Here is a 56467-nt window from a genome sequence, read left to right on the forward strand (position 1 = left end):
TCGGCTGACAAAGACTGATTGATCGTCGTATGCTTTTTCATGGGCTCGCCCTCGCTGTCGTTGGCTTCTATAAGAATGCCACCGTGGCGCATAGACGCCTCGGCTTGGGCGAGTCCATCTAATTACAGTGGGCAGCAGCGTTCAGGAATCGCGACGCAGGTCCGGCGGGATCGGCAAATCCTTGAGCGGATCAGGCCGCTTGCCCTTGCCGGCGCGGTATTGGCGGATCTGGTAAACGTAGGCCAGTACCTGTGCAACGGCCAGGTACAAGCCGGCCGGGATTTCCTGGTCCAGATCGGTGGAGTAGAAAATCGAGCGCGCCAATGCTGGCGACTCCAACAACAGAATGTCGTTGGCCACGGCGATTTCGCGGATTTTCAACGCGGTAAAGTCGCTGCCCTTGGCCAGCAGCATCGGCGCGCCGCCCTTTTCGGGATCGTACTTGAGGGCCACGGCGTAGTGCGTCGGGTTGGTGATGATCACGTCGGCGTCGGGCACCGAGGCCATCATCTTGCGCTGTGACATTTCCCGCTGCAGTTGGCGGATGCGTTGCTTGACCTCGGGGCGGCCTTCCTGGTCCTTGTGCTCGTCGCGCACTTCCTGCTTGGTCATCAGCAGTTTCTTGTGGCTTTCCCACAACTGAATCGGCGCATCCACGGCGGCGATCAGGATCAGCCCGAGGGCCATCCACAGTGCGCTCCAGCCCACCACCTGCACGCTGTGGATGATCGCCGACTCCAGCGGCTCATGGGCGATGCGCAGCAAGTCGTCGATGTCGGATGACAACACCGCCAACGCCACGAACAGAATCAGGAAAAACTTGGCCAGGGCCTTGAGCAATTCAATCAGGGCCTTGGCAGAGAACATGCGCTTGAGCCCCGCGCCCGGGTTCATGCGGCTGAACTTGGGCGCCATGCTGCCCGCGGCAAACAACCAGCCACCAAGGGCGACCGGGCCGATCAGCGCGGCCAGCAGCAAGGTGATCAAGATCGGTTGCACCGCCAACAGGGCGATTTTGCCCGAGTGCAGCAGGTACTGGGCCATGGCATCGGGGTTGAGCAGCACCTCGCGGGGCAAGCTGAAGTTGTGTTTCATCATCTCCAGCAAGTCCAGCGCCAGGCCCCCGCCGTAGATCAGCAAGGCGCCTGCGCCGGCGATCATGGTGGCGAAGGTGTTGAGCTCTTTGGAGCGGGCGATCTCGCCCTTCTCCCTGGAGTCCTTTTTACGTTTCTCCGTGGGGTCTTCTGTTTTGTCCTGACCACTCTCGCTCTCGGCCATGGCTCAGCGCGCCCGTGCCAGGTCACGTAAGAACTGCAAGGCATCGGTGGCCAGCGGTTGATACTGATTGAGAATGTCAGCCAGGCCGACCCAGAAAATCCCCATACCCAGCACCAGGGTGAGCGGGAAACCAATCGAGAAGATGTTCAGTTGCGGCGCCGCGCGAGTCATCACGCCGAACGCGATGTTGACCACCAGCAGCGCCGTGATCGCCGGCAGCACCAGCAACAGCGAAGCCCCCAGCACCCAGCCGAGGCGCCCCACCAGCTCCCAGAAATGGTTGACCACCAACCCCGAGCCCACCGGCAAGGTGGTGAAGCTCTCGGTCAACACTTCGAATGCCACCAGGTGACCGTTCATGGCCAGGAATAGCAAGGTCACCAGCATGGTCAGAAACTGCCCGATCACCGCCGCCGACACCCCGTTGGTGGGGTCGACCATGGACGCGAAGCCCATGCCCATCTGGATCGAGATGATTTGCCCGGCCACCACAAAGGCCTGGAAAAACAGGGTCAGGGAAAACCCCAGCATGGCACCGATCAGAATCTGTTCGGCAATCAGCAGCAAGGCGCTCAGGTCGAGGGCGTTCACCGGCGGCATCGGCGGTAGGCCAGGCACGATTACCACGGTGATCGCCACCGCGAAATACAGGCGCACACGACGCGGAACCAGGGTGGTGCCGAACACCGGCATGGCCATCAGCATGGCCGTGACGCGAAACAGCGGCAGGATGAACGAGGCCACCCAGGTACTGATCTGGGTGTCGGTCAAGGCCAGCAAGGATTGCATCGGCTCAGCCGATCAACTGCGGAATACTGCCGTACAACTGCAGGATGTATTCCATGAAGGTTTGCACCAGCCACGGGCCGGCGACAATCAGGGTCACCAGCATCACCAGCAGGCGCGGCAGGAAGCTCAAGGTCTGCTCGTTGATCTGGGTGGCAGCCTGGAACATCGCCACCAGCAGGCCCACCAACAGGCTCGGCACCACCAGCACGGCGACCATCAGGGTGGTCAGCCACAGCGCTTCGCGGAACAGGTCGACGGCGACTTCTGGCGTCATAGCGCTATACCCCTCCGAAACTGCCGGCCAGGGTGCCAATAATCAGCGCCCAACCGTCCACCAGCACAAACAGCATGATCTTGAACGGCAACGAGATGATCAGCGGCGACAGCATCATCATACCCATGGCCATCAACACGCTCGCCACCACCAGGTCGATGATCAGGAACGGGATGAAGATCATGAAGCCGATCTGGAACGCGGTCTTCAATTCGGAGGTGACGAACGCCGGTACCAGGATGGTCAGCGGTGCCTGGTCCGGGGTGGCGATGTCGGTGCGCTTGGACAGGCGCATGAACAGCTCAAGGTCGCTGGAGCGGGTTTGCGACAGCATGAAGTCCTTGATCGGGCCCTGGGCCTTGTCGATGGCATCCTGGGCCGTGAGCTTTTCCGCCAGATAAGGTTGCAGGGCTTGCTGGTTCACCTTGTCGAACACTGGCGCCATGATGAACAGCGTCAAAAACAGCGCCATGCCGGTGAGGATCTGGTTCGACGGCGTCTGCTGCAGGCCCAGGGCCTGGCGCAGGATCGAGAAGACGATGATGATCCGCGTAAAGCTGGTCATCAGCATGACGAACGCCGGGATAAAACTCAGCGCCGTCATGATCAGCAGGATCTGCAGGCTGACCGAATATTCCTGGGCGCCCGCCGCGTTGGTGCCCAGGGTGATCGCCGGGATCGACAACGGGTCGGCGCCCAGGGCCATCGGCGCGGCCAGCAACAGCATGAGCGTCAACAAAACGCGCATTACTTCTTATCCTTCTGATCCTTGCCCAGCAACTCCATCAGGCGCTGGGCGAATTCTGGCGTGGCGGCTTCGGTCTTGACCGCGTCCACCGGGGTCTTGAGTACATGCAGCGGGGTGATGCGGCCGGGAGTGATGCCGAGCAGGATCTGCTCTTCGCCTACTTGCACCAGCACCAGCCGATCACGCGGGCCGAGGGCGCGCGAGCCCACCAGCTCGATCACCTGGCCGTTGCCCGGGCCGATGCGCTGCACGCGGCGCATCAACCAGGCCAGCAGGAAGATCAGGCCGATCACCAACAACAGGCCCAGCACCAGTTGCGTCAACTGCCCGCCGACGCTGCCGACCGCTGGCGCCGCAGCCACCTGCGCCACCGGCTCAGCCGCCAGGGCGCTCAATGGCAGCGCCAGCAACAGTCCCGCCATCGAGTACTTCATCTCAGCGCAACTTCTTGATGCGTTCGCTCGGGCTGATCACGTCGGTCAGGCGGATGCCGAACTTCTCGTTGACCACCACCACCTCGCCATGGGCAATCAGGGTGCCGTTGACCAGCACGTCCAATGGCTCGCCGGCCAGGCGGTCCAGTTCGATCACCGAGCCCTGGTTGAGCTGCAACAGGTTGCGGATGTTGATTTCGGTGCTGCCCACTTCCATGGAAATCGACACCGGGATGTCGAGGATCACATCCAGGTTCGGGCCATCGAGGCTCACCGGGTCGTTGTTCTTCGGCACGCTGCCGAATTCTTCCATGGCCAGGCGGTTGCCGGCCGGCGCGGTGGCGGCGTCGGCGGCCAGCAGCGCGTCGATGTCGTCCTGGCCAACATCGCCGGTTTCTTCCAGGGCCGCAGCCCACTCGTCAGCCAGGGCCTGGTCTTCGGCGGAAGTGTTTTCGTGTTCGGTAGCCATTACATGTCCTCGGCGCAGCAAACAATCATGAATTGGGGTTGAATCAGCGGCGGTTGATCGGCTCAACCACTTGCAGCGCCAGGTTGCCCTTGTGGGAACCGAGCTTGACCTTGAATGACGGCACGCCGTTGGCGCGCATGATCAACTCTTCCGGCAAGTCGACGGGGATGATGTCCCCAGGCGCCATGTGCAAAATATCCCGCAGGCGCAACTGGCGGCGGGCCACGGTGGCGCTCAGCGGCACGTCGACGTCCAGCAGGTCTTCGCGCAGGGCCTTGACCCAGCGTTCGTCCTGGTCGTCGAGGTCGGACTGGAAGCCGGCGTCGAGCATTTCGCGCACCGGTTCGATCATCGAGTAAGGCATGGTCACGTGCAGGTCGCCGCCACCGCCATCGAGTTCGATGTGGAAGGTCGACACCACAATGGCCTCGCTGGGGCCGACGATGTTGGCCATGGCCGGGTTCACTTCCGAGTTGATGTACTCGAAATTGACTTCCATGATCGCCTGCCAGGCTTCCTTCAAGTCGATGAAGGCCTGCTCCAGCACCATGCGTACCACCCGCAGTTCGGTGGGGGTGAATTCACGCCCTTCGATCTTGGCGTGACGGCCGTCGCCACCGAAGAAGTTGTCCACCAGCTTGAACACCAGCTTGGCGTCGAGGATGAACAGCGCGGTACCGCGCAACGGCTTGATCTTGACCAGGTTGAGGCTGGTGGGCACGTACAGCGAGTGCACGTATTCACCGAACTTCATCACCTGCACGCCGCCCACGGCCACGTCCGCCGAGCGGCGCAGCATGTTGAACATGCTGATGCGGGTGTAGCGGGCAAAGCGTTCGTTGATCATCTCCAGGGTCGGCATGCGTCCCCGCACGATGCGATCCTGGCTGGTCAGGTCATAACTTTTGACGCTGCCGGGTTCGGCAGCCATTTCGGTCTGTACCAGACCATCGTCCACGCCATGCAACAGCGCGTCGATTTCATCCTGGGACAGCAGGTCTTGCACGGCCATGTCGTGATCCTACTGCAATACGAAGTTAGTGAAGAGCGCCTGCTCGACCACGACTTTGCCGAGTTCTTTCTGGGCCACTTCCTGCACGCTTGCAGTGACCTTCTGGCGCAGCATTTCCTGGCCGACTGGCGTGGCCAGGCTGTCGAAGCTCTGCCCGGAGAACAGCATCACCAGGTTGTTGCGGATCACCGGCATATGCACCTTGAGGGCATCCAGGTCCGCCTGGTTGCGCGCCAGCAAGGTGATGCTCACCTGCAGGTAGCGTTGACGACCATTCTGGTTGTAGTTGGCGACAAAGGCCGGAAGCATCTGCTCGAAGATTGCCGGTTGCTTGACGTTGGTGGCGGTTTCGGCGGTGGGCGCCGGTTTGCTCGCACTGCTGTGCATGATGTACCAGGTGCCGCCCACCGAGGCACCGATCGCCAGGAGCAGGCCCAGCACAATCAACAGGATCAGCTTGAGCTTGCGTTTGCCTGCGGGGGGAGTTGCTGCGTCGTCGCTCTTCGCCATGCCAATAATCCGTCACTATTCGGGGATTCGTAGATCTATGGCTAGGCAAGAGCAAGTGTTATGCCAGAGTTGTCTTAGGCGAAGACAACCTAAATCAAATGTGGGAGCTGGCTTGCCTGCGATGGCGGTGGGTCAGTGCACATGTGTGTCACTGATCCACCGCCATCGCAGGCAAGCCAGCTCCCACACTGACCGGGTTTGAGCAGGAAGTCAGGCGTAGTAGTCGACCGCGCTGGAGCCGATCACGCTCTGGCTCACGGGCGCTGCCACTTCGGCCACATCCACAGGGCCACCGGCGTCGCCGCTGTCAGCGCGCCTGCCGCTGCTACTGACGCCTCGCGCCTGGCTCTGCTGTTGCTGCTGGTCCTGGCCCCGCGACTGGTCGGAGACATTCACATCCACCTGCCCCATGCCCTGCTGGGCAAACATCTCGCGCAAACGGCCAGACTGGCTTTCCAGCGCTTCACGCACCACCGCATGGCCGCTCATGAAGTTGACCTGGGCCTGCTGGTCCGCCGTCATGTTGACCTTGATGTCCAGGCGCCCCAGCTCAGCGGGCTGCAACTGGATCTCAGCCGACTTGAGGTTGGCGCTGGACAGGTACATTACGCGGTTGACCACCTCCTCGGTCCAGCCGCTCTGGTGCATGGCCAGGGGCGCATTGGGGACGGGCGCCAAGGCATTCGCGGTTTTCGGCGTGGCCGCCTGGGTCAGCGCCGCCAGGCGGTTGGCGAAATCATCCACACGGGTGTCGCTGCTGGCGTTCTTGAGGTCCTTGAGGCCGTCATCGATCAGCGCGCCGAAGGCCTTGTCGCCTCCCTGGTCGGTGCTGTCCTTGGTGGCTTGCTGGTCGACCATGTTGGCTAGGCCGGCGGCAAAGCTCTGCGCGGCGGTCGGCTGGTCCTGAGTGGTGGGCGCGGCTTTCTGCGGCGCCTGGCTGCTGGCCGAGACATGACCGCCCTGCTCCATCGCCAGGCGCACGGCCGGCATCGAATCCAGCGGGTCGGCCTCAGGGTCGAAGGCCGGCTGCTTGGGCTCCTCGGTTACCGCGATGAGCGGCTGGGCGTTGTCATCTGCGGCCGTGACGGCAGGCGCTTGTACCGGCACAGGGACCGCCACAGGCGTCACGGTGGCAACCAGCGCCGGGTCGGCAACCGGTTGCAGTGCCAGGGACGGGTCGGCAGGTGGCTCGCCTTCACTGTCAGCGTGGTCGTCGCTCTTGGCCGGCTTGGCAGGCAAGGGATTGCCGCTATCGGCAACCGCTGGCGCGCTGGCGGCAGGTTTATCGTCGCCGGCGGCCGGTTTGGCGCTGACATCAGAAGCCTTGTCGCGCACCGGTTTGGCTGGCGCGTCGTCGCTCTTGGCCAGCGGCTTGGCAGCTTGCTTGGCAAACACTTGAGCGAAGCCAGCGCCCTTGTCCCGCGGAACCGCAGGCGCTACCGCAGGCGTGGCGGCCGGCGCTTGAGGCTTGGCCGCAGTGGCAGCCTGAAGAAGCGAATTGGGGACGACTGGCATAAGTTAGGGTCTCCACTGCATGGGGTCGGGGATGCAGTCTATGGAGGTAGAGCAAGAGTCGGGCCAAGTCAGGCCGATAAAATATCAAACCCCAGAAAACCGCTCCCGCTCATGCTCATACAGTGGGCGAACCAGCGCAAACTCACGATCAATCTGATCCACTAAAGGCCCCAAGTCCGAAGCTGGCTTGATGGACTCGGTCTCCAACCGCTCACACAACGTCGCCAACCGCACCGCTCCCAGGTTGCCACTGCTGCCCTTGAAGCTGTGCGCAATGCGCCCCAACGTCTTGGCGTCGTTGCGCGCCTTGCGCAACGCTTGCACGCGCTCTTCAGAATCATGCAGAAAGGTGTCCAGCAGCGTGGGGTATTCGCTTTCCATGACTTCCTGCAAACCCGACAACACCTCGGGGTCCATATGAATCTCAGCCACTTGCTCGCTCCTTGATCAAGAATCGGCGGATTATGCCAGAGCCTCCCAGCAAAACTCCACGCAGACACTGCGACCGCCATCGGACCAGCGTACCGCGTTGCTCAACTGACGCACCAGGCTCAGGCCCCGGCCAGACAGACGGTCTATGTCCACGGGGCGTGCCAGCTCCTGCTCCACATCAAAGCCCTGCCCGCTGTCTTCGAGGCGCACGCTCAGTTTGCCGCCCCTGTCGGTGGGCACCACCTGCATATGCAGGCGCACATAGCCGCTGTCCAACTGCGCCAGGCGCTCATGGCGCTGGCGATAATACTGCGCAAACCCCTGGGCATCGCGCTTGAGCCGTGAGTCCAGGCCCAGTACGCCATGCTCCAGCGCGTTGGAATACAACTCGGCCATCACACTGTAAAGCGCCCCGCTCTGCTCACGCAGGCCGTGGATCTCCAACAGCAGTTGCAGCAGGTACGGCAGCGGGTTGTAGGTCCTGAGCGTCTGGGCGCGGAATTCGAAACTCACCGACCAATCCAGCGGGCACGACTGGCCGCTGTCGGCATACATCGGCTCGGCCGCCCGCAAGGGTTGGCCCGCCTGCAACGTGATCTCGACCATGCTGACGTCATCGCGCGCCTGGCCGCGAAAGGCCGCCAGGGCCTGCTCGATATCCTCGAACAGGCGGTCGGGCTCGCGGTTGGCGGCGAACACCTGCTGCAAGCGCTCGGCACCGAACAGTTGATCGTTGGCGTCAGCGGTGTCCAGCACACCGTCGGAGAGCAGGAATACCCGGTCGCCCAACGCCATGGGCCAGACCTCGGTGCTGTCATCGAACGCCTCTGCCGACAACACCCCCAAGGGCAGGTGCCGCGACATCAACGGCGTGCGCCTGCCCGTGGCGATTTCGTGCACGTAGCCTTCAGGCATGCCGCCGCTCCACACCTCCACCGCACGCCGCTGGGCGCTCAGGCACAGCAAGGTGGCACAGCAGAACATGTCTACCGGCAGGATGCGCTTGAGCTTGGCGTTCATTTCACGCAGGGTCTGCGTGAGGCCGTAGCCCTTGGCGGTCATGCCGTAGAACACCTCGGCCAGGGGCATGGCACCGATGGCGGCCGGCAAGCCATGGCCAGTGAAATCCCCTAGTAGCACGTGCATATCGCCGGACGGTGTGTAGGCCGCCAGCAACAGGTCACCGTTGAACAACGCATAAGGCGATTGCAGGTAGCGGATATTCGGCGCGGCGTTGATGCAACCGGAATGGGCGACCTTGTCGAACACCGCCTTGGCCGCCCGCTGCTCATGCATCAGGTGTTCGTGATGCCTGGCGATCAGGTCACGCTGTTGCAAAACCGTGGCTTGCAGGCGGCGCAGGCGGTCCATGGCGTTGATCTTGGCCGCCAGGATCAAGGGGTTATAGGGTTTGGGCAGAAAGTCATCGCCGCCGGCGTCCAGGCACTGGGCCAGGGCTTCGCTTTCGCGCAGCGACGTAAGGAAGATGATCGGTACCAGCGCCTCCCCCGCCAGTTGCTTGATCTGCCGCGCGGCTTCAAAGCCATCCATGACCGGCATCAGTGCGTCCATCAACACCAGTTGCGGACGCTCGCGGGCAAACACCTCAATCGCTTCGGCGCCATTGCTGACAGTCAGCACCTGATGGCCCTGGCGGCGGATGATGCTCGCCAGCAACAGGCGGTCGGCGGCGCTGTCTTCGGCGATCAGGATGGTCAGCGCCTCCAGGACAGGGGCCAAGGCGCTCAATTGATATCGAACAGTTTGTCGAAGTTGGAGATGGCGAGGATCTTGCGCACGTCGGAGTTGCTGTTCGTCACGCGGACCTCGGCGTCATCGCCGCCGGCATGATCCCGTAGCAACAGCAGCATGCCGAGGGCTGAACTGTCCATGTAGGTGGCATCCTTGAGGTCGACGATGTAGGTCTCGGGGACCTTGTAGAAACGCTCGTAGGCTTCCCGAAACGCCTGGTGGCTGCCGAAATCGAACCGGCCCTTGATTGCGATCGTCAACTTTTTCCCGTCCAGGGATACTTCTGACTCGACTGACATGTGACTGCTTCCTTGTCATTGCACTAGACACAAGGTGTAGCAGTTGAACCGCATCTGAGCAACACAGCTCCCACATTGGATTTGTGGTGCCGGTTAGAACTGTTCTGGGCGGGGAAGGCGTTGGGACAACTCATCGAGCAGTTTTTGCTCGCGCTTGTCTTCGATGGCTCGCGCTTCGTCGATGTAGCGCTGCACCAGCTTGCGCAGCCCCTCGACCCGGGCAAACGCCTGTTGCCAGGCCTCGCGGGCTTTGTCGAGGTTGGCCTCGTGCCAGGCCAGGCTCTGGCGTTGCTGGCCGACGGCAGTTTCAAGCTGATTGAGAAAGCCCTGGTACCCCATCAGCCACTGGCCGGAAACACCCTGGCTGCCGCGCTCGATCCACTGTTGTTGGTACTCGCCACGAAAACGCTCCAGGTCGCCCAGCTTGCTTTGGGCCAACCGCACCTGGCCCTGGAAGTAACCCAGGCGCTGTACGGCGGCTTTCTCGGCCTTTTCGGCCATGTCTACCACCGGGGCCAGGCGTGCTGCGCGGCTGTTGGCCATGGCTTAGCCGCCCGGCGCCGGGGCGAAGATGGACTGCAAGTGCGACTGGCTCTCGCCCATGGTGATCTTGTCGTTGAGACCCTGGCGCAGGTAGGTCACCAGTTGCGGCTGCAAGGCGATGGCCAGGTCGGTGTCGCGGTCGCCACCGGCCACATAGGCGCCGACGCTGATCAGGTCACGGCTTTGCTGGTAACGCGACCACAGCTGCTTGAACTGCTGGGCACGGGCCATATGCTCCGGCGTGACCACCGCCGGCATCACCCGGCTGATGGACGCTTCGATATCGATGGCTGGGTAATGCCCCTCTTCCGCCAGGCGCCGCGACAGCACGATGTGGCCGTCGAGCACGCCCCGGGCCGAGTCGGCAATCGGGTCCTGTTGGTCGTCGCCTTCAGACAACACGGTGTAGAACGCGGTGATCGAGCCACCGCCGGCTTCGGCATTACCGGCACGCTCTACCAGCTTGGGCAGCTTGGCAAATACCGACGGGGGGTAACCCTTGGTCGCGGGCGGCTCACCGATGGCCAGGGCGATCTCGCGCTGGGCCTGGGCGAAACGCGTGAGCGAGTCCATCAGCAACAGGACGTTTTTGCCCTTGTCGCGGAAATATTCGGCGATGCGCGTGCAGTACATCGCCGCACGCAAGCGCATCAGCGGTGCATCGTCTGCCGGAGAAGCGACGACAACGGAACGCTTGAGCCCTTCTTCACCGAGGCTGTGCTCGATGAACTCCTTCACTTCGCGGCCCCGCTCACCGATCAGCCCCACCACGATGATGTCGGCCTCGGTAAAGCGCGTCATCATGCCCAGCAACACCGACTTACCCACGCCGGTACCGGCGAACAGGCCCAGGCGCTGGCCGCGACCGACCGTCAATAAACCGTTGATGCTGCGAATGCCCACGTCCAGCGGCACGCTGATGGGGTTGCGCTTGAGCGGGTTGATGGTGGGGCCGTCCATCGGCACCCAGTCTTCGGCCTTCATGCCGCCCTTGCCGTCCAGCGCACGGCCGGCACCGTCGAGTACGCGGCCCAGCATGCTCATGCCCATGGGCAGGCGGCCAGTGTCGGCCAGCGGCACCACGCGGGCGCCGGGAGCGATACCCGCCAGGCTGCCCACCGGCATCAGAAAAATCTTGCTGCCGGAAAAACCCATCACCTCGGCTTCGACCTGCACCGGGTGGTAGCTGTCGTCGTTGATCACCAGGCAGCGGCTGCCCATGGCGGCGCGCAGGCCCTCGGCTTCAAGGGTCAGGCCGACCATGCGCAACAAGCGTCCTTCAAGGATCGGCTGGCCGGGCAACTCGGTGGCCTCGGCGTAGCTGCCCAGGCGCTTGGCGAAGCTGGTGCGATCAAGGCGCATCGGTGGCGTCCAGGTCAACGCTCAGGTCAGGCTCGGCGGGATGCAGGGCCTGTTCATGCAGTTGATCAAACAACTTGGCCATGATCTGGCTGATACGGGTTTCCACTGTCGCGTCAATGCGGCTGTGTTCGGTCTCGACGCGGCAGCCACCCGGCTGCAACGAAGCGTCTTCGACGATGCGCCAGGTTTCTTCATGACGCTCGCGCAGGGCTTTGACCTGTTCGAAATCCTGCGGGTTGATGTACAGCCGCACATTGCCGACGCCCAGGGGCAGCAGCTTGAGGGCTTCGCGCATCACGCCTTCGATCTGGCTGGAATCGAGCACCAGTTCGCGCTGGATCACCTGGCGAGCAATGTGCTGCACCAGGCCAACCATGGATTTTTCCAGCTGCGAGTCCTGTTCGGCGATAGGGTCGAACAAGTTGCCCATCAGGCGCTCCAGGCTACCCAACTTGGTGGCCAGCGCCACCTCGGCCTCCTGGCGAACCTTGAGGGTGGTGCTGCGAAAGCCGTCTTTTTCCCCCGCCGCAAAGCCTTCGTTGTAGGCCTCCTGGCGAATGGTTTCCAACTCTTCGAGGGTCAGTGGCTGGACTTCATCCAGTGGCACTTCTTCCATCTCTGCCGGAGGTTCTTCAACCGGTTCAGGCTCGGGCTCCGGCACATGGGGGTCGAAGCTGGGCAGCGACCAGATGTCGAAGCCGCCGACATCCCGCGCGCGAATCAGATCGCTGGGCGCCTCATCTTTATTCGACATGCAAGGCGCCTTAGATCATTTCTTCGCCGCCCTTCCCGCCGAGAACGATTTCTCCGGCTTCGGCCATACGGCGGGCAATGGTGAGGATTTCTTTCTGAGCGGTTTCCACGTCGCTGACGCGCACCGGGCCCTTGGCTTCCAGGTCGTCGCGCAACAGCTCCGAGGCGCGCTTGGACATGTTCTTGAAGATCTTTTCTTTGACGTTTTCGTCCGAGCCCTTGAGCGCCAGCACCAGCACGTCCGAGGACACTTCGCGCAGCAGCGCCTGGATGCCACGGTCGTCGACATCGGCCAGGTTGTTGAACACGAACATCAGGTCTTCGATCTGGCCGGACAGGGTGTCGTCGATCTCGCGGATCGAGTCCATCAACTGGCCTTCGACCGAGCTGTCGAGGAAGTTCATGATGTCGGCTGCGCGCTTGATGCCACCCAGGGTGGTGCGCGAGGCGTTGGAATTGCCGGAGAACTGCTTCTCCAGAATCGTGTTGAGCTCCTTGAGCGCCGCCGGTTGCACAGTGTTCAGCGACGACACACGCAGGATGATGTCCAGGCGCACTTTATGGTCGAAGTGGCCAAGCACTTCGCCGGCCTGGTCGGGGTCCAGGTAGGCCACCACGATCGCCTGAATCTGCGGGTGCTCGTAGCGGATCACGTCGGCCACCGCACGCGGCTCCATCCACTTGAGGCTATCCAGGCCGCTGGTGTTGCCACCCAGCAGGATGCGGTCGATCAGGCCGTTGGCCTTGTCTTCGCCCAGGGCCGAGGTGAGCATCTTGCGAATGTAGCTGTCGGAGCCGACGCCCAGGCTGGTCTGGTCGCCGACGATCTCGACGAACTCGCTCATCACCTGCTCGACTTGCTCACGGTGCACATTGCGCATCTGCGCCATGGCCACGCCCACTCGCTGGACCTCTTTAGGGCCCATGTGGCGCAGCACTTGGGCAGCGTCGGTTTCACCCAGGGACAGCAGCAGCACGGCGGCTTTGTCGACCCGGGACAGCTTGGCCACAGCGGCTCGATCATTCATCTGCGTTAATCCACTCTTTCACGACCTGAGCCACACGGCCCGGGTCTTCTGCCACCAGACTCTTGATTGCGTTCAACTGAGCGTCATAGCCTTCGCTCGGGCTTGGCAACAGGATGCTTTGCGGGCCGCCGAGGCTGACGCGGTCGTTGGCCAGTTCGCCGTCCAGGCCGCCCATGCCACCCAACTCGACGTCGCCACCGGCCAGTGCCAGTTGCTTCTTGCCGCCGCCGGTGATGTTGTTGAGCACCGGGCGCAATACGCCGAACACCAACACCAGGATGAACAGCACCCCCAGCACTTGCTTGACGATGTCCCAGAACCACGGCTGGGTGTAGAACGCCGGGTCGGCGATCACTTCACCGCGCTCGGCGGAGAACGGCATGTTGATCACGCTGACGCTGTCGCCACGGCTGGCGTCGAAGCCAACAGCGTCCTGCACCAGACGAGTGAAGCGCGCCAGTTCGTCAGCCGTCCACGGCGCACGGGTCACCGCGCCGTCCGCAGGGTTGACCTTGACCTGGTCATCGACCACCACCGACACCGACAGGCGATTGATCTTGCCCTGTTGCTGCTTGGTGTGGCTGATGGAACGGTCGAGTTCGAAGTTCTTGGTGGACTGGTTACGCTTGTCCGCAGGGTATGGCGCAAGCATCGGCTGGCCGGTGGCCGGGTCCATGATCTGCTGGCCGTTGGCGTCCAACAGCGGCTGGCCAGGCTGGATCGCGCCAGCCGTGGCGGCGGCGCCACCAGTGGTTTGCGGTGCCGAGGCCGGCGCGGGTGGCTGGTTGCTCAGGGCGCCTGGTACACCTTGGGGGCCATTGCTGGCGGTGCGTTGTTCGCTGGTGGACTGCTCGCTGCGCAGGGCCGGCTGGTCCGGGTTGAACTGTTCGGAGGTGGACTCGACGGCGCTGAAGTCCACGTCGGCCGACACTTCAGCCTTGTAGCGGTCGTTGCCCAGTACCGGTTGCAGAATGTTATGCACGCGCTGGGTGAGCATGCTTTCCATGCGGCGGCTGTAGTCGAACTGCTTGCCGGCCTGGGTCAGCGCGGAGTTTTCGGCCATGTCGGACAGCAGGTTGCCCTTCTGGTCCACCACGGTGATTTGCGACTTGCTCAATTCGGGAACACTGGTTGCCACCAGGTTGACGATCGCCAGTACCTGGCCAGGCTCCAGGGAGCGGCCAGCAAACAGCTCGACCAAGACCGAGGCGCTGGGCTTGCGTTCGTCACGCACGAACACCGAGCTTTTCGGAATCGCCAGGTGCACACGGGCGGCCTTGACGTTATTGAGGCTGGAAATGGTGCGCGCCAGTTCGCCTTCCAGGCCACGACGATAGCGGGTGGCTTCCATGAACTGGCTGGTGCCCAGGCCCTGGTCTTTGTCGAGGATTTCAAAACCGATATTACTGTCGGACGGCGCCACGCCAGCGGCGGCCAGTTTCATCCGGGCGCGGGCTACGTCATCCGCCTTGACCAGCAAGGCGCCGGAGTTGGGCTCCACGGTGTAGGCGATGTCGGCGGCGGCGAGGGTTTCCATGATCTGCTTGGAATCCATGCCCGACAGGCTGCCGTAAAGGGGGCGGTAATCGGGTTGCTGCGACCACAGCACCACGGCAAAACCAATCGCCACGCTGGCGGCCAGGCCCACCATCAGGCCCACCTGACGCAGCATGGTCATTTCCGAGAGGTTTTCCAGGAACGACAGGCCAAACAACGGCGGTTTGCCGTCGGCCTTGGCGGGGAGGTTGTCGGAGACTGCTTCAGCCATGACTTAAATCTCGTCCTTAAACCGGCATCTGCATGATGTCTTGATACGCCTGAACCAGCTTGTTACGCACTTGGGTCAAGGCCTGGAAGGACACACTGGCCTTTTGCGAGGCGACCATCACATCGGTGAGGTCCACGCCGCTTTTACCGATCTCGAAGGCCGTCGCCAACTGGCTGGACGCCTGCTGGGTATCGCTGACTTTATTGATTGCCTGACCGAGCATGTCGGCAAAATTGCTTTGGCCCAATTCCGGCGCTGGCGCGACGGATTTCGGTTGAGCCATGGCATCCATTTGCATGGCGCGCATATCCAACATCAACCGATTGAACTCAATACCCTGGCTCATGACCTTCTCTCTCCGACGACCCGCAATTTTTTGACACTACGCAGCGGTTACTAGGGGTGGTAGCAACAAGGGTGCCAGCTCTGGAGCAACTCGTAAGAAAAGGCGACAAAGCTTGTCGAACTTGTTACCGGTCATGTGGCGAAAAGATACGCTTCCACATCCATACCGGCGTCGCGCATCTGCGCCAGCTTGTAGCGCAAGGTACGCGGGCTGATGCCCAGGCGCTCGGCCGCTTCTTTGCGGCGGCCACGTTCGGCGCGCAGGGTGTCGATGATCATCTGGAATTCACGGCGGCGCAGGTCATCGCCCAGGGCACCGGCTGATTCCGTCTCGGCGACCACTGGAGCCGGGGCCAGGCTCGGCAACGGCGCAGCGCCATTGCCCATGGCCAGGCAGAAATCCTGGGGCTGGATCAAGCCGCCCTGCTGCAAAATCAGCGCACGCTGGATCGCGTTGTCCAGCTCGCGCACGTTGCCCGGCCATGGGTAACTGACCAGGCAGGCCTGGGCCTCGGGCGATAAACGCGCCTGGGCATGCTTCATTTTTTTGACGTGGTTGTTGAGCAGGCGCTCGGCCAGGGGAATGATATCCGCCGGGCGCTCACGCAATGGGCGCCAGGCCAGCGGGAACACCGACAACCGGTAGAACAGGTCTTCCCGGAAGCGCCCCGCCGCCACTTCGCCCGCGAGGTCGCGGTTGGTGGTGGCAACCACGCGGATATCCAACTGGATCGGCTTGCGTGCGCCCACCCGCTCCACTTCACGCTCCTGCAATACCCGCAGCAACTTGGCTTGCAGGCCCAGGGGCATTTCCGAGATTTCGTCGAGCAGAATGGTGCCGCCGTCGGCTTGTTCGAACTTGCCGGCCTGGGCCGCGATGGCGCCGGTGAACGAGCCCTTTTCATGGCCAAACAAGGTGGCTTCCAGCATGTTGTCGGGGATCGCCGCGCAGTTGATCGCAATGAACGGTTGTTTGGCACGGCCCGATTGCTGGTGGATATAACGCGCCAGCACTTCTTTACCGGTGCCGGACTCGCCGGAAATCAGCACAGTGGAATCACTGCGCGCCACCCGCGCCGCCAGTTCAAGCAACTGCGCGCTGGCCGGTTCAAAGGCAATCGGGCCATCGCCGTCGGCTGCGGGCATCACGCCCAGGGCATGCCGGGCGACCAGTTCGATCAACGCCTTGGGCTCGAACGGCTTGACCAGGTAATCCGCCGCGCCCTGACGCATGGCATCCACCGCCCGCTCCACCGCGCCATGGGCGGTCATCAGCAGCACCGGCAGCTGCGGCTGGCGCACCCGCAGCAGGCCGAGCAATTGGTGGCCGTCCATGCCGGGCATGTTGACGTCGCTGACCACCAGGCTGAAGGTTTCCTGCTCGACCGCCTCCAAGGCTTCCTCGGCAGAGCCGACCGCACGGTAGTCATGGCCCGCCAACAGCAGCGTGTCAGCCAATGCTTCACGCAGGGCGCGATCGTCTTCCACCAATAAAACCTTGATAGCCATCATCCTCTTACTCCGCGCTTGCCGCGCTGGAAAACAGCGGCAAGGTCATCAATGCACAGGTGCCACGCCCCAGGCGCGAACGCAGTTGCAATTGTCCCTGATGGGCACGGGCCACTGCCTTGACCACGGTCAGGCCCAGGCCAGTGCCGTTGGTCTTGGTGGTAAAAAACGGCTCGCCCAGGCGCTGCAGCACCTGCGGGGCGATACCGCTGCCGCTGTCGCTGACGCACAGGCGCAGGGTGTGCCCGCGGGTATACAGGTGCACTTTCAGGCGCGCCCCGGGGCCACTGGCCTGGGTGGCGTTTTCGATCAGGTTGAGCAGCGCACCCACCAGGGTGTCGCGGTTGCACAGCAATTCGCCCTGGTGGCTGTCGCACTGCCAGCGCAGGTTGGCCTCCTGTACATGGGTCGCCGCTGCCGCTTGCAGCGACTGCATCAAACCGGCAGGGGTAACGCGATCGGTCAGCGGCAGTTCGCCGCGGGCAAATACCAGCATGTCACGTACTTGGTGTTCCAACTCATGCAGGCGCTCCTTGAGGCGCCCGGCAAAGCGTTGGTGGGTGGCCGCTGGTAATTGCTCGTCAGTCAAATGGCTGGCGTAGATCAATGCCGCCGACAACGGCGTACGAATCTGATGCGCCAAGGAAGCGACCATCCGCCCCAGCGACGACAGCCGCTCATGGCGAGCCAACTGATCTTGCAGGTGCCGGGTTTCTGTCAGGTCATTGAGCAGCACAAGCTGGCCCGGCTCGGCGTCCAGGGAACGGGTCGCAATGGACAGCCGGCGCCCGTCCTTGAGGGAGACTTCGTGGCCGTCGTCTTCACGGGGGGCAAAACAGCGGGTGATGACTTCACGCCACAGCTCGCCTTCCAACGGCAGGCCGAGCAGGTCGCAGGCTGCCGGGTTGGCTTCGCGTACGCGGCCCTGGTCGTCGATGACGATCACGCCACCGGGCAACAGGTCCAGCAGGTTTTGCAGGCGGTTGGCCAGGCGTTCTTTCTCGGCCAGCTCTTGCATGCGCTGGGCGCTGACCACCGCCAGTTCGCCTTTAAGCTCGGAAACCCGGGCTTCAAGCAGGCTGTAGGAGTCGGTCAGCTGGTTCGACATCTGGTTGAACTGCGAGAGCGCGTGCTCCAGGCCCTGGCGGGTCGGCGGTTCTACAGGCGACACCAGCCCCTGGATGGCAGGGGCCGAAGATAGTTGGGCGGCGTGGGGCATGATGCTCTCTCGCTTGGCTGACCGTCAGTTAAACGGAACGTTGCGAGGGCTGTAGCAATACCCGTGCCGAAAAAAAACTACCTATAAATCAGGTAGTTGAAAAACAGGCGTCAATCATCCGCCTGTTCATCACCTTCTTTACGGCTCATCCCGTACTTGCGCATCTTCTCCACCAGGGTGGTGCGACGGATACGCAGGCGCTCGGCGGCCCGGGCGACGATGCCGTTGGCATCATCCAGCGCCTGTTGGATCAGGCCTTGTTCCAGGTTGCCGAGGTAGTCCTTGAGATCCAGGCCTTCGGGCGGCAACATCGCGCTAGCGCCGAAGTCTGGAGTATGGCCGTTGATTGCCACGCGCTCTTCCATGTCACTGCGCAGGCTGTCCATCTGCTCGTCCTCGTCGTCGACGTAGCGGAATTTCTTCGGCAACTCGACCACGCCGATCACCCCGTACGGATGCATGATCGCCATGCGCTCCACCAGGTTGGCCAGCTCGCGGACGTTGCCCGGCCAGCCGTGGCGGCACAGGGACATGATTGCCGCGGAGTTGAAACGAATGGAGCCGCGCTTCTCGTGCTCCATGCGCGAGATCAGTTCATTCATCAGCAACGGGATGTCTTCCACGCGCTCGCGCAGCGGGGCCATCTCGATGGGGAATACGTTGAGGCGGTAGTACAGGTCTTCGCGGAAGCTGCCGACCTCGATCATGCTTTCGAGGTTCTTGTGGGTGGCGGCAATGATGCGCACGTCCACGCTCTGGGTCTTGTTGCTGCCCACGCGCTCGAAGGTGCGTTCCTGCAATACGCGCAGCAGCTTGACCTGCATCGGCAACGGCATGTCGCCGATTTCGTCGAGGAACAGGGTGCCGCCATTGGCCAGCTCAAAGCGCCCGGCACGGCTGGTGATCGCCCCGGTAAAGGCGCCCTTCTCGTGGCCGAACAATTCGCTTTCCAGCAGCTCGGCCGGGATCGCCCCGCAGTTGACCGGCACAAAGGGCCCGTCGCGACGCTTGGAGTGATAGTGCAGGTTGCGCGCGACCACTTCCTTGCCGGTGCCCGACTCGCCGAGGATCAGCACGCTGGCGTCGGTGTCGGCCACTTGCTGCATCATCTGGCGCACGTGCTGGATGGCGCGGCTGGTGCCGACGAGGCTGCGGAACAGGTTGGGTTCACGGTGACGGCCGCGCTCGCGGGCCTGGTCGTACATCTCGCGATAGACCTGGGCACGGTGCAGGGAGTCGAGCAATTTGCTGTAGCTGGGCGGCATTTCCAGGTTGGATAGCACGCGGCGGCGCTGGTCTTCCGGCAGGTCCACGGAAGAAATATCGCCCATTAGCAACACTGGAAGGAACTCATCCCAGGTAGACAGTGTCTTTAACAGGCCCAGAACTGCGCCAGGAGCGTTTACCGTCCCGATCAATACACAAATGACTTCACGGCTCGACGACAACGAGCTGACCGCCTGCTGCCAATCGTGGCTGCCGCAGGGCAAATTTTCTTCACCAAGAAAATTTAAAATCACCGCTAAATCGCGGCGGCGGACGCTATCGTCATCGATCAGCAGAATTTTGGTTTCACGCCACATGCAATAGCAACTTCCCTAGTAAAACTTCCTGCCCCGGAATGAGGGCAATCTAGACGTCTGTAAGATTTGTTACCTACTAGACGTCTGAAATCTGAAAACAGCACTAGTTAAGTCAAAAATGCTGGCACAGTCAAATATATGACGCACCGTTCGGATTAACTGCGCCCTTTCAACCGAACAGATGGTAAACCTTTGACGCATTTTTCGCTTGGTTGATCTGCGACATCTCTTCGAAAATCGCCTGGCGCTCGCCGGTCGTCACCTCAAGCAACTGCTGGTACACCACCAACAGGCTTTCCAGTTTCTCGCGCAAGGCGCCCTCGTCCACCGGCGCTTCGCTGAGCACCTCATCAATCACCGCGCGGCAACCCAGGTCCAACTCGCCCACAGCTTCCCAATTGCGCTCGGCCAGCGCGCCGAGAAGGGCTTCGCGGGTTTCGTCGATGCGTTGCAGTGCATGGCTCATGATGTGTCCCTCAAGGCGATCGGCCTTATTGTGGAGCGATGGCATCCCAGCCGGTCTTGACGGTGATCAGCAGGCGGGCGACTTCGTCGATCATCTCGGCGTCGTTGACGCGATTGGCCTCGACCAAGCGATTGCCCATGTAGTTGTACAGGGCATCCAGACGCTGGATGGCGGCCGGATCTTCGGCTTTCTCCGGCTCCAGGCCATCGCGCAGGCCCGAAATGATTTCGATCGCCTTGCCCAGCATCAGGCCCTTTTGCGCGATGTCCCCACGACTCAACGCACCCTTGGCCTGCGCCATGCGGTCAAGGCCACCTTCCATCAGCATTTGCACCAGGCGATGCGGGCTGGCTTCGGAGACTTGAGCGTGGGCGTTGACCTTCTGGTACTGACGAAGGGCTCTCATTGGGTTCATGTTGCTACCTCGTAACTGGGCGACAATCGAATAGGTTTGCTTAACCAGTTTTTCGACCGTGACAACCAAAACTTTAATCCAGCACCCTGCGCCAGGGCCCTCTAAATGGGGCCCGGCACACGCCGTTTGTCAGTTCGACTTCGGATTGTTCAGCGAGTTGAGGGTGGTCAGGATGCTGGAGCTGCTGGCGTTGATCTGCGCGATCATGGTGTCCATCGCCGTGTACTTGGCGGTCAGGGACTTCTGCAAGGCATCCATGCGCCGCGTCAGGTCGTCGGTCTCTTTGGTCAAGTCGGTCAACTTGTTGTTGAGATCGGTCGCCCGGGTCGCCAGCGTGCCCGTGGTGCCCACGTAACTCTTGGTCGCCTTGTTCATACGCGTGATCAAGCCAGTGTCGCCAGTGAACAGCTTGGCAATATCGCCAGCACCCTTGACCACGGCCTTGTCCCAGGTTTTGTCATCCAGGCTCAGCAGACCGGTTTTCTGGTCGGTGGTGATGCCCATCTGCGCCAGGCTAGTCATGGTGCCCGCACCGGAGCCGTTGACCAGCTCTGAGCGCAGGCTGTTGACCAACTGACGCATTGACGCGTCGCCGGTCAAGGCACCTGCGGTGGTGGTGGAAGCATCGCCGGTGGCGGTGACTTTGGTCTGGGTATTGATCGCCGTCATCAGCGTGTTGTAGGCACTGACGAAGGACTGCACCGAGGTTTTCAAGGTGTCGGTGTTGCTGGCCACGGTGATGGTGGTCGGCTTGGTGATGTCTACCGTGTCCAACAGGTCCAGGGTCACGCCGCTGATCGCCGAGGTGATCTTGTTGCTGTTCGATGACATTTCAATGCCATCAATGGAGTACTTGGCGTTGGTCGGCGGCTTGCCTTTGTCGTACCCGGTAGCCAGTTGCGAATCACCGCTGAGGGTGATGTCGGTGCCTTCGCCCATATTGGTCGAGGTCAGTACCAGTCGCGCCCCATTGGAGTCGCTCAACACGTTGGCACTGATACCCTGGGACGAGAGCTGAGTATTGATGGACTCGCGCACCTGTTGCAGGGTTGCGCCGCCGGGGATGATCACGTCGTAGCTTTTGCCGGACTGGTTGATGGTCAGCGTCTGGTCTTCGTCCGTGCTGTTGGCCTTGCCCGAAGCACCATCCACATTCACTGCGGTGGTGACTTTGGAAGCGGTCGCCAGGTGATCGACTTTCAACACGTACTTGCCGCTGGAGGCGCCGTCACCCAGGGTGACCTTGGCGTTTTTCTCTTCCGAAGAAGACGCCGCCAGCCCGTTGAAGGCCGAAGCATTGTTCAACTTGGTGATCGCCGCCTGGTAGGCTTCCAACGCCGTCTTGACCGAGCCCACGGCAGACAACTGCACGGTGGCTTTCTTCTGCTCGTTGGTGATCTGAGCCTGCTTGGGCGCCTGCTCGGCACCTACCAGCGCCTTGACGATTGCTTGGGTGTCGTAGCCCGAACCTGGGCCGGAAATCGTTGAACTAGCCATTTGCCATTCTCCTTGTTCTGCAGCGGCCGTTTTTTGGCGCTTATACGCCTAGACCGCAATCAGAAACATGTTTCGTGCCAACTCAAGCCTTGCTATCAAACAACAGGCTGCCGGCATCGCTCAGGTTCTGCGCCAATTTCAGCGCGGTCTCCGATGGAATCTGTCGAATCACTTCACCACTGTCAGTGGCGATCACCTTGACCACTACCTTGCCGGTAGAGTCATCGATGGAAAAATCCAGGTTGCGCTGTGAAGCCTGCACAAACTCACGCATATCGGTAACGGCCTTTTCCAGCGCGACGCGCTGCGGCTCTTCACTTTTGATCGGCTCATTGCTGGCCACAGGCTTGGCCTGGGACACCACTGCGCCAAGGTTGGCCGGGGCCGTAGCTGCGGGGTAAGACGAGGTCAGCTTGATGCTCATGTCCATGTCACCACCTCCAAACTGAAAAAACGGAAGGGCACGTCGTTAAACGCACCCTCCCGTTATTTAACCGCTAGCGCTATTACTGAAGCAGCTTCAGAACAGACGATGGCAGTTGGTTGGCCTGGGACAGGATCGCAGTGGAAGCCTGTTGCAGGGTTTGTTGCTTGGTCAGCTCAGCGGCTTCAGAAGCGAAGTCAGCGTCTTCTACGCGGCCTTTGGCAGCGGAGGAGTTCTGCGAAATGCTCTGCAGGTTGGCCACGGTGCTGGCGAAGCGGTTTTGTACGGCACCCAGCTGCGAACGCTGGCTGTCGATCTGCTGCATGGCGTCGTCCAGAGCCTGGATGGCCTGCTGCGAAGAAGCGGCAGTCAGGATGTTCAGGTCGGAAACGCTGGTTTCCATGGTGACGGCGGTTTTGGTGCCGGCAGCAGCAACAGTGGTCAGCCCCAATGCAGCAAGGCCAGTACCGGCGCTGCCGTCCTTGATGGTGATGTCTTTGTCAGCGAACAGGTTCAGGGTACCGTCAGCGTTTTTGCTGGCTTGAACACCGGTGCTGGCACTGTTGATCGAAGCTACGATCGCGTCAGAGGTGTCGCCCTTCTTGAACTTGACTTCAACGCCGTTCACGTCGATCGAGGTGTCAGCGGTCAGTTTGGCTTGGGTAGTACCGGCGGACAAGCCCAGTTGGGACAGGGAACCAGCGGAGGTGTTGGCCAGCTTGATGTCAGCGCCGTTACCCGAAGTGACTTTGAAACGACCGTCCGCACCGAAGGTAGCGGAAGCACCAGTAGCGGTACCACCAGCTGCGGTTTCAAGCTTGGTCAGCAGGGAAGCCTTGGTATCGCCAACAGCCCAAGCTACAGCGTTACCATTTACAGAGATCGAACCGGCAGCAGTCATGTCACTCGAAACTGCCTCGGTACCGGCAGTCAGGCCAAGAGCGCCCAGACCGCTAGTACCGGCAGTCGGTGCTGCCAGAACGATAGCCTTGTCGGAAACCAGGCTTACTTTACCGGTGGCATCGGCACTAGCGGTTACGCCAGTAGTTGCAGTTTGTGCGTTGATGGCAGCTACAGCAGAGGTAGCAGCAGCGGTACCAGCAGCACCAGTACCGAGAGTGATATCGGTGCCGTTGATGTTGATGGCTTCGCCAGCCAGAACGGTGGCAGCAGCAGAACCAGTTGCGACAGCTTTATCAGCCACAACCGAACCAGTAGCAGTAGCAGCCAGACCAGTCATCGCGGTGCCATTTACAGCCGCTTCTTTGTAGTTACCCTTCAGCGCAGTCGAGCTGATGTCGGTCATACCGAACGAGATAGTCTCGTTGGCGTTGGCGCCGATCTGGAACGCTACGTTGCTGAACGAGCCGTCCAGCAGGTTACGACCACCGAAGGTGGTGGTGCTGGCGATACGGTTCAGCTCGCCCACTTTAGCGGTGAATTCTTGCTGCAGGGAAACACGGTCAGCGTCGCTTTTATCACCGTTGGCCGCTTGCAGGGCGAGTTCACGCAGACGCTGCAGGGTGTTGGTGGATTCTTGCATCGCGCCTTCAGCGGTCTGGGCAATCGACACGCCGTTGTTGGCGTTGGCGATGGCAACGTTCAGGCCTTTGACCTGGTTGTTCAGACGGTTAGCGATCTGCATGCCGGCAGCGTCGTCTTTGGCGCTGTTGATTTTCAGGCCGGAGGACAGACGGTTCATCGACTGGCTCAGAGCGTCGGAAGCTTTGTTCAGGTTCTTCTGGACACCCAGGGAGGTGATGTTGGTGTTTACTGATAATGCCATGACGAAATCCTCGTGGTTTGGATACTGCGGCTTCCGGCCCTGGCGACCGCCGGGTGTGGCCTAGAGAACCTACGTAATAGTTATCGTCGTGGTAGCCGGTTGCTTGAGGATTTTTTTGATTTTTTTTAGTAGCCCTGTGCCAGCCCTTGTATTTCAAGGCCTTATAGAGGCGTGAAACGCCAGCAATCACGGGTTACTGGCGCCAAAACTTCGCCTGTAGGAGCGAGCTTGCTCGCGAAGAACGTTAACGATGATGCGGGCATTCAGGATGCACGCGGCGCTCTCAGGTTCTTCGCGAGCGAGCTCGCTCCTACAGGGGGCGCAAAAAAAACGCCGATGATCGTGGGATCATCGGCGTTTTTTTGTGCAGAGGCTAAAGCATCACGGGCGATAGAGAATCGCCGAGCCCCACGACAGGCCCACGCCAAAGCCGCTGATGGCCACGCGCTTCCAGGTGGCGTCCATCACGTGCTTTTCCAGCAGCAGCGGGATGCTCGACGACACGGTGTTGCCGGTCTCGACCATGTCCTTGATGAACTTGTCCACCGGCGCCTCTTCAAAACGACGTGCCACGGCATCGACGATGGCTGCGCTGCCCTGGTGGATGCAGAACGCATCGATGTCATCGGCCTTGAGGTCCGACTCGGCGAGCAGCTCGTGCAAGTGCGCGGGCACCTTGAGCAAGGCGAAGTTGAACACCTGGCGGCCGTTCATGAAGAACACGCCGTCGCTGACCTTCAGGTGGGGCGCACCGGAACCGTCGGTGCCGAACTTGGACTTGCCGAGCAACCAAGGCGCGTCTTCGCCCATCCAGGTGGCGGTGGCGGCATCACCGAACAGCATGGTGGTGTTGCGGTCTTCCGGGTCGACAATCTTGGAGTACGGGTCGGCGGTGATCAACAGGCCGTTTTTCAGGCCCGCTGCCTCCATGAAGCCCTTCATCGCGTAGATGCCGTAGACGTAGCCGGAGCAGCCCAGCGAGATGTCGAACGCGGCAACGTGGGTTGGCAGGCCCAGCTTGTCCTGCACGATGGCGGCAGTGTGAGGCAGGCCCTCTTCATCGCCGTTCTGGGTGACGACGATCAGCGCGTCGATGGACTCGCGCTTCAATTGCGGGTTGTTGGCAAACAAGGCGTTGACCGCCTCGACACACAGATCCGAGGTTTCCTGTGCCGCTTCCTTGCGCGGCAGGAACGCCGAACCGATCTTGCCGATGATGAATTCTTCATCCTTGGCGAACTTGGCACCCTGGGCGTAGTTATCGATCCCGTCCGCCGGCACGTAACTGGCGATGCTTTTTATGCCAATCATTGTGGCTTCCCAATACTAAATAGCTGGAGAACACCCCTCGGGCTATGCCGGAAGTGCTGACAATAAAGGGGATAACCCCATAAAAATCCCGCTGAAAGCCGCCGATGAAGGCCCTGTGACGACTTATCCTTTTCACACGATACAGTGAAGATGCGCTTTATGACTCACAGGTCACTCAATTGTGCGTGGTTTATGCAAAACCTTTCAACAATTTGGCCCCGCAAACGACGACGGCCCAGCCTGTTTCCAGGCTGGGCCGTCGTGCACAGCGCCGATTACATCTTGTTGAACAGGCTCAGCTGCGAGATCTTCACAAAAGCCAACTGCGAGGCTTGCAGCATGGTTTGCTGCAAGCTCAGGTTGATGGCGGCTTCGGCGAAGTCGACATTGCCCAGGTCATTCATGGTGGTGGTATTGGCCAGGTCCAGGCTGATGTTTTCCTTGGACTGAATATCCAGGCCATTGAGGCGTGCGCCCAGAGAGCCGCGTGCCTGGTCGATCTGGCTGTAGGCATTGGTCAGGTTGCCAATGGACTTGGCCACCACATCCTTGAGTTCCTTCTGCGCCGCCGGGTTGCCGTCTGACGGCGTCTCCAGGATTTTGCGCAAGTGGCTCAGGGTGTCGAGGACGTTCTCGTTCTTGTTGCTGGTGGCACTGATCGAAAACTGGTCACCGGCTGCCGGCGCCGGTGCGGTGGTGACATCGAAGGTCACCCCTGCCGCCGTGATGGTGGTTGCGCCGGCCGCCAGGGTGCCACTGGCGATGGATTTGCTGTCTGCGGTATACGGTTGCGCATACAGGTCATAGGCACCGGCCGCGCCAAACTTGACGACGACACCCGAGTTGGGAAAGGTGCTGGCGTAGGCCGCCGGATCGCTCACCGTGCCGCCGCTCAATTGGGCAGTGGACGTATTGCTCGGGGTGCGCGAAACGCTGAAAGTGTCCGGCTTGACCGACAGGCTGAACTCGCGATCCTTGACGATAGCGTCCGACGGCGCGCCGGGCAGTATATCTTTGCCCAGGGCGTCTTTGCCCAGGTTCAAACCGATGTCGAACTTGACCCCGCGCAGATTGATACTCGAACCGCCTTCCTTGGTGGCATCGAAGGTGCCGTTGCCAGGAATCTCCGAGGTGATGTCCTTGCCGGCATTGTCCGTTACGACATATTGGGTGCTGCTGGTGAAGGTCAGCTTATACGGCTGACCGTCGGAAAAGCTGCTGTTATAGCTGGTGTTGGCCGCGATCAGCCCGGCAGACACGGTGACCTTGCCATCATCGACCGCTGGCGGCACGAGGATCGGTGCCGTTTGCGTACGACCCGTATTCGCCGAGCTTTCCAGCATACTCTTGGCGGTGTTGCCCATGGCAACCGACAGGTTTTCGGCAATCTTCAGGCTCAAGGGCGTGTCATCGCCCTGGTAGCTGTAGGTGCCGTCATTGTTGCGGGTGTAGGGAGGTGTGTCGGTCTTGCTCCCGGAGAACAGGTAATTACCGCTGGCGTCCTTGGTATTGAGCAGGCCCAGGACCTGGTCTTCAATGGCGCCAATTTCGGCGGCGGTCGACTTGCGGTCAGCGTCGCTGATGCCGACGTTACCCGCCTTGAGCGCCAACTCACTGGCCCTTTGAATGGCGATATTGATATTTTCCAGCACGCCGTCCTGGGTGGTCAGCGAGTTCTTCAGCGTGCTGATGTTGCCATTGAACTGAGCCAGCATGTCTTTCTGCTGTTGCAGCATCAGCAGCCGCGCCGCCGCCACCGGATCATCTGCAGCGGTTTGCACACGGATACCGGTGCTGGCCTGGTCCTGGGCCTTGACCACGCTGGAATAGTTACTCTGGTACTTGGCAGAGCTGGTCTCGAAATACTGCTGTGTAGAAATACGCATCGTCCCAGCCTCCCTTAAAGAGCATTCATCAGTGTGGTGAAGGTTTCTTGCGCAGCCTTGATGATCTGCGACGACGCGGTGTAGTACTGCTGGAACTTGATCATGTCACCCGCTTCGTCATCCAGGTTGACCCCGGACACCGAGTTGCGCGCATCTTTATTGGCGCTCAGCAACGCACCGGTGGCAGCGCTGTCGACCCCGGCCTGGCTGGCCTTGGCGCCGACCGTGGAGACCAGCTTGCTATTGGCCCCCACCAGGCTGGTACCGCCGTTGCCCTCGCCCATGCCGACGGTGGCCTTGGTTTGCAGGTTCAGCAGCTCTTGGGCGTTACGGCCATCGGACTTGCCGCCACTGTTGAAGGCGAAGGTGGTGCTGTCGCCGTCTGCCGGGGAGCCGTTGACGGTGGTGTCGAACTTGAAGCTCTTGCCAGGGATGGCTGCGCCGCTGGCGTCGCGCATCGGTACGTCGACGGTGATTTTGTTGCCCTGCCCCGGAATAATCGAACCGGTACTGATCGGGTTGCCCTTGGCGTCGCTGATCGTATAGGACTGCGTGCCGTCGGCGGCGGGCTTGCCGAATACCATCTTCACCGGCATCGAGTTTTCAATACCGGCGCGCAGTTGCGCGGTGTCGGTGCCGCCATGGATATCCAGCGGTACGGTCAACGACGGCTGGGTAAAGGTGCCCGTGCCGCTGTTGGTCGTGCTGCTGGTACCCTTCAACGGGCCGGCAAACGCCAGCTTGTTCGCATCGGTGAGCGCCACGCCAATACCGCTTGCGCCGGTGGCGGTCGGGCTGACTTTGAAACTGTCGCCAAACGCCATGGTGCCCTTGCCGTCCAGCGCCAGGGTAAAGCCATCCATGGTCGGCGGCGGTGTGGAGCCCATGTCAAAGGTGCCCATGGCCTTGCCGTCCGAGCGCAGTACCGTGACCTTGTTGGGGTCGGTCTTGTCGCTGAAAGTCACGGTGTAGTCAAACGTGGACAACTGGCTGCTGTCCTTGATCGTCACATTCAGGTTGCCTGCCCCGGCACTGTTGCCTGAGGCGCCCTGGCTGCGCGAAGCAATGGCGGCGGCGCTGTTGATGTCTTTGAACAGCGAAACGCCAAAGTCACCATTAAGGTCCAGGCCTTGGCCCAACTGGTTATTGATGGTGTCGGCGGTCGCGATGGCGATACGGCCCAGGTCGTTGATAGCCGGCATCAAGGCATCACTGCGATAACGCAACAGGCCACCGATGCTGCCGCCACTGATGACGCCGCCCAGGTCCATGGTGGTGCCGTTCATGTCCAGTTGAATGGTGTACTGGCTGTTATCGGTTTTGCTCGGCACCGCCGAAATCGTATTGGAAATCCCGCCTTCTACCAGCGACTGGCCGCTGCCGGTGGTCACGCTGAACTGGCCGTTTTTCTCGGTGGCCGTGACGCCGATCAGTTCATTGAGCGAGCGTACCGCCTCGTTACGCGAGTCCAGCAGGTTGGCCGGCGCATTACCCGACGCGCCCTGCACTTGGGAGATCTGCTTGTTGAGCGAGGCAATCGAGGCGGTCAATTGATTGACCTGCTCACTCATGCTGCTCAGTTGGTTGTTGATAGTCTCTTTCTGCTGGGTCAACTGCGTCGAGATTGCGTTGAAACGGCTGCTCAGGGTCTGGGCGTTGGTCACCAGCAGTTGGCGAGCCGACAGGTCGCTGGGGTTGGACGCTGCGGTCTGCAAAGTGGCGAAGAACGAACTGAGCACCGAAGACAGACCGGTGGTCTTGTCCGACAGCACTTTGTCGACGGCGCCGACCTGATCCAGATACGCCTTGGCATCGTTGTTCAGGGCCGTGCTGTTCTGGTAAGCGGTGTCCAGGTATTCGTTGTACACCCGGCGTACGTCGGCCAGGGTGGTACCGGTGCCGATGAACACGCCGCCGAACGGGTTCGACGCATTGGTATTTTGCGTGGTCTGCTGACGCGAGTACCCCGGGGTATTCACGTTGGCGATGTTATTACTCAAGACCGACAACGATCCTTGAGCGGCATTGAGCCCTGACATCCCGATACTGAGCAAACTCATGGTTCAGACCTTATAAATGTGTGGTTGCGCCAGCGGCAGCGTAGTTCTGGTAACTGTTCATGGTTTTTGCGATCTGCGAAATCTTGCTGGCGTAATCCGGGTCGGTTGCATAACCGGCTTTTTGCAACTCGCGTACAAACTGTTCCGGGTTGTCGGCTGATTTCACAACTTCTTTATAGCGATCATGGCTTTGCAGCAGGGTCACGAGGTCGTGGAAGCTGTCCTGGTAGGAGCTGTAGGAACGGAATTGCGCCGTTTCCTTGACCATCGCCCCATCGCGAAACTCGCTGGTGATCGCCCGGGCCTGACCGCCCTGCCAGCTCTGCCCGGCCTTGATGCCGAACAGGTTGTGGCTGCTGCTGCCGTCTTCGGCACGCATGACTGATTTGCCCCAACCGGTTTCCAGTGCCGCCTGGGCCACCAGGTACTTGGGGTCGATACCAATCCGTGCGGCAGCGGCCTTGGCCATCGGCAGCATGGTGGCGACAAATTCATCCTGGGAGCTGAAGGCTTTCTTGGCCGGCGCCAGCGGTGGCTGGGCAATGGCGCGGCCATGCACCTGCATGCGCCCGCTCGGCACGGCAAAGCTACGCGCGCTGCTGTTGATGACCGTGTCGTCGGCAGCGCTGTTACGCAGGGGCGCGGCTTTGGCTTCGACCGGAGCGTTCGGCACGATGCCCGCCAGCAGGCGGTCGGCCAGCTTGCTGGGCAAGGCGATACGGCGCTGGTTCATCAGTTCCATGTCGTTGGCATGGGTGCTGGCGCCCTCAGGCACGGCCACGCGATACGCCCACAAAGGCCGCTGGCCATTGGAGCGGCCCAACGGGCCTTCGGCCTGGGTACCGGCGGCAATCTCGGTCGGCACATCGACTTTCTTCACCGGCGCGTCCGCCGCCGGGCCTTGCAAGGTGGCGGCCTGGGCCTCCACCGGCTTGTTCTTCTGCATCTGGCGCATCAGCACATCGGCCAGGCCGATACCGCCACCTTCGCGGGACATCGACACCGCCAGTTGCTGGTCGTACATTTCCTGGTATTGCTTGGCGGCCGGGGTGTTCAGCGGGTTGTCCTTGCCCAGGGCCTCGGTGGCCGAACGCATGGACTTGAGCATCTCGTTCAAAAACAGCGACTCGAATTCCTGCGCCACTTTGCGCAGGTTGCCTTCGCTGTTTTTGTCGTCACCGACCTTGAGCTGGTTAAGCCGGTTCAGGTCGGAGTAAGACCCCGAGTCTGCCGTGCTGCTGATGCCGCTCTTGCGCATATCCATGGCCATGGCCTCAGATCACGATCAGGTCGGCTTGCAACGCGCCGGCCTGCTTCAAAGCTTCGAGGATCGCCATCAAGTCGCCGGGCGCAGCGCCCACCTGGTTCACCGCACGGACAATCTCGTCCAGGGTGGTGCCGGGGCCGAACTTGAACATCGGCTTGGCTTCTTGCTGGGCATTGACCCGCGAGCGCGGCACCACGGCAGTCTGGCCACCGGACAACGGCCCAGGCTGGCTGACGATCGGGTCTTCGGTGATCGTCACCGTCAGGCTGCCGTGGGTTACCGCCGCTGGCGAGACCTTGACGTTCTGGCCGATCACGATGGTGCCGGTGCGCGAGTTGATGATGACTTTCGCCACGGCCTGGCCTGGGTCCACTTCAAGGTTTTCCAGAATCGACAGGTAGTCCACGCGCTGGCTCGGGTCCAAAGGCGCAGTGACGCGAACCGAGCCGCCGTCGATGGCCTGGGCCACGCCAGGGCCGAGCATGTCGTTGATCTTGTCGACCACGCGCTTGGCGGTGGTGAAGTCGGAGCGGTTGAGGTTCAGGGTCAGGCTGTTGCCTTGGTTGAAACCACTCGGCACGGTGCGCTCAACCGTGGCGCCACCGGGGATACGCCCAGCCGACGGCACGTTGACGGTGATCTTCGAACCATCGCGGCCTTCGGCGTCAAAACCGCCGACCACCAGGTTGCCCTGGGCGATGGCGTAGACGTTGCCGTCGATACCTTTGAGCGGCGTCATCAGCAAGGTACCGCCACGCAGGCTCTTGGAGTTACCCATGGACGACACGGTGATATCCACCACCTGCCCCGGCTTGGCGAACGCGGGCAGATCGGCGCTGATCGACACCGCCGCGACGTTCTTCAACTGCACGTTGCCCGAGCCTGGCGGTACCTTGATGCCGAACTGGGAGAGCATGTTGTTGAAAGTTTGCAGGGTGAACGGCGTCTGGGTGGTCTGGTCACCCGTGCCGTTGAGCCCCACGACCAGGCCATAGCCGATCAACTGGTTGGAGCGCACGCCGGAAATACTGGCGATGTCCTTCAGGCGCTCGGCCTGGGCCACAGCACTCAAGGCCAGCAAAAGCGCCATCGCCATCAGCTGTTTGAACTTCAAAATGGCCACCTAGAAAGGGAACAGCGGGCTGAGGAAGAAGCGGTCGAACCAGCCCGGCTGGCTCGCATCGGCGAACGAACCGGTGCCCGAGTAGGTAATGCGTGCATCGGCAATGCGCGTCGACGGCACGGTGTTGTCGGTGGAGATGTCATCGGCGCGGACCATGCCGGCGATGCGCACCAGCTCGTCGCCGGTGTTGAGGGTCATCCACTTTTCACCGCGCACGGCAATGATGCCGTTGGGCAATACATCGGCGACGGTCACGGTGATCGAACCGGTCAGGCTGTTGCCCTGCCCGGCCGCGCTCTTGCCGTTGGTGGCGCGGTCGCCGCTGTAGCCGGCGTCCAGGCTCAGGTCACCACCGCCCAGTGGGTTGTTGGTGTTCAGGCCGCCGCCGAACAGCGAGGTCAAGCCGATGCTGGTCTTGCTGTTCTTGCCGATCTGCGAGTTGGCGTTCTTGCTGGCCTGGGTCTTCTCGTTCAGGGTGATGGTGATGATGTCACCGACCCGGAACGCCTTGCGGTCGCTGTACAGGTTCTGCTCAAAACCGGCCTGGTAGATCGAGCCATTGTTGGCCGCCGCCGGCAGCGGCGTGCGTGGCAACACCGGCGCGTAGTACGGGTCATTGGGCTTTGGCGTGGGGGCGACACAGCCCGCAAGCACGGCGATCCCACTCAATGCCAACACACAAACATAGCGATTCATGACCCTAACCTCACGGTGTTGCAGGCACCCTCAAGGGCGCCCCATAGACTTGATTACAGATTCTGCGTAACGAACGAAAGCATCTGGTCGGCGGTGGAAATCACCTTGGAGTTCATCTCGTAGGCGCGCTGGGTGGTGATCATGTTGACCATCTCCTCAACGGTGCTGACGTTGGAGGTTTCCAGAGTGCTTTGCAGCGTGGTGCCGAAGCCGTTCAAGCCAGGGGTGCCGATTTGCGGCGCGCCACTGGAGGCGGTTTCCAGGAACAGGTTGTTGCCCATGGCCTGCAGGCCGGCCGGGTTGATGAAGTCGGCGGTTTGCAGGTTGCCGATCACCTGGGACGCTGGGTTGCCAGCGACGGTGATGGACACGGTGCCGTCGTTGCCGACGGTGAAGGTCTTGGCGTCGGGCGGCACCACGACAGCAGGCTCCAGGGCGAAACCGTTGGCGGTCACGATCTGGCCGTTGGAGTCCAGGTGGAAGGTGCCGTCACGGGTGTAAGAAGTGGTGCCATCCGGTTGCAGCACTTGAAAAAAGCCCCGGCCGTTGATCGCCATGTCCAGGGGCTGGCCGGTTTGCTGCAGGTTGCCGGCGCTGAAGTTTTTCTGGGTGCCGACGATCTGCACACCGGTACCCAGTTGCAGGCCCGACGGCAGTTCGCTGTCCTGGGTCGATTGGGCGCCCGGTTGCTTCTTGATCTGATAGAGCAAGTCCTGGAACTCGGCGCGGTCACGTTTGAAGCCCGTGGTCGACACGTTTGCCAGGTTGTTGGAAATGGTCGTCAGGTTGGTGTCCTGGGCGGACAGGCCTGTCTTGGCAACCCATAGAGCCGGAAGCATGCTGTTCTCCTTCGTGCGCCGGATGGTTGGCGCTGCGTTGCAAATTAGTTAATGGGCTTGGATCAGCTCATCTGCATGACGCGCGTCATGGCCTGGTCGTCTTCTTTAGCGCTGTTCATCATCTTGATATGCAGCTCGAACTGCTTGGCCAGCGCCAGCACCGCGGTCATTTCTTCCACGGCATTGACGTTGCTCGCCTGCAGGAAACCCGAGGTCAGCCGCACGTTCGCGTCGGCCTGGGCCGGTTGGCCATCCTTGGTGTGGATGGTGCCGTCCAGGCCCTTGGTCATGTTCTTGAGGTCAGGCTGGACCATCTTGATACGGTCCACTTCAGCCATCACCCGCGGGCCTTCGCCCATGGCGCGGATGCTGATAGTGCCGTCCGAACCCACTTCGATTTTCTGCTGGGGCGGCACGGCGATCGGGCCACCGTTGCCCATGATCGGCATACCGTTGCCGGCACGCAGCACGCCCAGGGCATCCACGTTCATGCTGGCGCTGCGCACGTAGGCTTCGCCGCCATCCGGGGTTTGCACCGCCATCCATCCGTCGCCGCTGACGGCTACGTCCAGGTCGCGGCCGGTCTCGATCATCGCGCCCGGTGAAAAGTCGGTAGCCGGACGTTCGGTCATGGCAAACGCCCGCGCCGGAAAGCTGTCACCGAACACCGGCATCGAACGCGCCTGTTCCAGGTCGCGCTGAAAGCCGTTGGTGGAAATGTTCGCCAGATTGTTGGCATGGGCCTTCTGCGCCAGTGCATTCTGGCTGGCGCCGGTCATTGCCACATAAAGGTACTTGTCCACGCTCTATCCTCTTTCTGACGGACGCTTGCCGCCCACCGCTGTACTGAGGAGGCTTAAGCAATTTGCGAACCAACTTTTCAAAAGAGGCGCAAACCCAGGCTCGGCGGGGGTTTCGTGGAGGTATGTGAAATTGGCAGGGGAGAAACAGTCGAAAAAACGGCGGACTACTGCCGCCTGCGGCAAACACCGGCCCTCAAACCGGTAGAGATCAAATGTGGGAGCTGGCTTGCCTGCGATAGCGGTTGGGCAGGCACTGATATGCCAACTGACAGTCCGCCATCGCAGGCAAGCCAGCTCCCACCGTTTTAACTGCGAGCGGCCTTGAGCACTTCGTAATCACGCAGTTTGTTGGCAATGGTGGTGTGCGACACCCCCAGGCGCTTGCCCAACTGGCGACTGCTCGGGTGTTCGGCGTACAGGCTTTCCAACACCGCCTTTTCAAAGCGCCCGACGATATCCTCCAGGCTACCCTCCAGGGAAAAATCGCCCAGCGGCTGACGCACGCCATAATCGGGCAAGCGAATATGCTCAACCTTGACCGTGCCGCCTTCGCACAACGACACCGCTTGGAACAGCACGTTTTCCAGCTGCCGCACATTGCCCGGCCAGTGGTAGTGGCTGAGCTTGTCCATGGCCGCAGGTGCAAGCTTGGGCAGTGGGCAACCGATCTGCCGACTGGCCTGGTCGAGAAAGTGCTCGACCAACGGCGCAAGGCCATCCAGGCATTCGCGCAACGGCGGGATATGCAACGACAGCACATTCAGCCGGTGATAAAGGTCCTGACGAAACTCACCCCGGGCGCAGAGTTCCGACAAATCTACCTGGGTCGCGCAGATCACCCGCACGTCCAGGTACACCTCTTCATCACTGCCCACCCGGCGAAAACAACCGTCCTGCAGAAAGCGCAGCAGCTTGACCTGCAAGCGCGCGCTCATTTCTCCCACGCCATCGAGAAACAAGGTACCGCCCGCCGTCAGCTCAAGCAGGCCCAACTTACCTTCCGCCCGCGCCCCTTCAAATGCGCCGGGGCCGTAGCCAAACAGTTCGGTCTCGGCCATCGACTCGGGCAACCCCGCGCAGTTGAGCGCCATCAACGGCGACTGCCCGCGCGGGCTGGCCAAGTGGCAGGCCCGGGCCAACAGCTCCTTGCCGGTGCCGGTTTCGCCTTCTATTAATAGTGGCGCATCCAGGGGCGCCATGCGTCGCGCTTCACGTACCACTGCGGCCATGACCTTGGAGCTCTGGAAGATGCTGTCGAAACCGCGCAGCTCTTGCTTGCGCACGTTATAGATACGCTCACCGACACGGTCGGCACGGTGCAGGGTGAGCACGGCGCCGGCCATGGCTTCACTGTCATCGTGCTCGGAGGATTGCAGGGGCGCGATGTCCGCCAGAAATACGTCGCCCTTGACCTTGACCCGCAGGCCATTGATTCGCGATTTGCTGGCGCGCACCAGTTCCGGCAGGTCGAAATCCTCGGCGTAACGCGACAGGGGAATCCCCGGCACTTCATCCACCCGTACGCCAAGCAACTGCGCCGCCGCACGGTTGGCGGCCACGATGGAGCCGCCCATATCAATGGACAGCACCGGGAACTCCAGGGCGCCGAGCAACGCATTGAGCTCCATATGCCGCCGCTCACTGGGCATCAGCCCTACCCGCTTGACCCCGAACACCCCGGCAATCGCCTCGAACTGCGGGCGCAACGCCTGGAATTGCATGTTCACCAGGTTGGGGCAGAACAGGTAGATGGCATTGCCGTGCTCGCCGCCGACTTCGCCCTTGGCGACGTTGACGCCGTACTCCACCAGCAGGTTGAGGATGTCCCGCAGGATGCCGATGCGGTTCTGGCAGTGCACTTTGATACGCATGGAAAGACTCGAAAAGGGAGTAGGCGCCGCGTCTTTTTGTCGCCGGGCGCAGATAGTCGTCAAGATTATGTGACAGCGCGGTGACTTTTCCCAGCCCATGGCTGCGACGAGCGGGCCTCTCGTAACGAATACTTTACGATAATCGGTAATTTTTCCTACGCTAGTCCGTTAAGGCTGATGGAAACCGGCGCCTATCCGGTTATCAATAGGAGCATCCCAGGACATAACAAGAACGAATGCCTAGCAGGAGAGCCGTATGAAGCAGACGCACTACGTGGCCCGCGAGCCCGATGCGCAAGGTTTTATCCACTACCCGCCAGAAGAACATGCGGTGTGGAACACCCTGATCACTCGCCAATTGAAAGTGATCGAGGGCCGCGCCTGCCAGGAATACCTGGACGGTATCGACAAGCTCGGCCTGCCTCTGGACCGCATTCCCCAGTTGGGCGAAATCAACAAGGTGCTGGCCGACACCACCGGCTGGCAAGTCGCCCGCGTGCCGGCGCTGATCCCCTTCCAGACCTTTTTTGAATTACTGGCCAGCAAGCAGTTTCCGGTGGCGACTTTTATTCGCACCCGTGAAGAATTGGACTACCTGCAAGAGCCGGATATTTTTCACGAGATCTTTGGCCACTGCCCGCTGCTGACCAACCCCTGGTTCGCTGAATTCACCCACACCTACGGCAAGCTCGGCCTGGCGGCCACCAAGGAGCAACGGGTGTACCTGGCGCGCCTGTACTGGATGACTATCGAGTTCGGCCTGGTGGACACGCCCCAGGGCCGGCGTATCTACGGTGGCGGCATTCTGTCGTCGCCTAAAGAAAGTGTGTATTGCCTGTCGGACGAGCCTGAGCACCAGGCCTTTGATCCGCTGGAAGCGATGCGCACCCCCTATCGCATCGACATCCTGCAACCGTTGTACTTCGTCTTGCCCGAACTCAAGCGCCTGTTCGACGTGGCGCAGGAGGACATCATGGGCATGGTCGAGCGCGGTATGCAGTTGGGTCTGCACGCACCGAAATTCCCACCCAAGCCCAAAGCCGCGTGAACCTTGCGTTTTAAGGCCAGGTGAGTCTGTTCCCTGGCCCCGCGTTGCTTTAGGGTAACGCCACTGACCTTCAATCATTCGAATTCAGGACACCTTCCATGACCACCTTGAACCAAGCCCACTGCGAAGCCTGCCGCGCCGATGCCCCGCAAGTCAGCGATGAAGAACTGCCGGTGCTGATCAAGCAGATCCCTGACTGGAACATCGAAGTGCGCGACGGCGTGATGCAGCTGGAAAAGGTTTTCCTGTTCAAGAACTTCAAATTCGCCCTGGCCTTCACCAACGCCATGGGTGAAATCTCCGAAGCCGAAGGCCATCACCCAGGCCTGCTCACCGAGTGGGGCAAAGTCACCGTGACCTGGTGGAGCCACTCTATCAAGGGTCTGCACCGCAACGACTTCATCATGGCCGCGCGCACCGACGAAGTGGCCAAGACTGCCGAGGGCCGCAAGTAATGCATTTCGATGCCATCGACCGCGTGCCCGGCGACCCGATCCTCGGGCTGATGGACCTGTATACCCAGGACGCCAACCCGAACAAGTTCGACCTGGGCGTAGGTGTCTATAAGGACGACCAAGGCCTCACGCCGATTCCTCACTCGGTGAAGCTGGCGGAACAGCGCCTGGTCGACACTCAAGTGACCAAAACCTATATCGGTGGCCATGGCGATGCGGCCTTTGGCAGCCTGATCAGCCAACTGGTGCTCGGCGCCGACTCGGCCTTGCTGCGTGACCGCCGCGCTGGCGCCACGCAAACCCCAGGCGGCACCGGCGCCCTGCGCTTGAGTGCCGACTTTATCGCCCACAGCCTGCCGGGCCGTGGCGTGTGGCTGAGCAACCCGACGTGGCCGATCCACGAAACCATTTTTGCCAAGGCCGGGCTCAAGGTCAGTCATTACCCTTACGTGGGCAGTGACAACCGCCTGGACGTGACGGCGATGCTGGCAACCCTGTCCACGGTACCCAAGGGTGACGTGGTGCTGCTGCACGCGTGCTGCCATAACCCGACCGGCTTTGACCTGTCTCAGGATGACTGGCGCCAGGTGTTGCAGATCGTGCGGGAACGCCAGTTGCTGCCACTGATCGACTTTGCCTACCAGGGCTTTGGCGATGGCCTGGAGCAGGACGCCTGGGCGGTGCGCCTGTTTGCCGCCGAGCTACCGGAAGTGCTGATCACCAGTTCGTGCTCGAAAAACTTCGGCCTGTATCGCGACCGCGTGGGTGCATTGATCGTGTGTGCGGCGGATGCTGAAAAGCTCACCGATGTGCGTAGCCAACTGGCGAATATCGCTCGCAACCTGTGGTCGACACCGCCGGATCACGGTGCCGCCGTGGTGGCGACCATCCTCGGTGATGCACGGTTGAAAAAGCAGTGGAGCGAGGAAGTCGAGGCCATGCGTTCGCGGATCGCCCATTTGCGCGCAGGATTGGTGGAAGCGCTTGCGCCCCATGGCCTGGCCGAGAAATTCGCACATATCGGCGCGCAGCGTGGGATGTTTTCCTATACCGGCTTGAGTGCCGAGCAGGTCAAGCAACTGCGCGAAAAGCACAGTGTGTATATGGTCAGTTCGGGGCGGGCTAACGTGGCTGGGGTTGATGCGACGCGCTTGACGTTGCTGGCTCAAGCCATCGCCGACGTTTCCAACTGAAGCAACAGGATTAACTGTGTGTGGCTTGCCTGCGATGGCGGTGGTTCAGTTGCAGATTAATTGCCTGACCCGCCGCCATCGCGGGCAAGCCCGCTCCCACATTTGAATCGCGGGGTGTCAGGTAGATCAGCGTCGGCTGTCAGGCCGTCACGGGAGCAAGCTCCCTCGCCACAGGTTCAGCCAGCGACCATTTCGGCCTTTAGCAGTGCCTCTTTGGCCTGCGCATCCGCCAACCGATACAACTCGATATGCCCATCCCAGTGCTCGATCAATGCCGTGCACGACTCCACCCAGTCCCCGCAGTTGAGGTAATCCACCTCGCCCACCTTGCGAATCTCGGCATGGTGAATATGCCCGCACACCACCCCGTGCAATTCCCGTTTGGTCACCTCGTGGGCGATCGCCTCTTCGAAATCGCTGATAAAACTCACCGCCGTCTTGACCTTGTGTTTCAGGTACGACGACAGCGACCAATAACCGTAGCCATACCGCGCACGCCAGTGGTTCAGCCAGCGGTTCAGCGTCAGGGTGAATTCGTAGGCCGAGTCGCCGAGGAAGGCGAGCCAGCGGTGATAGCGCGTGATCACATCAAACTGGTCGCCATGAATCACCAGCAAATGGCGGCCATCGGCGGTGACGTGCACAGCCTCATCGACCAATTGGATATTGCCCAGGATCAGCTTGGAATAGCGGCGCAGGAACTCGTCATGGTTGCCGGTGACATAGATCACCTCGGTGCCACGCTTGGCCATGGTCAGCAGGCGCCGGATTACGTTGGTATGGGCTTGAGGCCAATACATGCCGCCGCGCAGTTTCCAGCCGTCGATGATGTCACCGACCAGGTAGACCTTGTCGGCGTGGTAGCCCTTGAGAAAGTGCGACAGGTGTTCGGCCTGGCAATCCCGAGTGCCCAGGTGCACGTCGGAAATCCACAGGGTTCGCACCCGTTGCTTGCGGCTGGGCTTGGTGAACTCGGCACGGGTCATGGGCATCCCTCGACGCTGTTTTGGCGAGCTTGCGCCTTGGCGATTAATAGCCCATGACAAGCGTGCGTCAGTCTGATGACAGCGCCCGCGGCCCGCCAAGCGTTGTAGACTGACGGCTTGCCGCCCTGGAGACCGCGATGAGCCCGACCCTCACGCTACGCCACTACCTCGAAGCGCCCATTGCCCACTACCATGACCATGCGCAGTTGGTGTTCGGCCTTTCCGGGCACCTGGACCTGGAAGTCGATGGCCGTGGCAGCCAGGTGCGCGAAAGCAGCGTGATGGTGCTGCCCTTCTCCGCCCACCACGCCTGCTTCAGCCGCGATGGCAGCCGCTGCCTGGTGCTGGATGTGCCGACCGAGCACTGGGTGGTGCAATCCTTGGGCGAACATGCCGATGCCAGCCGCCGCTTGCTCGACCAACCCGCGCGCCTGGCGCTGGATGCCCGGCAACACCAGTTGGTGCAATGGCTGGCACAAAGCCCGGTGCACGACCCGCTGATCGTCCAGCAAGGTGCCGTGTTGTTACTGGCCAGCCTCAACCACCCTCAGGCCCAACCGCTGCCTGGCCGGCGCCTGCCTTATGCCGCGTTCAATACCCATATCGAGCGCCATGCGGCGCGTCCGCTCCAGGTGGCCGACCTGGCGCGAATTGCCGACTTGTCCGTGCCGCGCCTGCATGCACGGTTTATGGCTGAGTGCGGGCAAACGCCGATGGACTATCTACGCAGTCGCCGCTTGCACATGGCGCTCAGGCTTTTACGCGAAACCTCCCTGCCCATCGGCGAGATTGCCGAGCGCGTCGGCTACGCCTCGCAAAGTGCATTTTGCGCGGCCATGCTTCGGGCGTTTGGCGCCTCGCCCGGTGCGTTGCGTCGAGCGGGCTAGCAAGAGTCTTGCGCTAAAAATCACCCCACCCGCGACAGACGCCCACCCGCCAACCCTCTAGACTGCGAGGCTCTCACCCCCTGTTGGATCAAGGATCGCAATGACTCCCCGCTCAGCCCTTGGCGCCCTGCATATCGGCGCATTGATGTTTGGCCTCACTGGCGTGTTCGGCAAGCTGGCGGCGGCCTCCCCCGCCATCATCGTATTTGGCCGGGCGGCGTTTGCCGTGCTGGCACTGGCGGTCTTTGCGCGCTTTGCCAGCAACGCTCCCTGGAAAAAACTGGAGATGCGTGACTGGCGCCGGCTGCTGGTCAGCGGTGTGTTGTTGGCTGCCCATTGGGTGACGTTCTTTATCGCCGTCAAAGTCGCCGGCGTGGCCGTGGCGACCCTGGGGTTCACCGCGTTTCCGGCCTTTACGGTGATCCTTGAGGGGCTGATTTTCCGCGAGCGTATTCGGCCCAATGAAGTGCTGCTGGTCGCCCTTGTTACCGTTGGCCTGGTGCTGGTCACCCCCGATTTCGACCTCGCCAGCCAAGCCACCGGCGGGCTGCTCTGGGGGATCGCCTCGGGCCTGTTGTTCTCGTTGTTGTCGTTGAACAATCGCGCCAGTTCCGGGCGAATTCCAGCGGTACAGGCCGCGCTGTGCCAGAACGTCGTGGTCGCCGCGTGCCTGCTGCCCGTAGCCGCGCCGGGGTTGGCGGATGTACGTGGGATAGATTGGCTGTGGATCGGACTGCTGGGGGTGTTCTGTACCGGCCTGGCCCATAGCCTGTTTGTCGCCAGCCTCGCGGTGATCAAGGCGCGCACCGCGTCGGTGGTGTTTGCCATGGAACCCGTCTACGGCATCACCGTGGCCTGGCTGTTGTTTGCCGAAACCCCGACCCTGCGCATGCTGCTGGGCGGCGCCTTGATCATCGTCGCCATCGTGCTCTCCGGCCTGATGGGCAGCGCCAGCCAGGCCAAACAGCCGGCAGCCACAGCCTGATCTATACTTTAAACGTCCGCAACAGTCTGTAGTCGTTCAACGGATAAAGACTCCTCGACGACAGCCATGGTGTTTTCTGAAGTTGCTGCAAGCGAGTGGTCATCCCTCAATGCGATGCAGGAGCTTCATCATGGAAATGCTCATCAGCTTGCTGGTTCAGATTATCAGTGGTGCCGTCGGCGGCAACATCGCTGGCATGACCAAACAAGGTCTGGGGACCGGACTCAATACTTTCCTCGGCGGGGTCGGTGGCCTCGTGCTGGGCCAGGTTGTCGCCGCACTTACGGGCACCACCAGCGGCGAAGCGCTGGATATGGCCGCGGTTGGCAGCAATATTGTCGGCGGTGGTGTCGGTGGGTTGGTGCTGACGTGGGTGGTCGGGTTTATCAAGCAAAAACTCGCCGCCAAATAGCGAGAGGGGTCACCGTCCTCCAGTGGCGGTGACCTTCATTGCGTACGATCGTTATGGCCCAGGTCGCGCTCGGGATCAATCTGGTCGCGCACTCGTTGCTTGAGCACCTTGGCCTCGGGAAAACCGCCATCGGCCTTGCGCTCCCAAATCTGCACGCCATCGCAGGTAATGCGAAAGGCCCCGCCGGTGGCCGGTTCCAGTGCCACGCGCCCCAAGTCATCGGCAAAGGTGCTGAGTAGCTCCTGGGCCAGCCACGCGGCGCGCAGCAACCACTGGCACTGGGTGCAATAGGTGATAACGATCTCGGGTTTGCATGCAGACATCATTAAGCGGCTCCTGGCGTAACAGGCTCAGCGAATCGGGTGGCTATAATAGCGGCCTTTGTCGCCCAGCCACGAGATTGATGATGCGCCGCCTGCTGTCTTGCCTGTTCCTGTGCCTTGTCCCCCTACTTGCCGACGCGGTAGAAGCGCCCCGCCCGAAAATCGGCCTGGTGCTGTCCGGCGGGGCCGCCCGTGGCCTGGCGCATATCGGTGTGCTCAAGGCGCTTGAGGAGCAAGGTATTCATATCGATGCGATTGCCGGCACCAGCATGGGCGCGGTGATTGGCGGGTTGTACGCGTCAGGCTACAAGATCGACGAGCTGGAGAAGTTGGCGCTGGGTATCGACTGGCAGCAGGCCCTGTCCGACGCGCCACCACGTGAAGACGTACCGTTTCGGCGCAAACAGGATGACCGGGATTTCCTGGTCAAACAAAAACTCAGTTTCCGCGACGATGGCAGCCTAGGCCTGCCGCTGGGCGTGATCCAGGGCCAGAACCTGGCACTGCTGTTGGAAAGCATGTTCGCCCACAGCAGCAACACACGTAATTTCGACAAGCTGCCGATCCCATTCCGCGCCGTGGCCACCGACATCACCACCGGCGAAAAAGTGGTGTTCAGCAAAGGCCACCTGCCCCAGGTGATACGCGCCAGCATGTCGATCCCCGCGGTGTTCGCCCCGGTGGAGCTGGATGGCCGCCTGCTGGTAGATGGCGGCATGACCGACAACATTCCGTTGGACGTGGCGCGGGAGATGGGCGTCGATATCGCCATCGTGGTCGACATCGGCACCCCGCTACGCTCGCGCAAGCAACTGGCCACCGTGGTGGATGTGCTCAACCAGTCCATCACCCTGATGACCCGGCGCAACTCCGAAGAGCAGCTCAAGGCCCTGAACCCCAAGGATGTGTTGATCCAACCACCGCTGGCCGCTTATGGCGTCACCGACTTTGGCCGCGCCAAGGACATGATCGACGCTGGCTACCGCGCCACCCGTGTCCTCGACGTACGCCTGGCACACCTGCGCCCTGCCGACCCCATCGACGCCGACCTGGTAGCCGCGCGCACACCGGGCGAACGCACCCCGGTGATCACCGCGATCCAGGTGGAGAACGACTCGAAGGTCAGCGATGACGTTATCCGCTACTACATTCGCCAGGGCCTGGGAGAACCTTTGAATCTGGGCCGCCTGCAATCGGACATGGGCACCCTGTACGGCCTGGATTACTTCGAGCAGGTGCAATACCGCGTAGTGAAAAAGGGCCAGGACAACACCCTGGTGATCAGCGCACGCGGCAAGCGCAGCGGCACCGACTACCTGCGCCTGGGCTTGAACCTCTCGGATGACATGCGCGGTGATAGCGCCTTCAACCTCGGCGCCAGTTACCGTGTGAATGGCATCAACCGCCTCGGCGCAGAATGGCTCACACGGGTGCAGATTGGTGATCGGCAGGAGCTCTACAGCGAGTTCTACCAACCCATGGACACCGGCTCACGCTACTTTGTGGCCCCCTACATCAGGGCCGAGGCACAGAACGTCGAGCTGATCCTGGACAACGACCCCATCTCCGAATACCGCCTGGAACGCTATGGCTTTGGTCTGAATGTGGGCCGGCAGATCGGCAACAGCGGCGAGATCCGCTTTGGCGTGGGCGAAGCCTGGGGCAAGGCGGACGTGCGCATTGGTGACCGCGACCTGCCGAGCGTGAGCTTCAGCGAAGGTTTCTATGAACTCAAATACTCCTTCGACTCCCTGGACAACGTGTACTTCCCCCACAGTGGCGAAGACATAGGCCTGGCCTTTCGCGAATTCGAACCCGGTCTGGGCTCCGACCAGCGCTATCGCCAGTGGGAATTCAAGCTGGACAAGGCCATGAGCCACGGGCCGGACACCTTGATACTGGGCGGTCGTTACGGTCGCACACTGGATAATTCGGATGTGGTGATTTCCAGCTTCCTGCTGGGGGGCGCACGGCAATTGTCGGGCTTCCGCCAGGATGCGATTTCGGGGCAGAACATCAGCCTCATGCGCGCGGTGTACTTCCGCAGGCTCACCCCACGCTCTTACCTGCCGCTGGACTTCCCGTTGTACCTGGGTGCATCCCTGGAGCGGGGCCGGGCGTGGAACAACGATAACGAGTTCGACAGCGGCTATATCAACGCCGCGAGTATTTTCCTGGGGTTTGACACACCCTTGGGCCCGCTGAATTTCAGCTATGGGTTCAATGATGATAATCAGAAGGCGGTGTACTTGAACCTGGGCCAGACGTTCTAAGAAGCCGAACACGAAACCCAATGTGGGAGCTGGCTTGCCTGCGATAGCGGTGCGTCAGTAGTCAGCTAATCACTTGACTGAATGTCCGTCATCACAGGCAAGCCAGCTCTCACATTATTTAGATCAGGACTTTTCCAGGTTCGCCAGGATGTGCTCATGCACCCGCATGCACACCCGCAGGTCTTCTTCATTCACGCCCACGAACAATTCATGGCGCAACGCCGTGGCAATGGTTTCGATCTGGTCGATCAACGGTTGGGCGGTGTCGCACAGCAGGATACGTTTGGCACGACGGTCTTCCACTACGGCCTGGCGTTGCACCAGGCCCTGGCCTTCCAGGCTGTCGAGCAGGCGAGCCAGGGTGGGCCCTTCCACGCCGACACTTTGGGCCAATTCACGCTGGGTGGGTGCTTCGACAAAACGGGCCAGGTGCAGCAGCACCAACCAGCGCGCCTGGGACAAGCCCAGCCCCGCCAGGCGGCGGTCCAGTTCGGCGCGCCAACCTCGCGACATTTGCGCCAACTGCATGCCAAAACGGTGTTGATCGGTTAACGGCATAAAAAACTCGTGTTTAAGACTGAAAATAAAGTATGGCTAATTATTAGTCAGCTAAGCATGAGCCCTGCCCATAGGCAAGGCCCGCTATGTACTGATTCGTTACATTGTCGTAATTGGCACACTAAATTTCGAATTCAGACTGCAAAGCGGCACGCACGCAGTACAAAACGCCTTCCGGAACACGCCCGGTAAACAACGGCGCAATTTCGGTGACAGCTGGCAATTCGCCTTCTCCATCGAGAAAGGCGTCCTGGATTTCACCGAGCAAATCCTCAGGTAAATCAAGGGCCTGCTCCAGGGACAATTGCTGCTTGCCGATGGCTTCGGCGAGCAAGGTGTACACGTTTTTTTCCGAGCATTGCAGTTGGCCTGCGATCTGGATCGGGGTCATGCCGGCACGGGCCAGGCTGATCAGTTCGTGGCGAATATCGGCGATTTCCTTCGGCGCTTCGGCCTGGCCGCCGAGCACTTCCAGGAAGGCCTGGCCGTAGCGCTCCAGTTTGCGTGCGCCCACACCGCTGACCCGAGCCATCTCGGCCATGGTGGTGGGCTGCTCGCGGAGCATCTCCAGCAAGGTGGAGTCGGGGAAGATAACGTAGGGTGGCACGCTGTGCTCCTGCGCCAGTTTGCGCCGCAGGGTGCGCAAGGCTTCCCATTGTTCGCGCTCTTCACCCCGCACCAGTTGGCTGGCCTGGCTGGTGCTGCTGCTTTTGGCGGTGGTCTGCGGCTTGAGGTCACGGCGCAGCTGGAGGCTCACTTCGCCCTTGAGCAACGGCCGGCAACTGTCATTCAGGCGCAGCCCGCCGTAGCCTTCGATATCGATGTCGACAAGCCCACGGGCAACCATCTGGCGAAACAGCGAACGCCACTCACCTTCGGCGCGAGCTTTACCGACACCGTACACCGAGAGTTTTTCGTGGCCGAAGCTGCGGATTTTTTCGTTGTCCTTGCCCAGCAGAACATCCACCAGATGGCCCACGCCATAACGCTGGCCGGTGCGATAGATCGTCGACAACGCCTGGCGCGCCGGTTCGGTGGCGTCCCAGGTTTGCACGCCGTCGATGCAGTTATCGCAGTGGCCGCAGGGCTCAGGCATGTCTTCGTCAAAATACGCCAGCAGGGTCTGGCGGCGGCAGCGGGTCTCTTCGCACAACGACAGCATGGCATCGAGCTTGTGCTGCTCCAGGCGCTTGTGGCGCTCGTCGCCCTCGGAGTTCTGCAGCATCTGCTTGAGCATCACCACGTCTTGCAGGCCGTAGACCATCCAGGCATCCGCCGGCAGGCCATCGCGGCCGGCACGCCCGGTTTCCTGGTAATAAGCCTCAAGGGACTTGGGCAGATCCATGTGCGCCACGAAACGCACATTGGATTTGTCGATGCCCATGCCAAAGGCAATGGTCGCCACCATGATCAGGCCTTCCTCGTTCAGGAAGCGTTTCTGGTGCGCTGATCGCGTTTCATTGGGCAGCCCGGCATGGTAAGGCAGCGCCGGGTAGCCTTGTTCACAGAGGAACGCCGCGACCTCGTCGACTTTCTTGCGCGACAGGCAATACACAATGCCCGCGTCACTGCGCCGCTCGGACAGGAACGCCAGCAACTGCTTGCGCGGCTGCTCCTTGGGCACGATGCGGTAGAAAATATTGGGCCGGTCAAAACTCGACAGGAAGCGCTCGGCGTTCTGCAAATGCAGGCGCTCGACGATCTCTTCGCGGGTGCGCTTGTCGGCGGTGGCGGTCAGGGCGATACGCGGCACATCGGGAAACAGTTCTGCCAATTGGCCAAGCTGCAGGTATTCGCGGCGGAAATCGTGGCCCCATTGCGACACACAGTGGGCTTCGTCGATGGCGAACAGAGCGATCTCAAGGCTCTGCAAAAAGGCCAGCATGCGTGGCTGCACCAGACGCTCCGGCGCAAGGTAAAGCATTTTAACCTCGCCCCGCTTAATGCGTGCAGCCAGGTCGCGCTGCTGCTCGGCGCTGAGGGTGGAGTTCAACGACGCGGCGGCGACACCGAGTTCTTCAAGGGTGGCGACCTGGTCGTCCATCAACGCAATCAGCGGCGACACCACCACGGCCAGGCCATTGCGCAACAGCGCCGGCACCTGGAAGCACAGCGACTTGCCGCCACCGGTAGGCATCAGCACCAGGGCATCGCCGCCACTGGCCACGCGCTCAATGATCGCACCCTGGCGGCCACGAAAACTGTCGTAGCCGAAGATGTCCTTGAGGACGCGTTGAGCCTGCTCGAGCATGTAAAACTCCAAAATGGTGCCGAAATCCCTCAATACAGGCTGGCCGAAAATATCCGCGCTCACGAAAAATAATCCGTAAGCGAAGTTTTCCCGGATTGGCGCTGGGCCTGCAGGGGCATCACAAAACGCGGCAGTATACCCGAGCGTTATCCACCAAAGGGCGCGACTGACGAATAGACGCACCAGGCTAAAACCGGGCAAATATGCCGTGCGGCTGGCCTGGGCGCTCAAGAAAGCCTAGAATTCAGCATCGTTTATTCCCAAGGTAGCCCTTCAATGTCCTTCGCTGAGCAACTAACCCGCCTGCAAGCCTTCCTCGACGCCGATGAGCTGCATGACGAGGCGCTGGACTACGTGGCCGCCCACGGCTACCTGACCGCCCTGTCGATCTGCTCCGACCCCGTCCCGGACCGTGAATGGATCGACGCGCTGTTCGCTGAAGAGCCTCATTACAGCGACGCCGCCCATCGCGAAGAAATCGAATCCACCCTGATCGCCCTCAAGGCCCACATCGCGCGCCAACTGGCCTCCGACGAAGAGTTCGAGTTGCCGTGCGAGCTGGACCTGGGCGACGATCCGGATGACTCCGACCTGCGCGGCTGGTGCATCGGTTTCATGGAAGGCGTATTCCTGCGCGAAGCCGCCTGGTTCGAAACCGCCGAAGAAGAAGTCAGCGAAATGCTGCTGCCGATCATGGTCGGTTCGGGCCTGTTCGAAGAAGAAGCAGAGTTCTCCGACATCGCCGCCGACGCCAACCTGATGGACGACATGATCGTGCAGATCCCGGAAGCCCTGACCGCGCTGTACCTGCTGTGCAACGCGCCTGACGAAAAACCGGCGATCCTCAAGCCACGTCACCACTGAGTCGCTTGCCCGTGGAACCCATGGGCAACCGTCCACTGCTCCTGCGCTATGCGCTGCTGGCCATCGGCTGGCTAAGCGTAGCGCTGGGAGTCATCGGTATTTTCCTGCCGGTACTGCCGACCACACCCTTCCTGCTACTCGCCGCCGCCTGCTTCGCTCGCAGCTCCCCGCGCTTCTACCACTGGCTGGTGGAACACCCGCGCCTGGGGCCCTGGGTGCGCGATTACCTCGACGGCAATGGCATCCCGCTCAAAGGCAAGGTCTACGCCATCGGCTTGATGTGGCTGAGCATCTCGATTTCCTGCTACCTGGTGCCACTGCCATGGGCACGGGGCTTTATGCTAACCAGTGCGGTGCTGGTGACGATCTACATCCTGCGCCAGAAAACCCTGCCGCCACGCTGAGCGCCGCCTGCGACATTCGATCCCACACGACCTTGGTCGACACTGACTAACACCAGGCATCATGCGAGACTGTCCAACCGGGCCTGGAATGCCCGGGTGTTCTTATGCTCGGAGTTACCATGACGCTGTCCAGCGGGCTGATCGCCGCCGTTGCCCTGGCCTATATGGCCACTATGTTTGCCATCGCCTTTTACGGTGACCGCCGCCATGCGCCGCTGCCGCCGCGCGTGCGTGCCTGGGTGTATAGCCTGTCGCTGGCGGTGTATTGCACCAGTTGGACCTTCTTCGGCGCCGTAGGCCAAGCGGCCGAACAGCTGTGGGCATTCTTGCCGATCTACCTGGGACCTGTGCTGCTGCTGGTGCTGGCACCCTGGGTGCTGCAGAAGATGATCCTGATCAGCAAGCAGGAAAACATCACCTCAATCGCCGACTTTATCGCCGCCCGCTACGGCAAATCCCAGTCCCTGGCGGTGGTGGTGGCGTTGATCTGCCTGGTCGGCGTGCTGCCCTATATCGCGTTGCAGCTCAAAGGCATCGTGCTGGGCGTGAACCTGCTGATCGGCGCCGGCCCCGACACCACCGGCACCCGCGCCCAGGACACGGCCTTGATTGTGTCGCTGGTATTGGCGCTGTTTACCATCGTGTTCGGTACACGCAACCTCGACGCCACCGAACACCACCGCGGCATGGTGCTGGCGATTGCCTTTGAGTCGCTGGTCAAGCTGTTCGCTTTTCTCGCCGTCGGTGCGTTTGTCACCTACGGCTTGTACGACGGTTTCGGCGATCTGTTCAGCCAGGCCATGCTCGCCCCGCGCCTTGAGGAATACTGGAAAGAGACCATCAACTGGCCTTCGATGGTGGTACAGACCGGCGTCGCCATGATGGCGATCATCTGCCTGCCGCGACAATTCCATGTGACGGTGGTGGAGAACATCGACCCCCAGGATTTGCGCCTGGCCAAGTGGGTGTTCCCGGCTTATTTGATCCTCGCGGCACTGTTCGTGGTGCCCATCGCCCTGGGCGGCAAGATGCTGTTGCCCAGCTCGGTGCTGCCGGACTCCTATGTGATCAGCCTGCCAATGGCCGAGGCCCATCCTGCCCTCGCCGTGCTGGCATTCATTGGCGGTGCATCGGCGGCCACTGGCATGGTCATCGTGGCGAGCATCGCCTTGTCGACCATGGTTTCCAACGACATGCTGCTGCCCTGGCTGTTGCGCCGATCCAGCGCCGAGCGGCCATTCGAAGTCTTCCGTCACTGGATGCTGTCGGTTCGCCGGGTGAGCATTGTGATCATCCTGCTGCTGGCGTACGTGAGCTACCGCTTGCTGGGCTCCACCGCCAGCCTGGCGACCATCGGCCAGATCGCTTTTGCCGCTGTGACCCAACTGGCCCCGGCGATGCTCGGCGCCCTCTATTGGAAGCAGGCCAACCGGCGGGGGGTCTTTGCCGGTTTGGCCGCCGGTACTTTCCTGTGGTTCTACACGTTGGTCTTGCCAGTGACGGCGAAAAGTCTGGGCTGGTCGCTCAACCTTTTCCCCGGCCTGACCTGGATGCACTCCCACCCGTTCGGGCTGTCGGTCACCTCGCTGACCCTGGGCACCGTGTTCTCCCTGGCAGGTAACTTCACTCTCTTCGTGTGGGTGTCGATGTTGTCGCGCACACGGGTTTCCGAGCACTGGCAGGCAGGCCGTTTTATCGGCCAGGAAATCAGCCAGCGTGCGAGTGCGCGCTCCATGCTGTCGGTGCAGATCAGCGACCTGCTCAGCCTGGCGGCACGCTTCGTCGGGGAAGAACGGGCCCAGCAGAGTTTTATTCGCTTCGCCTATCGCCAGGGCAAAGGCTTCAACCCCAACCAGAATGCCGATAACGATTGGATCGCCCACACCGAACGCTTGCTGGCCGGCGTACTCGGAGCCTCCTCGACGCGGGCGGTGGTGAAAGCGGCGATTGAAGGGCGGGAAATGCAACTCGAGGACGTGGTCCGTATCGCCGACGAAGCCTCGGAAGTGCTGCAGTTCAACCGCGCTCTGTTGCAAGGTGCCATTGAGAACATCACCCAGGGCATCAGCGTGGTGGACCAGTCGCTCAAGCTGGTGGCCTGGAACCGGCGCTACCTGGAACTGTTCAACTACCCGGACGGCTTGATCAGCGTCGGCCGGCCCATTGCAGACATCATTCGCTACAACGCCGAGCGCGGCCTGTGTGGCCCCGGTGAAGCGCAGGTGCACGTGGCGCGTCGCCTGCACTGGATGCGCCAGGGGCGTGCGCACACCTCCGAGCGCCTGTTCCCCAATGGCCGGGTGATCGAGTTGATCGGCAACCCGATGCCCGGCGGCGGGTTTGTCATGAGCTTCACCGACATCACCGCCTTCCGCGAAGCCGAACAAGCGCTGACCGAGGCCAATGAGGGCCTGGAGCAGCGGGTGACCGAGCGCACCCATGAACTGTCGCAACTGAACGTGGCCCTCACCGACGCCAAGGGCGTGGCCGAATCCGCCAGCCAGTCGAAGACGCGGTTCCTGGCGGCCGTGAGCCATGACCTGATGCAACCGCTGAACGCTGCGCGGTTGTTTTCCGCCGCCCTCTCCCACCAGACCGATGGCCTGTCCGGCGAGGCACGGCAGTTGGTGCAGCATCTGGATAGCTCACTGCGCTCGGCCGAAGACCTGATCAGCGATTTGCTGGACATTTCGCGCCTGGAAAACGGCAAGATCAACCCACAACGCCAGCCCTTTGTCCTCAACGAGCTGTTCGACACCCTGGGCGCAGAATTCAAGGCGCTGGCCCAGGAGCAACACTTGCGCTTCCGCTGGCGCGGCAGCCGTTTGCGAGTGGACAGCGACATCAAGCTGCTGCGACGGATTTTGCAGAATTTTCTGACCAATGCCTTCCGTTATGCCGACGGCCCAGTGCTGCTGGGCGTACGTCGTCGCAAGGGCGAGCTCTGCCTGGAGGTCTGGGATCGCGGCCCTGGTATTGCGCCCGATAAACAAAAGGTGATCTTCGAAGAGTTCAAGCGCCTGGACAGTCACCAGACCCGTGCCGAAAAGGGCCTGGGGCTGGGCCTGGCGATTGCCGACGGCCTGTGCCGCGTGCTGGGCCATCGCCTGAGCGTGCGCTCCTGGCCGGGCAAAGGCAGCGTCTTCAGCGTGTGCGTGCCGCTGGCCCGTAACCAGACCAGCGTGCAACCCAAGGCGCCCGCAGAAACCGGCCTGCCCTTGAGTGGCGCACGCGTGCTGTGTGTGGATAACGAAGACAGCATCCTGATCGGCATGCGCAGCCTGCTCACGCGCTGGGGCTGTGAAGTCTGGACGGCCGCCAACCAGGCCGAATGCGCGGCATTGCTGGCCGAGGGCATCCGCCCGCAACTGGCGTTGGTGGATTACCACCTGGACCACGGCGAAACCGGTACCGAGTTGATGGGCTGGCTGCGTGCGCAACTGGCCGAGCCGATTCCCGGCGTAGTGATCAGTGCCGATGGGCGACCGGAGATGGTGGCCGAGGTGCATGGGGCGGGGTTGGACTACTTGGCCAAGCCGGTGAAGCCGGCGGCGTTGCGGGCGCTATTGAGCAGACATCTGCCCCTGTAACGGGGCTGTATTCGATCTATTCACAATTCAGGTATTTATTTATTCCGGGAGATGCGCCACGCCATCCGAATCGGTCATCGCCCGCTCCAGCAGATCCGCCGGCAAGCTCTTGCTGGCGCGGGCACCGAGCAACCTGAGTTGCTCGGTACGGCTGACCAGGTTCCCACGCCCATCCGTCAGCTTGTTGCGCGCCGCGCTGTAGGCCTTGTCCAACTGTTGTAGCCGGTTGCCCACTTCGTCCAGGTCCTGGATAAACAGCACGAACTTGTCATACAGCCAACCGGCACGCTCGGCAATTTCTCGTGCGTTCTGGCTCTGGCGCTCCTGCTTCCACAGGCTGTCGATCACGCGCAGGGTGGCGAGCAAGGTCGTGGGGCTGACGATTACGATATGACGGTCGAAGGCTTCCTGGAACAGGTTGGGCTCGGCCTGCAATGCCGCAGAAAAGGCAGCCTCGATCGGTACGAACAGCAGGACGAAATCCAGGCTGTGCAACCCCTCCAGGCGCTTGTAGTCCTTGCCGGCCAAGCCTTTGACATGATTACGCAGGGACAGCACGTGTTGCTTCAAGGCGGCCTGGCCAATCACCTCGTCATCCGCCGCGACGTACTGCTGATAGGCGGTCAAGCTGACCTTGGAGTCGACCACCACCTGCTTGTCGCCGGGCAACATGATCAGCACGTCAGGCTGGAAACGCTCGCCATCCGGGCCTTTGAGGCTGACCTGGGTCTGGTACTCACGGCCCTTCTCCAGGCCCGCGTGCTCCAGCACCCGTTCAAGAATCAGCTCACCCCAGTTACCCTGGGTTTTCTGGCCCTTGAGGGCGCGGGTCAGGTTAGTGGCTTCGTCCGACAGACGCAGGTTCAATTGCTGCAGGCGCTCAAGCTCTTTGGCGAGGGAAAAGCGCTCTCGGGCTTCGTTCTGATAGCTTTCTTCGACACGCTTCTCGAAGGACTGGATACGTTCCTTGAGCGGGTCCAAAAGTTGGCCCAAGCGTTCCTGGCTGGTTTCGGCAAAGCGTTGCTCACGCTCGTCGAAAATCTTGCCGGCCAGCTCGGCAAATTGTGCACGCAGCTCGTCCCGTGAGCCTTGCAGGTCGGTGAGGCGTTGCTGATGACTCTCTTGCTGCTCGCGCAATTCGGCGCTCAGGGCAGCGGCCAAGGCGTCGAGGCGACGCAGTTCGGTTTCCTTGGCGCTGCGGTCGAGGTTCCAGGCGTGCGCGGCATCGCGGGCGTTATCGCGGTCGATCTGCAACAACTCGACTTCACGGCGCAGCGCCGCCAGGTCGGCTTGTTTGGCGGCATTGGCCTGGCTCAGGTCACTGATCTCATCGCGGCTGGCGTCCAGTTGGGCGGCGAGCCCTTCCTGGGCCAGTTGTGCGGTCGCCAGGCGTTCCTCCAGCAGCTCCCAACCGGTGGTGCGTGCGGTCAGGCGCCGCTGGAGTTGCCAGCACAATGCCAGTAGCGGCACGGCTGCGCCCACAAGACCCAAGGCGATACTGGTCCAGTCAAACACCATAGCCATTTCTGCCATCACCGAAAAAGATCAAGGGTAACCAAGCCTAAGGCCGGAGGACAGCTCAGTCTTCGACCTGGCCCAGTTCGCGCTGGGCGCGACGGTCGCCGGCGCGAGCAGCCGAACGCAACAAATCGTGGCCGATGCGCCGGTCACGGGCGTTTCCGCACTCGCGGCACATCAGTTGGCCAAGACGGCTCTGCGCGGCCACCACGCCTTCGCGGGCAGGTTGCTTGAGCAAGCGTCCGGCGAGATGCTTGATATTGGTGCTCTGCCCCAGGCGCGGGCTGTCGAGCAGCCACAAAGCGACCTTCAAGGAAAAACGCTTGGGTGCGGTAACAGTTTGGGGCGTGTCGGTAACAGAAGGTGATACTGAGCGAAACTTCATAAAGCACTGTGGGGCAGAACGGAAGGCGCGCCACTCTACTCTTTTTTTCGTACAGGTAAAGCTGAAAAAACCGTGCACGCCCGTCCTAGAGCAAGCGCTCGGGACAATCCACAGAAGCTGTGGATAACTCAGTGGACAACCCCCCTTGAACAGGCGCAAAGCCCCATGGAACGGGGGCCGCAGTCAAACTGACGATTTTTTCACCAATAAAAAAAAGCGAGATTTTTCATTGACTTAAATTTTGATTACAGGCAAATGGGCGCACTTGCAGATCAGTGACAGCAGGGTTACACCCTCGGCCACAAATGTGCACAAGTCCCGATCAACTGGTTATATCGTCGGCGCTTTTTGATTCAACTCCGGTTAAACATGTTACTGACCGGGCAAACCCGAGGGCTTTTCAAATCCGCCTCGGCTCGCCACACTGCGCCACCGACAATGCAAACCAGTAGGGCCGATGAAAGGAATTCTGATATTCGCCGGGCTGCTACTGGCCATCTGCGCGATCTCCCTGGGAATCAATGCCGCACTCCCCTCTCCGGACGGCGCACTGTTCGCCATTGCTATCTTGCTGTCAGCCGCCTTTACCGCCGTGGTCCTGTGCATCGAACTCAGTGACGGAAGGATCAATGACATGCGCGAAGTGATCCACATGATCGAGACCGGCCAGTCCTTGCGATTGACGCTCGCCGCCTACGGGCTGGGGTGCGCCCTGGCCGCGTCCATGACCGTGCTGGTCTATCGCGAGTTGCTCGGCGGCTGATCGAAGTTTTTTTGCAATCGGCCTTCCCTTCCCTGTTTCAATCCGTTACTATCCGCGGCGTTAGTACCAAGCTGAAAGTCAATTCTGGTCGAATACGTCCCCTGAACCACATGGGATCGGCCACCTCGATGGTTTCCAGGTATTCCTTGCGACGACACTGCCTTTGAACAAGCAAAGGGTGCCGCGAAGTTCCAATACTCTGACCGAACCAACCTGCAAATTGATCAGGATCTTCACCCCGGGCCCAGAACCTTTGCCCCTGTTGTGTTGCCTGCCCTCCTAAGTACCTACCTGCCAGCCCAAGCGCGCCTAATTCAATAGCGCTTCAAACTGGCTGCTTTGTTCCAGTCGGGTTCTTCGTTTGATCAATGGTGATCAGCGTTACTGGAACGTTTTAACGTTGCACGGTTCTTATCCGTGTCATTTGTAGGAACACCAATAATATGAACGCTCAAATCCACACTCAGGATGCCATTCGCACCCTCACCAACGCTTTTGCCCCAATGAACTGCCTGATCATGGCCGCTCGCAAAGGCTGCTTCAGCTTCACCCTGGTCAACGAACACGGCATCGCTCGTCACAGCGAACGCCTGTACCCCGATCAATACTCCAGCGCAGAACCGCTGCAGGCCGTGATCGATCGTACCCGTCAGGCACTGACTGCCTGATCGACCCGCGTCGCTGAAACCGCAAAAACCCTGTTTGAATAACAGGGTTTTTTATTGCCTGGAATTTGGCCTTGAGTCGGTGGCGCTAAGTACAAATCGATATAAACGTTATAACCGATTGCAGAAGATGTTTTAAAAACAGTCCTTTACATCAGGAATATGACACTACACTTCAACTCAAGCGGCCTGATCCGCTTACGACGGGCCTGAGATCCGATTCATTGCTGCCAAGCTCCCCTTCTCAGGCTCGTCCACCCTTTGCAAGGACTGAGGCTCGTATGGGTATTGCCGCCAGTGAATTGTGTCGTTATGTGATCCGGCCGACGCTGATGTACCTCGGCCGTCACAGCTCGACAGCCGAATCCCTGCTGCTGGGCATTGCCGCCAGCCAGTCAGAACTGGGCTCGGCGCTGCATGACCGGCGCGGCCATGGCCTCTACAGCATCACCGAACCACGCCACCGCGCTCTCTGGGATGACTACCTGGCCCTGGACCCGGAACGCGCCAGCCTGGTGCGCGGGCTGGCCAGCCAACATGCGTTCCTCAGCGCGCCTCAGTTGGAGTTGACGGTGAACCTGCGCTACGCCACGGCCATCGCCTGGTTGCTGGTGGAACAACAGCGCCCTGCCCTACCCGCACCCGGCGATGTGCTGGCCATGGCGCGTATCTGGAAAGAAATATTCCATCCACAAGGCCGCCTGCGAGATTTCACCCAAGCGTGGCAAACCTGTGTAAGCCCCATGAAACAGGCAGCTTGCTGACCGGGCAAATTGCAAGATTCGGCAAAAAACGGCAATTTTGGTCGGATTGTCCTACAAAACCGCTCTATCTCCTGCAT

General features: G+C 61.1%; 54 protein-coding genes. 13 read left to right on the forward strand and 41 right to left on the reverse strand.

Annotated elements, in window-relative coordinates:
- Nucleotides 1-141 precede the first annotated feature (141 nt).
- From flhB to GIV35_RS14955, 35 genes are all read right to left on the reverse strand, one after another.
- The gene (gene flhB, locus GIV35_RS14785; protein ID WP_019818363.1) at nucleotides 142-1278 is read right to left on the reverse strand and encodes a flagellar biosynthesis protein FlhB; all 1137 of its coding nucleotides are present in this window, start codon (nucleotides 1276-1278) and stop codon (nucleotides 142-144) included.
- 3 nt (nucleotides 1279-1281) lie between these two features.
- Nucleotides 1282-2067, reverse strand: coding sequence for a flagellar biosynthetic protein FliR (gene fliR, locus GIV35_RS14790; RefSeq protein WP_205548422.1), 786 nt, complete (start codon nucleotides 2065-2067; stop codon nucleotides 1282-1284).
- Nucleotides 2068-2071: 4 nt separating this feature from the next.
- Nucleotides 2072-2341 (reverse strand): flagellar biosynthesis protein FliQ, encoded by a 270-nt coding sequence (gene fliQ, locus GIV35_RS14795; protein ID WP_003192936.1) that lies wholly within the window; start codon nucleotides 2339-2341, stop codon nucleotides 2072-2074.
- A 4-nt stretch (nucleotides 2342-2345) separates the two neighbouring features.
- Nucleotides 2346-3089, reverse strand: a complete 744-nt coding sequence (fliP, locus tag GIV35_RS14800; protein ID WP_003192937.1) for a flagellar type III secretion system pore protein FliP — start codon at nucleotides 3087-3089, stop codon at nucleotides 2346-2348.
- On the reverse strand, nucleotides 3089-3523 hold the full coding sequence (gene fliO, locus GIV35_RS14805) for a flagellar biosynthetic protein FliO (RefSeq protein ID WP_034126791.1): 435 nt from the start codon (nucleotides 3521-3523) through the stop codon (nucleotides 3089-3091). Before fliO ends, fliP begins: the two co-directional genes overlap by 1 nt.
- A gap of 1 nt (nucleotide 3524) precedes the next feature.
- On the reverse strand, nucleotides 3525-3992 hold the full coding sequence (gene fliN / locus GIV35_RS14810; protein WP_003192941.1) for a flagellar motor switch protein FliN: 468 nt from the start codon (nucleotides 3990-3992) through the stop codon (nucleotides 3525-3527).
- A 43-nt stretch (nucleotides 3993-4035) separates the two neighbouring features.
- Nucleotides 4036-5004, reverse strand: coding sequence for a flagellar motor switch protein FliM (gene fliM, locus GIV35_RS14815; protein WP_014719344.1), 969 nt, complete (start codon nucleotides 5002-5004; stop codon nucleotides 4036-4038).
- A 9-nt stretch (nucleotides 5005-5013) separates the two neighbouring features.
- Nucleotides 5014-5514 (reverse strand): flagellar basal body-associated protein FliL, encoded by a 501-nt coding sequence (gene fliL, locus GIV35_RS14820; protein ID WP_223023163.1) that lies wholly within the window; start codon nucleotides 5512-5514, stop codon nucleotides 5014-5016.
- Between the two features lie 210 nt (nucleotides 5515-5724).
- Nucleotides 5725-7029, reverse strand: a complete 1305-nt coding sequence (locus GIV35_RS14825) for a flagellar hook-length control protein FliK (RefSeq protein ID WP_236265038.1) — start codon at nucleotides 7027-7029, stop codon at nucleotides 5725-5727.
- Between the two features lie 84 nt (nucleotides 7030-7113).
- Entirely contained in the window at nucleotides 7114-7461 is a 348-nt protein-coding gene (locus GIV35_RS14830) for an Hpt domain-containing protein (protein WP_105227610.1), read from the reverse strand.
- 30 nt (nucleotides 7462-7491) lie between these two features.
- Entirely contained in the window at nucleotides 7492-9210 is a 1719-nt protein-coding gene (locus GIV35_RS14835) for a fused response regulator/phosphatase (RefSeq protein WP_236265040.1), read from the reverse strand.
- Nucleotides 9207-9512 carry an STAS domain-containing protein gene (locus GIV35_RS14840; protein WP_105227614.1) on the reverse strand — a complete coding sequence of 102 codons (306 nt, stop codon included), beginning with the start codon at nucleotides 9510-9512 and terminating at the stop codon, nucleotides 9207-9209. The genes GIV35_RS14835 and GIV35_RS14840 overlap by 4 nt, the downstream gene beginning before the upstream one ends.
- A 93-nt stretch (nucleotides 9513-9605) precedes the next feature.
- Complete coding sequence (fliJ, locus tag GIV35_RS14845; RefSeq protein WP_003192954.1) at nucleotides 9606-10055, reverse strand: flagellar export protein FliJ; 450 nt, start codon at nucleotides 10053-10055, stop codon at nucleotides 9606-9608.
- A gap of 3 nt (nucleotides 10056-10058) precedes the next feature.
- A complete protein-coding gene (fliI, locus tag GIV35_RS14850; RefSeq protein WP_003192955.1) occupies nucleotides 10059-11417 on the reverse strand; it encodes a flagellar protein export ATPase FliI in 1359 nt (452 codons plus the stop codon).
- Nucleotides 11407-12171 carry a flagellar assembly protein FliH gene (gene fliH, locus GIV35_RS14855; protein ID WP_236265042.1) on the reverse strand — a complete coding sequence of 255 codons (765 nt, stop codon included), beginning with the start codon at nucleotides 12169-12171 and terminating at the stop codon, nucleotides 11407-11409. The genes fliI and fliH overlap by 11 nt, the downstream gene beginning before the upstream one ends.
- Before the next feature lie 10 nt (nucleotides 12172-12181).
- Nucleotides 12182-13198 (reverse strand): flagellar motor switch protein FliG, encoded by a 1017-nt coding sequence (fliG, locus tag GIV35_RS14860; protein WP_003192957.1) that lies wholly within the window; start codon nucleotides 13196-13198, stop codon nucleotides 12182-12184.
- Nucleotides 13191-14966 (reverse strand): flagellar basal-body MS-ring/collar protein FliF, encoded by a 1776-nt coding sequence (gene fliF / locus GIV35_RS14865; protein WP_014719351.1) that lies wholly within the window; start codon nucleotides 14964-14966, stop codon nucleotides 13191-13193. The genes fliG and fliF overlap by 8 nt, the downstream gene beginning before the upstream one ends.
- Before the next feature lie 16 nt (nucleotides 14967-14982).
- Nucleotides 14983-15312 (reverse strand): flagellar hook-basal body complex protein FliE, encoded by a 330-nt coding sequence (fliE, locus tag GIV35_RS14870; protein WP_003192959.1) that lies wholly within the window; start codon nucleotides 15310-15312, stop codon nucleotides 14983-14985.
- Nucleotides 15313-15443: 131 nt separating this feature from the next.
- Nucleotides 15444-16820, reverse strand: coding sequence for a sigma-54-dependent transcriptional regulator (locus GIV35_RS14875; protein WP_105229173.1), 1377 nt, complete (start codon nucleotides 16818-16820; stop codon nucleotides 15444-15446).
- A gap of 7 nt (nucleotides 16821-16827) precedes the next feature.
- Nucleotides 16828-18039, reverse strand: a complete 1212-nt coding sequence (locus tag GIV35_RS14880) for a sensor histidine kinase (RefSeq protein ID WP_233475077.1) — start codon at nucleotides 18037-18039, stop codon at nucleotides 16828-16830.
- 110 nt (nucleotides 18040-18149) lie between these two features.
- Nucleotides 18150-19622, reverse strand: a complete 1473-nt coding sequence (locus tag GIV35_RS14885) for a sigma-54 dependent transcriptional regulator (RefSeq protein ID WP_034126784.1) — start codon at nucleotides 19620-19622, stop codon at nucleotides 18150-18152.
- Between the two features lie 169 nt (nucleotides 19623-19791).
- Nucleotides 19792-20088 (reverse strand): hypothetical protein, encoded by a 297-nt coding sequence (locus GIV35_RS14890; RefSeq protein ID WP_014719354.1) that lies wholly within the window; start codon nucleotides 20086-20088, stop codon nucleotides 19792-19794.
- Between the two features lie 25 nt (nucleotides 20089-20113).
- The gene (fliS, locus tag GIV35_RS14895; RefSeq protein WP_020302689.1) at nucleotides 20114-20503 is read right to left on the reverse strand and encodes a flagellar export chaperone FliS; all 390 of its coding nucleotides are present in this window, start codon (nucleotides 20501-20503) and stop codon (nucleotides 20114-20116) included.
- Nucleotides 20504-20632: 129 nt separating this feature from the next.
- Nucleotides 20633-22000 (reverse strand): flagellar filament capping protein FliD, encoded by a 1368-nt coding sequence (gene fliD, locus GIV35_RS14900; protein ID WP_223023159.1) that lies wholly within the window; start codon nucleotides 21998-22000, stop codon nucleotides 20633-20635.
- 82 nt (nucleotides 22001-22082) lie between these two features.
- Nucleotides 22083-22430, reverse strand: a complete 348-nt coding sequence (locus GIV35_RS14905) for a flagellar protein FlaG (RefSeq protein ID WP_198843161.1) — start codon at nucleotides 22428-22430, stop codon at nucleotides 22083-22085.
- Nucleotides 22431-22506: 76 nt separating this feature from the next.
- Nucleotides 22507-24210, reverse strand: a complete 1704-nt coding sequence (locus GIV35_RS14910) for a flagellin N-terminal helical domain-containing protein (RefSeq protein WP_223023158.1) — start codon at nucleotides 24208-24210, stop codon at nucleotides 22507-22509.
- Nucleotides 24211-24591: 381 nt separating this feature from the next.
- Entirely contained in the window at nucleotides 24592-25521 is a 930-nt protein-coding gene (locus GIV35_RS14915) for a ketoacyl-ACP synthase III (protein WP_057011796.1), read from the reverse strand.
- Between the two features lie 275 nt (nucleotides 25522-25796).
- Nucleotides 25797-27407: a flagellar hook-associated protein 3 gene (locus GIV35_RS14920; protein ID WP_223023157.1), complete on the reverse strand. Its 1611-nt coding sequence runs from the start codon at nucleotides 27405-27407 to the stop codon at nucleotides 25797-25799.
- A 14-nt stretch (nucleotides 27408-27421) separates the two neighbouring features.
- Nucleotides 27422-29467, reverse strand: coding sequence for a flagellar hook-associated protein FlgK (gene flgK, locus GIV35_RS14925; RefSeq protein ID WP_223023156.1), 2046 nt, complete (start codon nucleotides 29465-29467; stop codon nucleotides 27422-27424).
- Between the two features lie 10 nt (nucleotides 29468-29477).
- On the reverse strand, nucleotides 29478-30737 hold the full coding sequence (gene flgJ, locus GIV35_RS14930; RefSeq protein WP_236265456.1) for a flagellar assembly peptidoglycan hydrolase FlgJ: 1260 nt from the start codon (nucleotides 30735-30737) through the stop codon (nucleotides 29478-29480).
- Between the two features lie 4 nt (nucleotides 30738-30741).
- Nucleotides 30742-31851 carry a flagellar basal body P-ring protein FlgI gene (locus tag GIV35_RS14935; RefSeq protein WP_161793221.1) on the reverse strand — a complete coding sequence of 370 codons (1110 nt, stop codon included), beginning with the start codon at nucleotides 31849-31851 and terminating at the stop codon, nucleotides 30742-30744.
- Nucleotides 31852-31857: 6 nt separating this feature from the next.
- A complete protein-coding gene (gene flgH / locus GIV35_RS14940; protein WP_034126774.1) occupies nucleotides 31858-32553 on the reverse strand; it encodes a flagellar basal body L-ring protein FlgH in 696 nt (231 codons plus the stop codon).
- Nucleotides 32554-32606: 53 nt separating this feature from the next.
- Nucleotides 32607-33392 carry a flagellar basal-body rod protein FlgG gene (flgG, locus tag GIV35_RS14945; RefSeq protein WP_003192986.1) on the reverse strand — a complete coding sequence of 262 codons (786 nt, stop codon included), beginning with the start codon at nucleotides 33390-33392 and terminating at the stop codon, nucleotides 32607-32609.
- A 62-nt stretch (nucleotides 33393-33454) separates the two neighbouring features.
- Nucleotides 33455-34195, reverse strand: coding sequence for a flagellar basal body rod protein FlgF (locus GIV35_RS14950; RefSeq protein ID WP_003192988.1), 741 nt, complete (start codon nucleotides 34193-34195; stop codon nucleotides 33455-33457).
- A 305-nt stretch (nucleotides 34196-34500) separates the two neighbouring features.
- Nucleotides 34501-36066, reverse strand: a complete 1566-nt coding sequence (locus GIV35_RS14955; RefSeq protein ID WP_198716388.1) for a sigma-54-dependent transcriptional regulator — start codon at nucleotides 36064-36066, stop codon at nucleotides 34501-34503.
- Between the two features lie 256 nt (nucleotides 36067-36322).
- Between GIV35_RS14955 and phhA the strand changes: the two genes are divergently transcribed.
- From phhA to GIV35_RS14970, 3 genes are all read left to right on the forward strand, one after another.
- Nucleotides 36323-37114, forward strand: a complete 792-nt coding sequence (gene phhA, locus GIV35_RS14960; protein WP_003192992.1) for a phenylalanine 4-monooxygenase — start codon at nucleotides 36323-36325, stop codon at nucleotides 37112-37114.
- A 98-nt stretch (nucleotides 37115-37212) separates the two neighbouring features.
- On the forward strand, nucleotides 37213-37569 hold the full coding sequence (locus tag GIV35_RS14965; RefSeq protein ID WP_003192995.1) for a 4a-hydroxytetrahydrobiopterin dehydratase: 357 nt from the start codon (nucleotides 37213-37215) through the stop codon (nucleotides 37567-37569).
- Nucleotides 37569-38762, forward strand: coding sequence for an amino acid aminotransferase (locus tag GIV35_RS14970; RefSeq protein WP_223023154.1), 1194 nt, complete (start codon nucleotides 37569-37571; stop codon nucleotides 38760-38762). Before GIV35_RS14965 ends, GIV35_RS14970 begins: the two co-directional genes overlap by 1 nt.
- Nucleotides 38763-38938: 176 nt before the next feature.
- Here the strand turns inward: GIV35_RS14970 and GIV35_RS14975 are convergent, their stop codons facing one another.
- On the reverse strand, nucleotides 38939-39748 hold the full coding sequence (locus GIV35_RS14975; protein WP_202692222.1) for a UDP-2,3-diacylglucosamine diphosphatase: 810 nt from the start codon (nucleotides 39746-39748) through the stop codon (nucleotides 38939-38941).
- Nucleotides 39749-39885: 137 nt separating this feature from the next.
- On the opposite strand from GIV35_RS14975, the gene GIV35_RS14980 reads away from it, so the two are divergent.
- The 3 genes from GIV35_RS14980 (at nucleotide 39886) to GIV35_RS14990 (ending at nucleotide 42032) form a co-directional block, all read left to right on the forward strand.
- Nucleotides 39886-40635 carry an AraC family transcriptional regulator gene (locus tag GIV35_RS14980; RefSeq protein ID WP_198716386.1) on the forward strand — a complete coding sequence of 250 codons (750 nt, stop codon included), beginning with the start codon at nucleotides 39886-39888 and terminating at the stop codon, nucleotides 40633-40635.
- Between the two features lie 100 nt (nucleotides 40636-40735).
- The gene (locus tag GIV35_RS14985; protein WP_105227632.1) at nucleotides 40736-41620 is read left to right on the forward strand and encodes a DMT family transporter; all 885 of its coding nucleotides are present in this window, start codon (nucleotides 40736-40738) and stop codon (nucleotides 41618-41620) included.
- 130 nt (nucleotides 41621-41750) lie between these two features.
- Nucleotides 41751-42032 (forward strand): hypothetical protein, encoded by a 282-nt coding sequence (locus GIV35_RS14990; RefSeq protein ID WP_105227634.1) that lies wholly within the window; start codon nucleotides 41751-41753, stop codon nucleotides 42030-42032.
- 35 nt (nucleotides 42033-42067) lie between these two features.
- Here the strand turns inward: GIV35_RS14990 and GIV35_RS14995 are convergent, their stop codons facing one another.
- A complete protein-coding gene (locus tag GIV35_RS14995; RefSeq protein ID WP_073527233.1) occupies nucleotides 42068-42355 on the reverse strand; it encodes a SelT/SelW/SelH family protein in 288 nt (95 codons plus the stop codon).
- 83 nt (nucleotides 42356-42438) lie between these two features.
- Between GIV35_RS14995 and GIV35_RS15000 the strand changes: the two genes are divergently transcribed.
- On the forward strand, nucleotides 42439-44628 hold the full coding sequence (locus tag GIV35_RS15000) for a patatin-like phospholipase family protein (RefSeq protein WP_200648020.1): 2190 nt from the start codon (nucleotides 42439-42441) through the stop codon (nucleotides 44626-44628).
- A gap of 123 nt (nucleotides 44629-44751) precedes the next feature.
- On the opposite strand, the gene GIV35_RS15005 is transcribed toward GIV35_RS15000, so the two are convergent.
- Both GIV35_RS15005 and recQ read right to left on the reverse strand, forming a co-directional pair.
- Nucleotides 44752-45186, reverse strand: coding sequence for a MarR family transcriptional regulator (locus GIV35_RS15005; protein WP_003193007.1), 435 nt, complete (start codon nucleotides 45184-45186; stop codon nucleotides 44752-44754).
- A gap of 121 nt (nucleotides 45187-45307) precedes the next feature.
- On the reverse strand, nucleotides 45308-47437 hold the full coding sequence (recQ, locus tag GIV35_RS15010; protein WP_200647985.1) for a DNA helicase RecQ: 2130 nt from the start codon (nucleotides 47435-47437) through the stop codon (nucleotides 45308-45310).
- 276 nt (nucleotides 47438-47713) lie between these two features.
- Between recQ and GIV35_RS15015 the strand changes: the two genes are divergently transcribed.
- From GIV35_RS15015 to GIV35_RS15025, 3 genes are all read left to right on the forward strand, one after another.
- Nucleotides 47714-48301 carry a UPF0149 family protein gene (locus GIV35_RS15015; protein ID WP_034128344.1) on the forward strand — a complete coding sequence of 196 codons (588 nt, stop codon included), beginning with the start codon at nucleotides 47714-47716 and terminating at the stop codon, nucleotides 48299-48301.
- A 20-nt stretch (nucleotides 48302-48321) separates the two neighbouring features.
- A complete protein-coding gene (locus GIV35_RS15020) occupies nucleotides 48322-48705 on the forward strand; it encodes a YbaN family protein (RefSeq protein WP_019818414.1) in 384 nt (127 codons plus the stop codon).
- Between the two features lie 119 nt (nucleotides 48706-48824).
- Nucleotides 48825-52295, forward strand: a complete 3471-nt coding sequence (locus tag GIV35_RS15025; protein ID WP_054899071.1) for a hybrid sensor histidine kinase/response regulator — start codon at nucleotides 48825-48827, stop codon at nucleotides 52293-52295.
- A 39-nt stretch (nucleotides 52296-52334) separates the two neighbouring features.
- On the opposite strand, the gene rmuC is transcribed toward GIV35_RS15025, so the two are convergent.
- Nucleotides 52335-53699, reverse strand: a complete 1365-nt coding sequence (gene rmuC / locus GIV35_RS15030) for a DNA recombination protein RmuC (protein WP_169918249.1) — start codon at nucleotides 53697-53699, stop codon at nucleotides 52335-52337.
- A gap of 175 nt (nucleotides 53700-53874) precedes the next feature.
- The gene (locus tag GIV35_RS15035; protein ID WP_034128342.1) at nucleotides 53875-54198 is read right to left on the reverse strand and encodes a hypothetical protein; all 324 of its coding nucleotides are present in this window, start codon (nucleotides 54196-54198) and stop codon (nucleotides 53875-53877) included.
- Nucleotides 54199-54655: 457 nt separating this feature from the next.
- Here GIV35_RS15035 and GIV35_RS15040 point away from each other — a divergent pair, with 457 nt between their 5' ends.
- The 3 genes from GIV35_RS15040 to GIV35_RS15050 all read left to right on the forward strand — a co-directional run bounded on the left by GIV35_RS15040 (nucleotide 54656) and on the right by GIV35_RS15050 (nucleotide 56390).
- Complete coding sequence (locus tag GIV35_RS15040) at nucleotides 54656-54961, forward strand: hypothetical protein (RefSeq protein WP_105227642.1); 306 nt, start codon at nucleotides 54656-54658, stop codon at nucleotides 54959-54961.
- A 443-nt stretch (nucleotides 54962-55404) separates the two neighbouring features.
- The gene (locus GIV35_RS15045; RefSeq protein WP_003193022.1) at nucleotides 55405-55629 is read left to right on the forward strand and encodes a hypothetical protein; all 225 of its coding nucleotides are present in this window, start codon (nucleotides 55405-55407) and stop codon (nucleotides 55627-55629) included.
- Between the two features lie 278 nt (nucleotides 55630-55907).
- On the forward strand, nucleotides 55908-56390 hold the full coding sequence (locus tag GIV35_RS15050; RefSeq protein ID WP_054899027.1) for a hypothetical protein: 483 nt from the start codon (nucleotides 55908-55910) through the stop codon (nucleotides 56388-56390).
- Nucleotides 56391-56467: the final 77 nt, after the last annotated feature.

It is taken from the genome of Pseudomonas sp. PA-1-6B, from assembly GCF_021609545.1.
In the GTDB taxonomy this organism is placed as follows: Bacteria; Pseudomonadota; Gammaproteobacteria; order Pseudomonadales; family Pseudomonadaceae; genus Aquipseudomonas; species Aquipseudomonas fluorescens_BV.

What these genes read in the sequence shown, in the direction of transcription:
- flhB (WP_019818363.1), bottom strand. Translation starts at nt 1,278, where the DNA reads ATGGCCGAGAGCGAGAGTGGTCAGGACAAAACAGAAGACCCCACGGAG.
- fliR (WP_205548422.1), bottom strand. Translation starts at nt 2,067, where the DNA reads ATGCAATCCTTGCTGGCCTTGACCGACACCCAGATCAGTACCTGGGTG.
- fliQ (WP_003192936.1), bottom strand. Translation starts at nt 2,341, where the DNA reads ATGACGCCAGAAGTCGCCGTCGACCTGTTCCGCGAAGCGCTGTGGCTG.
- fliP (WP_003192937.1), bottom strand. Translation starts at nt 3,089, where the DNA reads ATGCGCGTTTTGTTGACGCTCATGCTGTTGCTGGCCGCGCCGATGGCC.
- fliO (WP_034126791.1), bottom strand. Translation starts at nt 3,523, where the DNA reads ATGAAGTACTCGATGGCGGGACTGTTGCTGGCGCTGCCATTGAGCGCC.
- fliN (WP_003192941.1), bottom strand. Translation starts at nt 3,992, where the DNA reads ATGGCTACCGAACACGAAAACACTTCCGCCGAAGACCAGGCCCTGGCT.
- fliM (WP_014719344.1), bottom strand. Translation starts at nt 5,004, where the DNA reads ATGGCCGTGCAAGACCTGCTGTCCCAGGATGAAATCGACGCGCTGTTG.
- fliL (WP_223023163.1), bottom strand. Translation starts at nt 5,514, where the DNA reads ATGGCGAAGAGCGACGACGCAGCAACTCCCCCCGCAGGCAAACGCAAG.
- GIV35_RS14825 (WP_236265038.1), bottom strand. Translation starts at nt 7,029, where the DNA reads ATGCCAGTCGTCCCCAATTCGCTTCTTCAGGCTGCCACTGCGGCCAAG.
- GIV35_RS14840 (WP_105227614.1), bottom strand. Translation starts at nt 9,512, where the DNA reads ATGTCAGTCGAGTCAGAAGTATCCCTGGACGGGAAAAAGTTGACGATC.
- fliJ (WP_003192954.1), bottom strand. Translation starts at nt 10,055, where the DNA reads ATGGCCAACAGCCGCGCAGCACGCCTGGCCCCGGTGGTAGACATGGCC.
- fliI (WP_003192955.1), bottom strand. Translation starts at nt 11,417, where the DNA reads ATGCGCCTTGATCGCACCAGCTTCGCCAAGCGCCTGGGCAGCTACGCC.
- fliH (WP_236265042.1), bottom strand. Translation starts at nt 12,171, where the DNA reads ATGTCGAATAAAGATGAGGCGCCCAGCGATCTGATTCGCGCGCGGGAT.
- fliG (WP_003192957.1), bottom strand. Translation starts at nt 13,198, where the DNA reads ATGAATGATCGAGCCGCTGTGGCCAAGCTGTCCCGGGTCGACAAAGCC.
- fliF (WP_014719351.1), bottom strand. Translation starts at nt 14,966, where the DNA reads ATGGCTGAAGCAGTCTCCGACAACCTCCCCGCCAAGGCCGACGGCAAA.
- fliE (WP_003192959.1), bottom strand. Translation starts at nt 15,312, where the DNA reads ATGAGCCAGGGTATTGAGTTCAATCGGTTGATGTTGGATATGCGCGCC.
- GIV35_RS14875 (WP_105229173.1), bottom strand. Translation starts at nt 16,820, where the DNA reads ATGGCTATCAAGGTTTTATTGGTGGAAGACGATCGCGCCCTGCGTGAA.
- GIV35_RS14880 (WP_233475077.1), bottom strand. Translation starts at nt 18,039, where the DNA reads ATGCCCCACGCCGCCCAACTATCTTCGGCCCCTGCCATCCAGGGGCTG.
- GIV35_RS14885 (WP_034126784.1), bottom strand. Translation starts at nt 19,622, where the DNA reads ATGTGGCGTGAAACCAAAATTCTGCTGATCGATGACGATAGCGTCCGC.
- GIV35_RS14890 (WP_014719354.1), bottom strand. Translation starts at nt 20,088, where the DNA reads ATGAGCCATGCACTGCAACGCATCGACGAAACCCGCGAAGCCCTTCTC.
- fliS (WP_020302689.1), bottom strand. Translation starts at nt 20,503, where the DNA reads ATGAACCCAATGAGAGCCCTTCGTCAGTACCAGAAGGTCAACGCCCAC.
- fliD (WP_223023159.1), bottom strand. Translation starts at nt 22,000, where the DNA reads ATGGCTAGTTCAACGATTTCCGGCCCAGGTTCGGGCTACGACACCCAA.
- GIV35_RS14905 (WP_198843161.1), bottom strand. Translation starts at nt 22,430, where the DNA reads ATGGACATGAGCATCAAGCTGACCTCGTCTTACCCCGCAGCTACGGCC.
- GIV35_RS14910 (WP_223023158.1), bottom strand. Translation starts at nt 24,210, where the DNA reads ATGGCATTATCAGTAAACACCAACATCACCTCCCTGGGTGTCCAGAAG.
- GIV35_RS14915 (WP_057011796.1), bottom strand. Translation starts at nt 25,521, where the DNA reads ATGATTGGCATAAAAAGCATCGCCAGTTACGTGCCGGCGGACGGGATC.
- GIV35_RS14920 (WP_223023157.1), bottom strand. Translation starts at nt 27,407, where the DNA reads ATGCGTATTTCTACACAGCAGTATTTCGAGACCAGCTCTGCCAAGTAC.
- flgK (WP_223023156.1), bottom strand. Translation starts at nt 29,467, where the DNA reads ATGAGTTTGCTCAGTATCGGGATGTCAGGGCTCAATGCCGCTCAAGGA.
- flgJ (WP_236265456.1), bottom strand. Translation starts at nt 30,737, where the DNA reads ATGGCCATGGATATGCGCAAGAGCGGCATCAGCAGCACGGCAGACTCG.
- flgH (WP_034126774.1), bottom strand. Translation starts at nt 32,553, where the DNA reads ATGAATCGCTATGTTTGTGTGTTGGCATTGAGTGGGATCGCCGTGCTT.
- flgG (WP_003192986.1), bottom strand. Translation starts at nt 33,392, where the DNA reads ATGCTTCCGGCTCTATGGGTTGCCAAGACAGGCCTGTCCGCCCAGGAC.
- GIV35_RS14955 (WP_198716388.1), bottom strand. Translation starts at nt 36,066, where the DNA reads ATGCGTATCAAAGTGCACTGCCAGAACCGCATCGGCATCCTGCGGGAC.
- phhA (WP_003192992.1), top strand. Translation starts at nt 36,323, where the DNA reads ATGAAGCAGACGCACTACGTGGCCCGCGAGCCCGATGCGCAAGGTTTT.
- GIV35_RS14965 (WP_003192995.1), top strand. Translation starts at nt 37,213, where the DNA reads ATGACCACCTTGAACCAAGCCCACTGCGAAGCCTGCCGCGCCGATGCC.
- GIV35_RS14970 (WP_223023154.1), top strand. Translation starts at nt 37,569, where the DNA reads ATGCATTTCGATGCCATCGACCGCGTGCCCGGCGACCCGATCCTCGGG.
- GIV35_RS14975 (WP_202692222.1), bottom strand. Translation starts at nt 39,748, where the DNA reads ATGACCCGTGCCGAGTTCACCAAGCCCAGCCGCAAGCAACGGGTGCGA.
- GIV35_RS14980 (WP_198716386.1), top strand. Translation starts at nt 39,886, where the DNA reads ATGAGCCCGACCCTCACGCTACGCCACTACCTCGAAGCGCCCATTGCC.
- GIV35_RS14985 (WP_105227632.1), top strand. Translation starts at nt 40,736, where the DNA reads ATGACTCCCCGCTCAGCCCTTGGCGCCCTGCATATCGGCGCATTGATG.
- GIV35_RS14990 (WP_105227634.1), top strand. Translation starts at nt 41,751, where the DNA reads ATGGAAATGCTCATCAGCTTGCTGGTTCAGATTATCAGTGGTGCCGTC.
- GIV35_RS14995 (WP_073527233.1), bottom strand. Translation starts at nt 42,355, where the DNA reads ATGTCTGCATGCAAACCCGAGATCGTTATCACCTATTGCACCCAGTGC.
- GIV35_RS15000 (WP_200648020.1), top strand. Translation starts at nt 42,439, where the DNA reads ATGCGCCGCCTGCTGTCTTGCCTGTTCCTGTGCCTTGTCCCCCTACTT.
- GIV35_RS15005 (WP_003193007.1), bottom strand. Translation starts at nt 45,186, where the DNA reads ATGCCGTTAACCGATCAACACCGTTTTGGCATGCAGTTGGCGCAAATG.
- recQ (WP_200647985.1), bottom strand. Translation starts at nt 47,437, where the DNA reads ATGCTCGAGCAGGCTCAACGCGTCCTCAAGGACATCTTCGGCTACGAC.
- GIV35_RS15015 (WP_034128344.1), top strand. Translation starts at nt 47,714, where the DNA reads ATGTCCTTCGCTGAGCAACTAACCCGCCTGCAAGCCTTCCTCGACGCC.
- GIV35_RS15020 (WP_019818414.1), top strand. Translation starts at nt 48,322, where the DNA reads ATGGGCAACCGTCCACTGCTCCTGCGCTATGCGCTGCTGGCCATCGGC.
- GIV35_RS15025 (WP_054899071.1), top strand. Translation starts at nt 48,825, where the DNA reads ATGACGCTGTCCAGCGGGCTGATCGCCGCCGTTGCCCTGGCCTATATG.
- GIV35_RS15035 (WP_034128342.1), bottom strand. Translation starts at nt 54,198, where the DNA reads ATGAAGTTTCGCTCAGTATCACCTTCTGTTACCGACACGCCCCAAACT.
- GIV35_RS15040 (WP_105227642.1), top strand. Translation starts at nt 54,656, where the DNA reads ATGAAAGGAATTCTGATATTCGCCGGGCTGCTACTGGCCATCTGCGCG.
- GIV35_RS15045 (WP_003193022.1), top strand. Translation starts at nt 55,405, where the DNA reads ATGAACGCTCAAATCCACACTCAGGATGCCATTCGCACCCTCACCAAC.
- GIV35_RS15050 (WP_054899027.1), top strand. Translation starts at nt 55,908, where the DNA reads ATGGGTATTGCCGCCAGTGAATTGTGTCGTTATGTGATCCGGCCGACG.